We start from the raw sequence: 57,671 nt of genomic DNA, 5'->3' as shown, positions 1-57,671 counted from the left end.
AGCGACATCGGAAAGGTCCTCAAGCGCCAGCTGCGCGAGGCATATCCGATGCGGACACTGGGCAACGCGCTTCAGAAAGGGCCCGTCTAGGCGGAACTGTTTAACAACATCATGAATGAAATAGTCAACTATCAATTACGCGGCCAGGTGGCGATGATCACCATGGAATGTCCGCCTGTGAACAGCCTCGGTTATCCGCTGCGCGTGGCCATCCTGCGTGCAATCGAACGCGCGAACAAAGATGAAGCAGCGCGAGCGATCGTCCTTACGGGGACGCCGGGTGCCTTTTCGGCGGGTGCGGACATCAACGAGTTCAATACCGCCGAGTACACGTGCGAGCCTCGGGTCGCGAACCTCGTACGCATCATCGAAGACAATGCCAAGCCTGTCGTGGCCGCGATTGCCGGCATCTGTTTCGGCGGCGGATTCGAGCTCGCGCTCGCTGCACACTTCCGCGTGGCTCACGAGGATGCGAAGCTGGCGCTACCCGAAGTCAAGCTGGGACTGCTACCCGGCGCGGGCGGCACACAGCGATTGCCTCGCCTCGTTGGACTTGACCGGGCGCTCAACATCATCCTCAGTGGCGACCCGGTGCGCGCGAGGCAGATGACAGAAACCCGTCTACTGGACCTTGTTACGGACGGAGACGTTGTGGCAGCGGCCGAGAAGTTCGCTACCTCCATGCTCGCGGACCGTCGCCCCTTCTTGCGCACGCGAGACCTCGATGTTGCCGATGAGGAAGGCGACGCGTTGATCGAAACCGCCCACAACACCGTCGCCGGCGGCAAGGACCTTGCGCTCCTGCCCGCACGGCGTAAATGCGTGGAAGCGCTCGCCGCCAGCTATTCCAAAAGCTTTGACGAAGGCAGTCAACTAGAACGCGAAGGGTTTCTGAGCCTAGTCCAAAGTGTCGAGGCAAAGGCACTGAGGCATATTTTCGAGGCGCAACGCACTGCGGCGAAGCTGGACGCCCTGCCTAAGGACGCCAATCGCAGGACAATCGCCAAGGTCGGCGTGATCGGCGCGGGCACCATGGGTGGCGGCATAACGATGAATTTCCTGAACGCCGGCCTGCCTGTCGTCCTCGTGGAATCAAGCCAGCAGGCACTCGACCGGGGGCTGGCGACGATTCGGAGGAACTACGAAACCTCGATGAAGAAAGGCAAGGTCACTGCGGCCGACGTGGAGCGGCGCATGGCGCTAATCATGCCTACACTCGACTATGCCCCTCTGCGCGATGCGAACTTGGTGATCGAGGCCGTATTCGAAGAGATGGGTGTGAAAGAACAGGTATTCCGCAGGCTCGACAAAGTCTGTATGCCGGGCGCCATCTTGGCCTCGAACACGTCGTATCTGGACATTGATGGGATCGCGGGGTTCACGAACCGCCCAGGCGACGTGCTCGGCCTGCACTTCTTCAGCCCGGCCAACGTGATGCGCCTGCTCGAGATCGTGCGCGGTGCGAAGACCGCGCCTGACGTGCTTGCAACTTGCCTGGGTCTCGCGAAGAAGATCGACAAGATCGCGGTGATATCCGGCGTATGCGATGGATTCATCGGCAACCGGATGGTCGCGCGCTACCAGGCGGCGGCCCACGGCGCAGTCATAGCCGGTGCCTTGCCGCAGCAGGTTGACCGCGCGCTGCAGGAATTCGGTCTGGCGATGGGACCGCTGCGTATGGGCGACTTGGCCGGGCTAGATATTGGACATGCGACGCGCAAGCGCCGTGCCGCCGAGGCGGGTGTGCCTATGATCCCGTGGATCCATGACAAGCTGGTCGAAGCTGGCCGGCTCGGCCAAAAGACAGGTGCCGGCTGGTATCGCTATGAGCCAGGTACGCGCGACCCGATCCCGGACATCGCGACGGAAAAGATCATTGCGGACTATCAGGCTTCTCATGACGTCCAGCCGCGCAAGGTCGGCGATGAGGAGATCGTGCAGCGCTGCATGTTTGCCTTGGTCAATGAAGGTGCCCGCATCCTCGAGGAGGGCATTGCGGCGCGCGCGAGCGACATCGACCTCGTGTACCTTAACGGCTACGGGTATCCCCCGCAGCGAGGCGGCCCGATGTTCTACGCCGACACCGTCGGTCTGAGCACGATCGTCAGGGAACTGCGCCGGTTTGCTGCCGAGCCGGGCGCTGACGCCTGGTGGCAACCTGCCTCGCTCCTTGTGTCCCTCGCGGAGCAGGGCAAGACCTTCAACGGAAAGTAGCGTTCAATGGTGGTTTCCGTCAATCGCCGAATTTTTGACAAGTATAGATCGCCGCGCGGGCTCAAGGAGAGGTCGAGAGATCCAATGAAAGCATCGGGGTCGCGTCTATTTGCCTCGCGCGAATGCGGTCAATGGACACCGCGGCGGGCAACCTCCGTGACGCCTGTCGCGTAGTAAACAAGATTGGCGCGGCGGGACACACGGAGGCAGAAGAGGCGCGCCACTGAATGCTCGGGAAGAGCCGTCCGGAAGCGCGAGTAATTTGCAAGCAGCCACGGCTTTCGCCTCTCTTGCACGGCAGCGAACTAGTTCGGAAGAGTGATCGTGCGTGTCGATTCCGCATCTGACGTCTAGGACTACGTGTTGGCGGGCAACGGAGGAATGGATCTGGCTGATGGGCCCAAGTCCGAAGGGTTTGCCTGCGATGGGATGGTCCGCTGCGCAGCGCGACGTTCCGCCGCATCTGGTTCGCCGGCCTTGTCTCCTCGGCACATTAATCCAGGGCGTGAGAGTGGCGTGGGCGATGACGCGGATGACTCCCGCGGCAATCGCAGTGCTGGCCGGTGCGGTCGCCAATGTGCATGATCGGCGCGTGGTGGCATTGGTGTCGCTGGGCATCACTCTCGCTGGCGCCACCTTGCTCACAGTGCTTGCCGGATTTGGCCTGCTTACGCCGAATCTCCTGCTGTGCCCTGTGCTTTGCAGTCGGCTGCGGCACGGGATTGATCGAGTCTGCCTGCGGATCCGCGGTGAGCGAACAGGTTCCCGCGCTCGAGTTGCCGGCAGCCGTCGCGCTAAACAGGCGATCGCAGCATTTCTGCAGTTTCTGGCGCGTTTATGCCGAGTTCATGCACTGACTTTTCGGTACCTTCGCAGCATGGGAAATGCAGTTCTTATCTCATCGATGCGACCCGCGCGCGTTTGGAACGCGTAGGCGGCGAGGTTGTTGCCGTGCGTCAGCCGCAGTCTTTCGCGAGGATGACGCCTAGATCTAGGAAACCAACAAAACCATGACTACCAAGACCGGATCCATCCCTTTCACCGGCATCCCTTTCCCGAATGACGAATACCACCGGCGCTGCGAAAAGGTGTTCAAGGCCATGGAGCGTGACGGACTCGACGCGTTGCTGGTTACCTCCCACAACCACTTGCGCTACCTGACAGGCTACAGCGGCTACGGCGGGTACTTCATGCCGTTCCCGCTGGTGATGGTTACCGGGCACGCCCCCACGTATGTGGTTCGCGAATACGAGGAAACGGGAGTGCGAGCCGACAGCTGCATCGAAGAGATCGTAACTTACACGCATCAGCCCGACTGGGCGCGCGCCACCGCCGATGTCCTTCGCCGCTATGGCGTTGCGAACAAGCGAGTTGGATTGCAGTTGGACTTGTGGAACCTCGCACCCAAGGACGTGGCTGACCTGCAGGCGCAGCTTCCGCTCATGAAGATCGTCGATGCCAGCCGGCTCGTTCCGAAGATCGCGGCCGTGAAAAGCGATCTCGAACTCAAGGCGATCCGCGAAGCGATGGGCTATACCGATATCGCGATTCGGACCTTCCAAAGCTCGATCCACTCCGGCGTCACCGAACAAGAGGTTGGTAACGCGATCGCACATGAGGTGGCCAAGTCTGGCGGAGCACTGTGGACGCCGTCCACAAACATTATGTTTGGCGAGCGCACGAAGGTACCGCATGGCGTGCCGATGCCGCACCCGATCAACAAAAATGAGCCCGCGATGATCGAGGTAGGCGGCACGAAGAGCGGGTATGCGGTGGGGATCGTGCGCTCCGCGGTGCTGGGCCGTCATCATGAGGCCGAAGCTGTGCACGCCTTGGCGGTGGAGGCCCTCGAAGCAGCTTGCGCAGTGATAAAGGCCGGTGCGACCGCTTCCTCGATTGATGCCGCTGCACGCAAAGTGGTCGCGCGCTCCCAACTCCCGCGCGGCATGCGCCACCGCGCCGGCTATCACACTGGACCCAACTGGGGCGGCCGCGGCAATCTAAGCCTTGAGCCTGAATCCCCGGACGTTCTTGAAACCAACATGACCTTCCATCTGCCGATCATCCTGTTCGGCGACAGCGACATCATGATCGGCTGCAGCGAGCACGTCCTCGTCACCGACACTGGCTGCGAAATCCTCGCCAAGACACCGCATACGCTGCATTTCGCGTGAGGCGAACGTGGACGAACCGATTCTCGCGATCAATCATCGATCCCCAACACCACAGTGGGGCTCGCCGTGTCCCGGCCATCGCGGCGACGATGGACTCCTGTTTGACGCGGGGCATGCCGGCAAACACATGACTCCTGGTTGGCGCTTCGCCGATCACGAAGTCTTCCGCCGCCGCGAAGTCGCACGCTTCGGCGTTGCGGACCCGGTCTTCGAAAAGCGGTGCACGCATCCAAGGTGCGCCGACAACGAAGGCTTTCAGTTATCTCGGAAATACAAGTCGTTCTTAAGGAGGACAAGGAAGAGTGTTGTTCTGTCGCTCGCGGGCAGGACAGACACTTGCGTTCGATCATCGCATATTTGCCAAGGCTCTTCCGGATTACTTCTTGTCAGGGAGGAGTTCCTCAAACCCACCTTTTTGGAGACTTATTCAATGCAAAAGAAACTGCTTGCGCTTGCAGCCATGAGTGCGTGTGGCATCGCCTCTGCGCAGTCATCCGTCACTTTGTACGGCGTTATTGACACCTCTTACGAATCCGTGAAAACGAACGCCGGCCGAATTTCTGGCTTCGGGGGATCTGGATACCGCGGAAGCAGAATTGGCTTTCGCGGCGTTGAGGACTTAGGAGGTGGACTGAAGGCAGGCTTCGTGATGGAGGGGGGGTTCAACGCGGACAACGGAAGCGGTGCGGGGAGCACCACCGCCAACAATCAAAACGGGGGTCTCGGCGCCGGTGCTCTGATATTCGGTCGTCGTTCCACCGTTAGCTTGTCCGGCAGCTTCGGAGAACTACGCTTCGGGCGCGACTACAACCCCAATCAATACAACTGGGGGTACTTCGATCCGATTGCATATGGGAACACCGTCGGTACAGCCGCGGCGGACTGGGCGAGTTCAGCCATGACCCAGCCATGGACTCGAGTATCCAACTCGATCGGATATTTCCTACCGGGCAACCTCGGGGGCATCAACGGCCAAGTGATGTACGCGTTCGGCGAACGCGCGAGCAACGAAACTTTCGCTGGCACGACCCCAGCTTACGCAGTCGGTCGGAGCACGAAGAAAAATGGAACGTTCATCGGGGGACGCATTGGCTACACTGAGGGGCCGATCGATACGCAGGTAACATACGACCGCACAACGTATGCTGCCGGCACGTTCAACGTTTCTCCACTCGGCATTGCTGCCATTCCGACGGGCAGCAGCACCGAGCTGACGTGGGGAGCGTCGTACAAGTTCGGTTCGATCAAGCCCATGGTACTAATCGCTCGCCGACAGAATGACGATGCGGGTGGGCTTGGGAACACACTGACCATGAATGGATGGAATATTGGTGCGATCTGGACCGTGGGGGGAGGCGAAGTGCAGATGAGCTACGGTCGAGCCAAGTTGAGCTCGGCCCTTCTCGCCACTGAGCCCGAGGCCCACAAGTGGTCCATCGGGTACCTCCACAACCTGTCAAAGCGAACGGCCGTGTACGGGTATTTGGCGCGTGTGGGCAATTCGGGCGGTGCGGCCTTGACCGCCGCATCAGCCAGCCCCGGTGCTCTCGGTGCTGTCGGTGGAGCGGCGAATATTAATGGAACATCCACCGGGTTCCAGATCGGTGTGAGCCACACGTTCTGATCTGGTCAGCTATCGGTGAGGCTCAACCGCTTCGCCTGCATGGGGGACTGCCTCAACGGCCGTCCCCCGGTCACTTACGGTCGCCAACGAGCTCCAGAAGCGCATACCAGGGGATCAACTCCTGCTTGGAACTGATCGACCCCGTGTTACGCGATCGCTTGAGATACGCCCGGATCCTCAATTTGCAAACATCTATCCGGCCGCGATTTCAGCCGACGGCAATCGGACTCTTCGCGATGAGGCGACATGGAACTTCGGATTCACATGCACCTCTTCAGGGAAAGATTTCGCTGATTTGTGCGCGCATCATGCGCCACTTCGTGAGTAAGGTGGCGAACGCTTGCAGACCCAGGAAGTCGCGCAAGACAAACCTCTGCGGCGCATCTTTGGAAGCGCACTGCCGATCGCTTAGCGAGTTTGCTTGTCGAGTCCGGCTGAGAGCCCGGAGATGCAGCCGCATCCGCTTTAAGTATCGGGAAGCCGCGCAACAGCAACGCTACTTATAGTGTTCGCCCACACAAAGCCTAGATGCAGCTCAAGTGTTTCCCCACTCGCTGCGTCGAGTTCCACGTCCGCAAGTACCAGGTGATCAACTCCCGTTCGCAGCCAATCGACAAGCGCTGGTACGCACGCTTGCGGTAGGTCTTCACCGTCGTCTCACAAAGGTCCAGGTCGATCGCAATTCCGGCCGAAGACATTCCGTACAGGATGCGTGAGCAAACCTCGAGCTCTCGGCGGGGCAGACAAGTGCGCTCGGCGAGACACCGTTCGATCGTGGCCAAGCACGAAAGCGGTTCGGCCTTTTGCTGGTCGCGGCCCCCGTCGAGTGTTTCCATATGTTTGTGCACGATCGCAGTTAGGGCGCCGGCTGTGCCGGCCAGGCGCTGACTGAGCTCCAGCGGCGCCGTCCAACTCAGGCCGCTCAAGGTCGGTGCGCATGGTGGCGCACTTGTATCGAGCCCGATGAGAGTCGACAGAAACTGGTGTAGGACGTCGTCGAATTGGGGCGTGCCCATCGCATCGAGAAGCGAGAACCAGTCCACTCCGACTCGATTGCCCGGTGCGAATAAGAGCGCATGTATGGCGTACTGCATATTGGGGCTTCCGCGGCTATGACTTACTTCAATCGTTGCAGATTCCGGGTACGTCACTAGGCTTAAAGGGTCGGTTCTGCGCCGAAATTCCGCGTCGAATGCCGCGCCGGCGTGCGTTTCGTGCGCAAGCGAATACCGGGTCGAACCCCGGCAGGAGGGTGATCTCCGACTGCCAGGTCATTGACTTGCTCGAACTGGGAGAGGCGCTTGTGTGGCGATCCGTCAAATGGCGGGAGGACACCCTTTCGTCGTCCACTTGCAATAGACTGCATTCCTCGCCGGAAATTGCATGCTGCGGCAAACGTGTCGTCGACATGCCTAGATGAAAGGTGGCTGGACGGATGTCTTCGAAGTGGTCGCACTACTCTCCTTTATGCGACCTCGAAAATTTTCCTGGGTACACAAGTGAGGACTTCTACTCCTGATTCTGTGACGCGGAAAGTCTCGCTAATCACGTACCCAAAGTCCTCCTCGATCCAGTTACCTAGCATCAGATGGAACGTCATGTTTGGCTTCAGTACGGTCATGTCGCCCTCTTTAATACTCGCCGTCGACTCGTTCCAATCGATCCCCATGGCGTAGCCACAGCGCGACTCCTTCTTGAATCCGTGCCTGTTTAGCGTGCGGTTGAACGCAATGGCTACATCGCTGCAGGTCGCCCCGGGACGAACGGCGTCGAGCGCGGCTTCCATGCCAGAAAGCTCTGCCTCGTGCAGGCGCCGCAAGCGATTCGAGGGAGCACCAACGGTGAAGGTGCGCATTACTGCGGCGACGTAGCCATGGCGGACACCGCCGAGTTCGAGATTCACTTGCGACCCTTCGCGGATGACGTCTTCGCTCCAGCGAATATGGCAAGTCCCCGTCCGGGGCGACGAGCAGAAATACATGGACGCAAAGTCCGTCCCTGCTTTGCCGTTCGCACCGCGCGCTAAAGTTGCGGCGACCTCTGCCATCACGTCAGCTTCTCGCACTCCAGGTCGAATCACCTCCGCTGCGCGCAAGATGCCAGCATCCGCTATGGCGGCAGCTTCCCGCATGACCACGATCTCCAGATCAGATTTGACTGATCGAATCCAGGAAACCATTTTCGAGCAGTCCGCGAACTTGGCTTTCGGCATCCGAACGTTCAGCTTTTCAGTCGTTCTAGCCGGAAGGTCGCCCAACTCGAGTCCCAAGCTGCGGTTCGCGAGACCTGCATCAATGAGATAGTCGATTACCGCGTCATAACCATCCTTTTCAGGATTGCCGATCAGATCTTCCGAATAGCCAATAACATTGCCGCGCTCTAGAAATGTCTGGTGAATCGCTGCGGGAGCGTCCATCCGGCGGAGGATAAACGTTGGTTCTTCCAGCTCACTCGTAACCACAACCGCTTGTGGGACATAGGCAGAACGGGCCGTGTAGCCCGTTAGGTATGTGATGTCTCGTGAGCTAATAACGACGAGCGCATCAATTTCACGCCGCGTCATCTCTAATTTCACTGCGCCGAGCCTTCGGAGATACTCTGCCCTTGGGAAGGCTTGCGGTCCTTTGCTTATTGACATTTACGGCTCCTGTTCTTCCTGGTGTGAGTTGAACGTCTCGATCGCAAGACTGAATTTGAACCACCCTCGCGTGTGAGCAGTCATAAGCCTGCCCCAGTAAAATCGTACTGCGTGAGGACTGGCCATTTGTGCTGATGTGCCCCCGTCTGGGGTCCAAATGCTGCGCATGAGAGCGATCCGGCGCTGATTTACAGCGCCCCTGCAGCCGCGAGGCGAAGTGCAGCCTTGGGTGCAGCTATCTGAATACCTGGGCAGACAGATCCATGTTTCCATTGCACTGATGAGCGCACGTTCGAGCAATGCCTCGCACCAAATCTTCAAAGGCGGTGGCGAAGTCGCTGCCTTCCGAGAAAGAGACGCGAGATTCTTCTCGTGACACGTTAAGCCAATCTCAAAAGGCCAGCCGCTCTCTTTGTCCCAGCAGGACAGGCGAGCATGCGAGCACCATCCGCTCCAGTATCAGCTGCCGTATCTCAGATATCAGACCCACCAGAATCCTCAGCGGGATAGCTCCTCGGCTGCATCGAGCACGCGGAGCACTTCGGACGACGTTCGGGCAACGAGCTGGTCTTCTGGTATGGCGAGTGCAGGCCTTGTGGGTAGCATAGGGACCTGCCAAATCGCACCGCGCTCTCGTCGCGCCTGCGCATCTGTCTTCCGAGGAGCGCGTCGAAGCCGTGCAGCCTGTCGCAAGCGCTCGCGCGGCCGCGAGAGTGCGAGAGTGCGAGAGTGCGAGAGTGCGAGAGTGCGAGAGTGCGAGAGTGCGAGAGTGCGAAGCCAGCGGACGTCGAACACGAGACGCCTTGACCCGGCGCCAACACTTCCCAACAGCACGCCGGCCGTGCATGCCCCGCACACGGTTACCTGCTGCTGCCGCCCCTCGCGATCGCTGCCAAAGGTCCATGTCTGCTGCGCCCGATTCCACTGAAACGCAGAAGCCTCGAACTTGTTGCCGATTAGGACGCCAAGCTGCATGAGCGGCGCATCGGAGCATCAATGGGGCGGCCTCAGCCACCAGCGAGGCGAGATCGCGAGGCTCGGAGGCGTTGAAATTCACCGAAAGTAGCGCTCGAACGCCGAATTGCGCGTCAGCGCCAGGCCTCAATGCAGCAATCAAGTTTTAAATATGACCTAAATTAAGCGCCGAGTCGAACCCAACCCTGAATCAAGCAGACACCTACGCCAATTCACACGGCCAGCGCCTTCATGCAGTGCAGCTAGGTTCGCCTGTCCTCTGGCCGGCTCTCCACTAGCGATGAGCATGGCGCTCTACGGGAGAGCCGATGCCTGCAAAGCAGGAAAGACAGAAGCTGCAGTGCGTTAATTCGGCCGCCAGAGCCGGCTGTAAGGGTGCAGGAGCGGCGTCGACCGGTAGTGTACGAGGCGTACCACCACCTCTTGAATGGTGCTGCCAATCGCGCGTTCGTTAAGGAGAACCTCGTTCATGTTCCGAGCCTTGCTGAAGTCCAAGATCCATCGCGTCACCGTGACGCAGTGCGAGCTGCACCAAGTGTGCGCGATCGACGATAACTTGCTCGAAGCCACCAGCATTGTCGAAGCAGGTTCACATCTGGAACATCGCCAACGGCGAGCGCTTAGTCATCCACGCGAGGGAGCGCGGGATCGGGATGATCTCAATGAATGGCTCGGCCGCGCGCCGAGCCGCCGGCGATGACCTCACATCATCGTCGCCGATGCGCAAGTGCCCGAATACGAAACTACGGACTCAAGCCCAAGCGCAACTCCGTTCACGAAGCCAGACGGCAGGCCCCGTCGCGCAGTTTCCTGCCCGTGCAACGGGCCTGAGCCTTCACTGATGATTGCCGCACTCGCCGAGCGCAGCCTGCGTGCCGTGTGGCATCCCTGCACGCAGATGAAGCTGCATGAAAACCAGCTGCCGACCGCGATCGCGCGTGCGCAAGACCCCTGGCTGTATGGCGCGGATGGCACCCGCTATCTCCACGGCATTAGCTCCTGGTGGGCGAACCTGTTTGGCCATTCACATCTGCACACCAAGGCGGCACTCGCGCAGCAGCTCGAGCACCTCGACCATGTGATGCTCACCGGCGTCACGCATGAGCCAGTCGTGGATCTCTCCGAAAAGCTGGCGCATCTCACATGACCCCGCCCCGCAAACCGATCACGCTGCATCGCCTGCGCGCGATGCACGCCGAAGGCGAGAAGATCACGATGCTGACGTGCTACGACGCCACTTTCGCGCGCGTGTTGGATGAGGCGGGTGTTGACTGCCTGCTGGTGGGCGATTCGCTCGGCATGGTGCTGCAGCCAGGCGCCACCCCAGTCTCGCTCGAACAGTTTGTCCACCACGTGCGCAGCGTCGCGCGCGGCAACCGCACGGCCTGGCTGATCGGTGAGATGCCGTTCGAGAGCTACCGGGAGTCTAAGGAGCAGGCGCTGCGCAGTGCTTCCGCGCTCATGCAGGCGGGCGCCCACATGGTCAAGCTCGAATGCGGCGGCTGGACGACGGACACCGTACGCTTTCTCACCGAGCGCGGCATTCCCGTGTGCGGGCACGCGCTCGGCGGTTGGCGCGTGCAGGGACGCGACGAGAGATCTGCGGCGCTGCTGAAAAGTGATGCTCGCGCATTGGCCGAAGCCGGCGCGGCGATGCTTTTGCTCGATCTGGTGCCGTCCATGCTCGCCTCCTCGATCACGAAGGAGCTGCCGATACCCATTATTGGCATCGGTGCAGGTCCCGATTGCAGCGGGCAGGTACTGGTCCTGCACGACGTACTCGGCCTCGTCCAACAGCCTTCGCGTTTTGTACGCTATTTCATGCAGGGCAGCGAGGACGTTGCACACGCCGTCCGGCGCTTTGGCGAAGCCGTCAAGAACGGCCGATTCCCAGACCCCGAACTTCACACGTACTGATCCCATGCGCATCGTCCACACGGATACCGAACAGCGCGACGCGCTCGCACCGCACCGCGCGCCCACCTTGGCGCCCATGCCCACGATGGGCAACCTACACCAAGAGCACACCTCGCTCGTGAAGAAGGCGAAGCCGCTGGACGATGTCGCGGTCGCCAGCGTCTTCGTTGATCGCCCTTCACTTCCTGCCGTACGAAGGCTTCGGCCAGTACTCGCGCACGCTGCAGGCGGACGCGGAGAAGCCAGAAGGCGCAGGCTACGACGTGCACTTCGCGCCATCCGAAACGGATCTTTACCCCGATGTGCAGACGTTCAAGGTGCGGCCCGATCCGCTGCTGGCCGATATCCTCGAGGGCCAGTTCAGGCCGGGTTTTTTCACGGGCGTCTGCACGGTCGTGATGAAACTCTTCATGTGCGTGCAGCCGCGGGTCACCGTGTTCGGCAAGAAGGACTATCAGCAACTGATGGTCATACGCCGGATGGTGCGGCAGTTCTCGATGCCGATCGAGAGCGGCGCAGGGGAGACGGGCCGACGATGGCCTGGCGCTGTCGACCCGCAACAGTGATCTCTCCCCGGCGAACCGCTTGGAAGCCGTGCAGCTGTCACAAGCACTCGCGCGCATGGCCGCACGAGTGCGAACGGGCGTGAGAATTGCGGATGCTGAGGAGGAAGCGATGCGCGTACTGCGTGAGCGGGGCTGGGAGTCGGACTATATGACGGCGCGCTCGCGCGCGAACCTGCAGGCACCCGCGGCCGGTGATGCGTTGGTCGTTTCTGGCGCGGCGAGGCTGGGCCCAACGCGCCTGATCGACAACCTTGAAATCTAGTCGGGGCGTCCCTGGCCAGTCCGAGGGTTCGCCATGGATTCACATTCATATCAACAGGATTGCCGCGGGTCGACGCAGCACGTATGAGGTACCGCCGCGATCAAGTAAGAAAAAAGGAACTTTGATGCCATTCAGAGCCATCTTCCTGGCCACCCTCTCGCTGCATTGTTTAGCTGTCCGAGGCGAAGAAGCCAAATCCCAAACAGTCGCGTCTGCACGCTGCGAAAAGGAAGTGCGTGAGTACCTTGACGTCTTGCAGTTCATTCGCAGTACGGCGGGTTCGGACATCGGCAACCGAGTAGCTGCGGGCTATGTCGACGAAAAGTCCGTGCGCGAGGTCCAAGACAGGGAAGGCAAATGCGCAGCTGCTCAGCTGGTCCGAGCAAGAACCACCAGCCGCCGAAACTAGCCGCATGTTCGATTCCACAATCGACATTCTGGCCCTCAGCATTTGCGCCCTGGGGCTGATCGCCTTGCCTTTGATTAAGTTCATCAAGCGCCGCAAAGCGGAGCTCGAAGCAGAGCTCTTGCGCCAGTGTCCCGAACTCGTAGAAATCGTTGCGAGCAAGACCGGTAGCGAAAGCAGTTGCCGATAGGATCGCATGTGTTATTCAATTACCGACTAAAGTGAAGTCAGATGCGCCACTTGGCGCGACCCAGTGATCGCGAGATCGAGAAGGTGGCCGATCTCGTGGCGACCTTGAAGTCATCCTGCTTCGATACCTGCGCGACGCTCGGCATGGCCGCGACGTCGACTCAGCGTGAACCTTAAAATGCCCGGGCTCAGTGCACTCATCGATTTTGCCGTTCCCTATGCCGGTGTGAGGCCCCTGAGGTTCGCATTCGCCGCCCCGGAACAGGAACTCGTTGCCCAAAGGCCCTGCGAGGTGCTGCGCGTGCTCGATACTGTCGAGGATCTCGCCCGCCGAGGGTTCTGGTGTGTCGGCTATCTCAGATACGAAGCAGCTGCGGCGTTCGATCGAAACGTCGCGGTGCATGCGCCCGACGGGCCGCTGGCGTACTTCTCGGTCCATCGAAGCCCGGCACCATTCCCGGATATGGCTCGCGATATCGATCGTGTCGTGCACTGGAAACGCACCATCGACCGCCAGGATTTCGACAGATCCATTGCGCGTATTCACGCCGCGATCGAAGCGGGTGAAGTGTACCAAGTCAATTACACAGGCGCGCTTGCGGCCGACTATCTCGGCGACCCCTTCGATCTGTTCTGCGCGCTGAGGCGATCCCAGCCACGTTCGAACGCAGCGTTCATCGCCACCGCCGAGGAGAATGTTCTCAGCCTGTCTCCTGAGCTGTTTTTTGACTGGGATGGCGCCACGCTCACGTGTGCCCCCATGAAGGGGACCGCACCTCGCGGCCTGACGCCTGAAATTGACTTGCGGAACGCACGCGAACTGCGCGTCAGCGCGAAGGAGCGCGCCGAAAACGTGATGATTGTCGACCTGGTCCGCAATGATGTGTCGCGCATCGCGGAATTAGGCTCAGTGCAGGTGACCCGGCTCTTCGAGTGCCAGGCGTGGCCGACTGTTTGGCAGATGGTGTCTCAAGTCGAAGCAAGGACCCAACAAGGGACGACATTGGCACAGGTGTTCCGTTCACTTTTCCCGTGCGGCTCGATCACCGGAGCGCCGAAGCTTCGCGCCATGCACTGGATCCGGAACCTGGAACACGGCCGCCGAGGCGTTTATTGCGGGGCCGTCGGAGTCATCCAACCGGGCGGATCGGCGCGGTTCAATGTACCGATCCGAACGGTCACGATTCGCGATGGGCATGCTAGCTGCGGCATCGGAAGCGGAATCACATGGGGCTCCGCCACGCAATCCGAATGGTCCGAATGGGGGCACAAATCAAGTTTCCTGGATCAGGCGAGCCAGCCTTTTCAATTGCTCCAGACGCTTCGGCTCGATATTGGGAAGTTTCGCAGTCTCGAAATGCACTTGGACCGGCTGGCATGGGCCAGCGCGAACTTCGGATTTCGGTTTGACCGCGATTCCGTCCGACAAAAGGTTGTTGAAACGGCCGGCGATGCATCGGTGACAGACGCGCGCGTTCGAATCTGCCTCGATTGTCGCGGCATCGCAAAAGTGGAAATATTTCCCTTGCCGCCTGTTCCTGAGAAGACGCCGACAGTCAGGCTGGCAACGCACTCCATTTGCGCACCTTCAGCCTTCCTGCGGCACAAGACCACGCGGCGCGAACACTATGAGCAATTTGAATCCGATGCGGCTGGTGCGTTTGATTGCCTACTTTGGAATCCGCAGGGCGAAGTGACCGAATTCACGCGCGGAAGTGTCGTTATCGAGCGCTCCAACGGGGAAAGGGTCACTCCACCTTTGAGCAGTTGCCTGTTGGACGGTGTCGGAAGAGCGCTCGCAATCGCGGCGGGTCAGGTCAACGAGGATATCGTTAAAGTCGCCGAACTGGCCGATGCTCGGCGTCTGTGGTTCGTGAATTCATTGCGCGGGTGGGTCGAGGTGCGGCTCGAAGAGGCGCTCCCCCAACTTCGTTAGCGCGCCGGGGGGAACCGCGCGCTTGGCCACTTGCATTGAGCACATTCGGCGTAGGTCGTTTGGCGATTTATCGCGTAGTCCCAACCGTATTGGCGCTGATTACCTACCTTGAAGTTCTCGATTAGGACGTCTGCTCTCGCCGCAAGCCCAGCCCACGGACCCGCCAGTACTCGCGAGAGTTCGAGAACGCGGGCTCCTCCATCGCTGCACGATCTGCCTCAGAACGCGGCGATACCGGTTTGAGCGCGGCCCAGGATTAGCGCGTGCACGTCATGCGTGCCCTCGTAGGTGTTCACCACCTCCAGGTTCACCAGGTGCCGGGCCACGCCGAACTCGTCGCTGATGCCGTTGCCGCCCAGCATGTCGCGCGCCATGCGGGCGATGTCCAGCGCCTTGCCGCAGGAATTGCGCTTCATGATGGAGGTGATCTCCACCGAGGCCGTGCCTTCGTCCTTCATGCGGCCCAGGCGCAGACACCCTTGCAGGCCCATCGTGATCTCGGTCTGCATGTCGGCCAGCTTTTTCTGGATCAGCTGGTTGGCCGCCAAGGGCTTGCCGAACTGCTTGCGATCGAGCACGTACTGTCTTGCGCGGAACCAGCAGTCTTCGGCTGCGCCCAGCGCGCCCCAGGCGATGCCGTAGCGCGCCGAGTTCAGGCAGGTGAAGGGGCCTTTCAGGCCGCGCACCTCGGGGAAGGCGTTTTCTTCGGGGCAGAACACCTCGTCCATCACGATCTCGCCGGTGATGGAGGCGCGCAGGCCCACCTTGCCGTGGATGGCCGGAGCCGAGAGGCCCTTCCAGCCCTCCTCCAGCACGAAGCCACGGATGGCGCCGCTGTCGTCCTTGGCCCAGACCACGAACACGTCGGCGATCGGGCTGTTGGTGATCCACATCTTGCTGCCGGAGAGCTTGTAGCCGCCGTCGACCTTCTTGGCCCGCGTCACCATGCTGCCGGGATCCGACCCATGGTTGGGCTCGGTCAGGCCAAAGCAGCCAATCCATTCGCCGGTGGCGAGCTTGGGCAAGTACTTCTGCTTCGTTGCTTCGTTGCCGAACTCGTTGATCGGCACCATGACCAGTGATGACTGCACGCTCATCATCGAGCGGTAGCCCGAGTCCACGCGTTCGACTTCGCGCGCCACCAGGCCGTAGCAGACATAGTTCAGGCCGGCACCGCCGTAGGCCTCGGGGATCGTGGGACCCAGCAGGCCCATCTCGCCCATCTCGCGGAAGATCGCCACGTCGGTCTTCTCGTTGCGGAAGGCCTCCAGCACGCGCGGGGCCAAGCGCTCCTGGGAGTAAGTGGCTGCGGCGTCTCGCACGCTGCGTTCGTCGCCCGTGATCTGCTGGTCCAGCAGCAGCGGGTCGGCCCAGGAGAAGCTCGTCTTCATGTGCGTTCCTTACCTTGCAGCGCATTACTGTGAAGCGCGCCCCCCTCTTCTGCAAATGATTCTTTTTCGTTAGGCTGTGCTAAAAACGCACGTCGTATGAGACGCAAAATCCCCTCCACGGCCGCCCTGGCGGCCTTCGAAGCGGCCGCCCGGCATGAAAGCTTCACCCTTGCTGGGAGCGAACTCGCCTTGACGCAAAGCGCCGTCGGCCGCCAAGTTGCGAACTTGGAGGAATTTATTGGGGTAAAGCTATTCCGACGCACGCGACGGGGGATGACCCTTAGTCCTGCGGGCCTACAGTACAGCCGCATGGTCCGAAAGCGCTTGGAGGAGGTGGAGCGCGACGCGCTGGAAGTGGCGTCGCGCAGCGCCGGCGGAGGCTCCATCGAGCTCGGTGTGGTGCCGACGTTTGCCACGCATTGGCTGGTGCCGCGATTGCCACGCTTTCATGAGATCCACCCGGGCATACACGTAAACCTGCATGTACGCACCCGTCCTTTCCTGTTCGAAGAGGCCGGGTTGGACGCGGCCATTCACGCTGGCGAAGGAGGTTGGCCAGGAACACATGCCGATCTGCTCATGCCAGAGCCGATGTCGCTTATCTGCGCCCCGGCGCTACTGGGCCGGAGGAAGCGCCTATCCCCGTCGGAGGTCGCAGCACTGCCGCTCATTCAGATGACGACGCGCCCATACGCCTGGCGTCAGTGGTTCGCGCGGCACGAAATCAGCTTCGAGGGGGACATGAATGGCCCGCGCGTCGAACTCTTTTCCATGGCTGTGCATGCGGCCGCCCATGGCCTCGGGGTAGCGCTCGCCCCCGAGTACCTGGTTCAGGACGAGCTCGCTCGAGAACTTCTGGTTAGTCCGATGCAGGAGGCCTTCGGAAGCGGGATGAGCTACTACTTCATCTACCCAGAGAATTCACCCAGCCCGGGCCTGCTTGCAGGGTTCCGTGACTGGGTCATCCAGGAAGCGCGACAAGCGCGCAGCCCCAACGTGCGCTTACGGCGCGGAAGGTAGCACCCCATCGCTCGACGGCCGATCACTCCAGCCCCGAGAACGGCGACTTGCACGCTTACCCTTTCCACGGGACTGAGAGATGAACGTCAATCGTCCGAACAGCCGCGCAAAAGCCGCTACCCGTCACTTCGAGGCGCGGCGGGAGCGTCCGAATGACCGATGCCATCGAATCAAACCATAGCCAAGTTTCTAGGAGTCGAACCAAGGGCAATTCGCAGGACGTCGGCGCTGAGGCACTTCGTCCGAATACCCTGGACTGCGCCCGCGTTGGTTTTTCTCATCGCCGGCTCGGGTCAACATGCGTTCGCAATGGCTGCTCGTGCTGAAACCCTTCCATAGGACGCAGAGGTGATCTCTCCTCGCCTCATTCGTTACCGCGACGCACCAGGATACCTGGGCATGGACCGCAATCGATTCGACTCCGAGGTGCGCCCAACCTTGACCGAGATTCCGATCGGTCAACGCGGCATCGCGTTCGACCGGCACGAACTTGACGTCTGGGCAGACGGGTATATTGCTGCCTGTGGACGCCCGAGTCGCGAACCGAAAGGAGCGCAACTATGCGAACTCGGACGAGAGGTATCCAGCTGGCCGATAGCGGCAGTCGGATCGTCAACAAGGAATACAAGGGACAGCGGATCTTCCAACGGCTCGGCAACGTCAGCCAGAACGATGCCGAGGCCTGGCTCAATGCCAGGCAAGCGGAGATCGACGCGGAACGGGCAAACAGCCTTCGACGCGGTGGTCAACGCCTGTGGGCAGATGCTGCACGGAAATACCTGATCGAGTGCAAGAGCCGAAAGGTCCGAACACTCAACCTGATCAGTTACCACGTGTCGCTGGTGCTGCCGTACATCGGCGGACAACCGTTGTTCTACGTGTGCAACGACAGTCTTGAGGACTTCAAGGCCAATCGTCAGGATGATGGCGTGAAAAACAGCACCATCAACCGTTCGATGGAGGTCGTTCGCACCACGCTAATTCGCGCGGCCCGCGTGTGGCGCGAAGAGGGTGTGCCCTGGTTGTCGGCGCCGCCGTTGATCGAAATGCTGGACGAAAAGGCGCAAAAGCGCGAGCCCTACCCTATCTCGTGGGCAGAGCAAGCTAGGCTGCTACCGCGCCTGGCGGCTCACCACCAGGGCATGGTGGAGTTCGCGGTGAATACCGGCGCCCGCGATGAAAACGTGTGTGGCCTGAAGTGGGAGTGGGAAGTGCGCGTGCCCGAGCTGGGTCGCAGTGTGTTCGTGATACCGCCAGAGTTCTTCAAGACCAACCGCAAGCATGTGCTGGTCCTCAACGACAGGGCCTGGGCCATCGTGGAGAGCAAGCGCGGGGAACACAAGAAGTACGTGTTCACATGGGAAGGCCCGAACCATGAACGCGACCGCGTCGGCACGATCAATACTGCGGCGTACCAGAAGGCGCGGGCGGACGTGGGCTTAACCCAGGTGCGGGTGCACGACTTGCGCCACACGTTTGGCCAGCGGCTACGTGACGCCGGCGTAAGGGAGGAGGACCGAGCGCTGTTGCTAGGCCATGCCATCGAAGGCATGCCCCAGCACTACGCCACGGCTACCGTCGCCCGCCTGGTGGACGCTGCGAATAGCGTGGCAACAACGCGCGACCGCACGACGCTATTGCGGGTGGCGAATGGCTGAGAAAGGAAGGGCGCGATGAAAAGTCGCGCAAAAGTCGCGCAAAAGAAAAAGGACTCAGGTCATTTCTGACCTAAGTCCTTGATTTTATTGGTGCGGCTGGCAGGATTCGAACCCACGACCCCTTGGTTCGTAGCCAAGTACTCTATCCAACTGAGCTACAGCCGCTGAGCCGTCGATTATAGCAGGGTGAAAACCAATCCCCTGGCCCGTCGATAAGAACGACGTCTTACGTGTCCGGCTGGGTGCTCGCAGCCAGCGTGAAATGAAAGCTGGCGCCCATGCCGGGTGCCGCTTCAGCCCACACGCGCCCCCCATGTAGCTCGACAATGCGCCGCACGGTAGCCAAGCCGACGCCGGTTCCAGGAAATTCACTGGCCGGATGCAGCCGTTGAAAAGGACTGAACAACTTGTCCGCGTGAGCCATGTCGAATCCCACGCCGTTGTCACGCACGGAAAAAATGGTGGCGTCCTCCTTTTCCATGCTGTGCCCAACAAACTCGATGCACGGCTGCGCTTCGCGCGAAGCGAATTTCCAGGCATTTCCGATCAGATTGGCAAGTACCTGCTTCAGCAACCGGGGGTCGCCTTCGGCCCACAATCCAGCCTGTACCTTAACCTTCACGCCGGCAGCCGGATCGCGTTCGCGACATTCGGCGATGACATGTGTAGCCAACTCACTTAAGTCCACAGGCGTGCGAAGGGCCTGCGTCCGGGCGATTTGACCAAGCGACAGCAACCCTTCGATCAAAGCATTCATCTGCTGCGCGTTGTCCCGAATCCGCTGGAGGTAGTGCAGCCCCTTGGGGTCGAGACGCTGGGCATGCCGTTCGACAAGCGCCAGGCTGAATCCGTCAATTACCTGAAGCGGCGCACGCAGGTCGTGAGAAACGGAATAGGAGAACGCCTCAAGCTCGCGATTGGCCGCGTGCAGTTGCCCGGCACCGCGCTCCAGCGCCGCATTGAGGGCGAGCACCTCTTCCTGCCGGCGCTGCAGTTCCGCGTTCAGGCGCAGTGCTTCCTCATAGGCCGAAACCAACAGGTCCAGGATCTGGCGCCGGCTGGAGTTGATCGTGTATTGGCTATCGCCGATGGCCAGTGGAAGCCGGGGGTCGTCGGCCGCGCCCCGCGCCTTGGCGTTGGCGTTGGCGAGCAACTGGCTCACTCGCGACAGCAGCGCCTTCTGGTCGTAGGGCTTGCGGACGAAGTTATCGGCTCCGCATTCCAGCGCCAGCGCGATATCCTCTACGCCCGCAAGCGATGTCACCAGCATCACCGGCAGGTCGTGCAGCGCCTCGTCGCCTCGGATGGCGCGACACAGGGCATAGCCATCCATCTCCAGCATGCGCACGTCGCTGATGACCATGGCGGGTCGCCGTCGGCGTACGGCTTCCAGCGCAACACGGCCGTTGGCCGCCAGCCGGACCGTGTAGCCACTGCCTTCGAGAAGGCGCTTGAGGAGGTCCGCCTGCAGGGGATGGTCTTCAGCCACCACGATTTCCGTGGCCCCGGGCGATTCAGGCAGTGGCGCGTGCACCTTCTACTCCTAGGGAATCGATGTATGCGGTCAGGCGCCGCCATTCATGCTCGAACGCTTCCAAGCCCGCCTGGGCCCGAGTCCGGTCATTGGAGCGGCTGGCATGGTCGATCCGTTCGCATGCCACTGCAAACCCCAGCGCACCGAGCATTCTGCTCGCGCCCAGCATCCGGTGGGCAAAGTGTGTAACCTGCGCCATGTCGCCGGACGAGACGGCATGCCTGAGATGGGCGGCATCTTCAAGGGTCGCACGGCGAAAAATGGCGAGCACGTCCCTGAGGGTTGCCTCCCCGCCGCCCCAACTTGCCTCGATCAGCGCCTTGTCCACCGGAACGTCTGCGGAGTCCACGCGAGCCGCGCCGGATCGCCCGGCGGCCTCCGGAATCGGACGCCATTTCTGGAGTTTTTTCAGCATCTGCGAAAGCTCGACCGGCTTGACCAGGTAATCGTCCATGCCGGCGTCGAAGCACTTGGCGGCTTCTCCGCTCAGGACATTGGCGGTACACGCGATGATCGGCACCCTGCTGCGCCCTTCGGCCAGCTCGATGCGCCGGACCTCACGCGCGAAGTCGTAACCGTCCATCACTGGCATGTGGCAATCGGTGATGACCAGCCCGAATTGCCCTGACCTCCACTTCTCCAGCGCCTGCCGGCCGTCCTCGGCGCTTTCCGAGGCATAGCCCAGCGCCTGCACTTGCCGCACCAGGAGCGCGCGATTGATAGGATGGTCGTCCACCAGCAGTATCAGCGTACCCTCGGTTTGGGCCTCCGACACGCTGGGCGCCATGCGGCGCCTGCCCGATAGGGTGGGCATCGTGGGCGCGCCGGCCCGCTCGTTCTCCAGCGTCTCGCGTGACTCGCCTATCGGCAGCGACAAGGCAAGGGTCATGGTGGTGCCCTCCCCGGGCGCGCTCACCATCTCCACCGAGCCTCCCATCATTTCGGCCAATCGCCGGCAGATGGTGAGGCCCAGGCCGGTGCCGCCGGCCAGCGCCCCGTCTCCTACCTGGCTGAAGGGCTGAAACAGCCGCTTCTGGTCCTGGCGCGATATGCCGATGCCGGTATCCTTCACCGAAAGGCGAATGTGCTCATGTCCATCAGACCTGGAAAGCAGCTCCGCCTTGATCTCGATCGAGCCTTTCGATGTGAACTTGATCGAGTTGCTGATGAAATTGTTGAGTATCTGGTACACACGCCCCGGGTCCACCAGCAGCGCCGGGCTGATCCGGGAATCGACGCTGTGCTGGATCAGCAGGCCTTTGGCGCTCGCAGTGCCGCTGTAGATATTGCGCACCCCCTCGATCACCTGCCTGATCGAGGTGCTTTCCGGCCGGACTTTCAGCTTCCCGGCCTCCATCATCGAAAAGTCGAGAATGTCATCGATGATGCGCAGCAAGGACTTGCTGGACTCCCGCACCGTATTGAGGATGGTGTGTTGCTCACTGCTGAGTTCGCTCAGCCCCAGCAGCTCCAGCATGCCGAGCATGCCGTTCATCGGGGTCCTGATCTCATGGCTCATGGTGGCCAGGAAGGTGCTCTTGGCGCGATTTGCGGCATCCGCCGCCTCGCGGGCAGCAACGATCTCGGTGGTCCGCTGCTCCACGCGCTGCTCCAGCTCCTTGTTCAGGTTAATGGTGCGCTCCTCGACCTGCTTGCGTTCCGTGATGTCTCGCAGGAAAGCGCTGAAGCTCCACTCCCCCTTGATCTTGATGGGGGTGATCGCCAGCTCGATGGGGAATTCCCGGCCTTCCCGGTTCACCGCTGTGATCTCTATGCGCCGGTTGAGCACAACGCCTTCACCGGTGGCGAGAAAACGCTTGAACCCGGCAGTATGGGCTTCGCGATGTTGCGGCGGAATGCACAGCTCCGTCATCGGCCTGCCAACGGCGTCCTCGCGCTTCCAGCCGTAGGTCGCTTCGGCCTGCGCGTTCCAGTCGGTCACGATGCCCTTGGCATCCATGGTCAAGACGGCATCCAGCGCCGTGTCGATGGTGAGGCGCGTGCGTTCCTCGCTTTCACGCAGCGCCTCGACCACCTCGCTCAGCTGCCGCGTTCTGTCGGCGACGCGCTGTTCCAGCTGGAGAGTCAGCTCGCTCAGCTGGGCGTTGCGTTTCTGCAGTTCGTCCTGCAGGTGGCGCGTTTCCGTCACGTCCCGGGCGATCCCGAGCAGATAGCGCGGCTGACCCCCTTCGTCGAAGATCGCCAGCTTCTTGGTCTGCAAAATGCAGATGCCCCGATGGCGGGTGTGGATCGGCTCCTCGAAAAAACCGACGAGGCCCCCCGCGAGTACCTCACGATCCTTGGAGGTGAAGTGGTCCGCCTCCTCCTTCGGAAAGAAGTCGTAGTCGCTCTTGCCATGCAATTCGTCGCGCGAGTAGCCCAGCAGTTCCTCGCCCGCGCGGTTGACGCGGACGAAGCGCAGGTCCGTGGCGTCCTTGACGAAGATCATGTCCGGGATGTTCTCGACCACCGAATCCAGGAAGCCATTCGCCATCCCGATTTCGATCGAGTGCTTCTCCAGCGATTCCCGTATCTGGGCCAACTCCCGGTTGCGCTGGATGGCGGCATCGTAGGTGGAAAGCAGCAGGTTCAGGATCTGAAGGCGATCGGCGGTGATGAAATGCCTGCGGTCGTTGAAGTAGATCTCCACCCCCATGCCCACATCCTGCGGCCGGCGCATTTCGCGGTTCACGAGCACATAGCGAATGCGGCTGAGCAGATAGCGCTCGTCGTAAGGCTTCAGGACGAAATTGTCGGCCCCGCATTCAAGCCCGCGAATCACGTCCTGCGGGTCGGACATCGTCGTGACCAGGATCACCGGGATGTCCGAGAAATCGGCCCGCGCCTTGACGCAGGTAGCCAGTTCGTACCCGTCCATTTCTGGCATGTTGACGTCGCTGATGATCAGGTCGGGACGGAACCGGGGCAGCATTTCCAGGGCGAGCCGGCCGTTGCCCGCGATGCCCACTTCATAACCTTGCTGCTCAAGACTATGGCGCAGCCGCTGGGCCTGCGTGGCGCTATCTTCGACGACAAGGATCTTTGCGGGTGCGGTGGCCTGCTGCCCTGTTGGTTTCATGGGTAGTTCTCCGTATGCATTCAGCGTTTGGTGAGGGCGATCAACGCGGGGCCGATGGCGTCCGCCGCCAGCACATGCGAAGCGCCGCCCAGGGCGATCGCGACGCCCGGCATGCCGTGCACCGCCGAGCTTTCCCGATCCTGCGCTATCGTGACCGCGCCCTTGTCCCGCAGCAGCTTCAACTCGGCCGCGCCGTCCTTGCCCATTCCGGTCAGCAACACGCCCAGGGCGTTGGGGCCGTGGACTTCGGCGAGTGACCGGAACAGAGCGGATACGGCCGGCCGCAGATGGCTCAGCGCAGCCTCCCGCGTCAAGACAATCGCGCCGCCGGGGCCAATGCCCATATGGAAATCGTCGGGCGCCAGGTAGACATGCCCGGGGAGGGGCTGGGTTCCGTAGGAGGCGATGTGGATCTGCAATGCCGTGGTCTGATTCAACCAGTCGGCCATCCCCGGCAGGAAGCCGTCCGCAATGTGCTGCACGATCAGGATCGGCACGGGGTAGTCCTTCGGGAGCGCGGCCAGGATGGTTTGCAGCACCGGCGGGCCGCCGGTCGAGGCGCCAATTCCAACCACCTTGACGTTCGCTGCGGCACGCTGCGTTTGCGCGGCCCCCGCCGAACCTGATACCACCGCTGCCGCGGAGGCTGGGCGGCCGGTTCGAGCCGTGCGGCGCACGACCTTGACTTCGGACATCAGCCGCACCGTTTCCAGAAGATGCGCGGCCGTCGCTTCGAAATGCTCGTGTCCCCGGCGCAAGGGCTTTTCGATGCAGGCAATGGCACCGGCTTCCATGGCCCGGAACACGATGGCCGTGTCCTTGACGTCCATATTGGCGCTGCAGATGACAATGGGCACCGGCTGCGTCTCCATGATGCGGCGCGTCGCCTCGAAGCCGTCCAGGCGCGGCATGTGGATGTCCATCAGCACCACGTCGGGTCTGCTGTTTTTCAAGAAATCGAGCGCGGCTTCCCCATCGCCAACGGAGCCTATGACACAGATTCGCGGATCCGACTCGAGTAGATGCACAAGCAGAAGGCATGCGACCTTCGAGTCCTCGACCACCAACACCTTGATCTTGCGGTTCAAATCAGCCGCCCGACTGCTTCGAGCAGATTGCTCTGGTCAAAACTGCTCTTGACCAGGTAGGCATTGGCGCCCACGTCGATGCCGCGCTCCCGGTCCTGGCGGGCTTCCAGCGCGGTCACCAGCACCACCGGCAGTTCCGCCATTTTCCTGTCGGCGCGTATTCTGGCGGTGAGGTCGAAACCGTTCAGCCGCGGCATCTCCACATCGGAAACCACCAGGTCGAACTGCTCGCTGCGCAAGAGCGCGAACGCATCCAGTCCGTCCACCGCTGTCCTGACGCGGTAACCCGCCGACTCCAGGATGCCCTTGATCAGCATGCGCGACGTGATGGAGTCTTCCGCCACCAGGACGGCCTTGGCCTGCGCCAGCTTCGGCTGTTCGATCACGCGAACCGCCGAGCCCGCCAGCTTGCGGGCCGACTTGAGCAGATCCGCCACGTTCAGTATGAGGGCAACCTGGCCTGAACCCAGTACCGTTGCGCCCGCGATATTTCGCACTCGCGACAGGGGCTTCACCAAGGGCTTTACCAGCACTTCCTGTTCGTCTAGCACGGCATCCACGGCGAACGCCACGCGCTGATCGCCGCTGCCCAAAATGATGACCGGGAAGGTGTCCGATGGGGCCTCACCTTTTCCCGTTCTCGGCACCTGCAGCACGTCCGCCAGCCTCGTCAGGGCGAGCGCACGCCCCTCGAACGACACCGTTTCCCGGCCTTCCACGGTCCTGATGTCGTCGATCCTGGCACGCGTGACCCGCTCTGCTTGCGTCGTCGGGACGATCAACAACTGTCCGGCGGCCTGTAGCAGGACACCGCGAAAGGTAGCCCGCGTCGCCGGCAGGACCATGCGAAATGCAGCCCCCTGGCCCGCGCGGCTCTCGACGGTGACCTCTCCGCCGAGTCTTTCCGCCTTCTCGCGAACGATGGCCAGCCCCAGCCCCCGGCCGGACAATTGCGTGATGATGGGGCTGGTCGAGACGTCGGACTGGAAAATGAGCGCCTGCGTTTCGCTCTCGCTGAGCCGGCCCGCCTCATCGGCTGCGATGAGGCCAAGCGCGACCGCCGAGGCCCGCACTTTGCCCGCGTCGATACCCGCGCCATCGTCGGACAACAGCACCTGCACTTTCCCCGCGCTCAACTGGGTCACGGTGAGCGCGATCGTGGCACGGGGCGGTTTGCCGCGCAGGCTGCGTTCAGCCGGCGACTCGATGCCGTGGTCGATGCTGTTGCGCAACAAATGGATCAGCGGATCCTTTATCTCCTCCAGAATACGCTTGTCGAGCTCGACCTCCTCGCCGCGCACCACCAGCTCCGCCTCCTTCCCCTCATCGCGGCTTAGATCGCGCACCAGCTTCGGCAAGGGTGCCGAAATCGTCGCGAAAGGGAGCAGCAGCAACTTCTTGGTGTCTTCCAGTGAATCGTCGATCAGCTTGGTGACCGAGTACCGATCCTGGTCCGCGATTTGACCCAATGCCGTGGTTCTGCTTTCCATTGACTTCAGGTTTTCACCGCTCCAGTCAAAGAAGTCCAGCAGCCGCTCGAGCCCCGGCTGCCGCAGCCGACGCGCCTCCGGCTCGACGGCCGCCCAGGCTTTTCGCCACGCGCCGAGGCGATCGGTCACCTCGAGGAAATCGGCAACTCGCTGGCTGGCGGCGAGTTTGACGCTGAGCATCTCCTCGGCTTGGAGTAGCCGCGCCTCCAGCTTCGCCACCGCAACGCGCACCGTTTCTTCTCCAGCCGCGGGTTTTTCGGCGGCGACTGGCATAGCTGAAGCGGCCACGATCATGGGTGCGGGCGCTGGGACGGACGGCGGCGGCGGCGCCGGAGTTGCGGTTGAAGCCATGGCCTTGGTGACCGCGTCGAGCAAGCGGTGCAGGTGATCGAGGGCGCCAGGTGAAAAGACGGTATCCCCCCGCTTCCAGGAGGCCAGTACCTCCTCCAGCGACTGGCACCGCGATTCCACGCTCGGCAACTCAACCGCACGGGCGGCACCTTTCAAGCTGTGCGCGGCGCGGAACACCGTCTCCACGATCCGTCGCTGCGATTCGGGCACCCGCGTTTTTTCGAGCTCCATCAAGCCGGTCGAGATGGCCTGCAGGTGTTCCTGGGCCTCCACCGTGAAGGTGGCCCGGAGTTGCCGCAGGAAGTCCTGCTCCTTGGCGTTCATTTGCGCCCGGCCCGCTAGACCTGGTACCGGACGACCATCTGCTTGAGCCGCTGACCCAGTTCATTCAGGTTGCGGGCGGCGCCTTCCAGCTGTTTTGCGCTCGCCACGTTCTGGATGCTCGCTTGCCTGATGCTGTCCATCGCACCGCCGACCTGGTCGACCCCCACCAGTTGCTGCTGGCTCGAAACCGCGATCTGGGTGGCTGCCTGCGCCGCCTCATGGACGTTGTTGGCCAGTGTCTGGATCGAGGCGCCGGCCAATTCGCTCTGGCGAGTCCCCGCTTCGACCACTTTGCCGCCCTCGTCGGTGGCCATCACGGCCGCGCCGGTGGCCTTCTGGATATCGCCCAGGATGGCTCTCACCTGGTTTGTCGCCTGGCGCGATTGCGCGGCAAGGCTCTTGACTTCCTGCGCCACCACGCCGAAGCCCTTGCCGTGGTCGCCCGCCTTGGCGGCCTCGATGGCCGCGTTGACCGCTAGCAGGTTCGATTGGACCGCCAGGTCTTCCACCGTCGCGATGATCTGGCCGATCGCCTGGCTCTGCTCGGACAACCGGACCATGGTGGCCGCAATGGCGTCCATCTGCTGCCGGATACGGTTCATGCCCGCCACGACGCCCTCGGCGGACTTGCGCCCGCCCTGGGAGACTTGCGCTGCCTTCTGCGCCGCCTCGGAGACCAGCTTGGCCTTCTCGCTGGCCACCTGCGCGGTCTGCCGGACTTCTTCCACTGTGGTCGTCGTCTCGCTCACGGCGGCAGCCGACTGGCTGGCGCTGGCGGCAAGCTGGCTGGTGGAAGCCACGATTTCGCTGGCGGATGCGCCGAGCACCATCGCGCCATCGACCAGCTCCTGGATTTGTGCGCGCAGGTCCTCGGTCATCCGGGCGAACGCGTTGCCCAGAACGTCTTCGGCGGACTGGGGCGTGACGGACGTCCGCAAGTCGCCGCTGGCGATTTGTTCGGCGGCGGCTGCCATGGCTTGGAGCGACCGGGTCATCTGCCCGAACGCCCGCGCCAAAGCCCCCACTTCATCGCTGCGGCCGTCGTCCGGCAACTTGACCGCGAGGTCCCCGACCGTGATGCGTTCGGCCACCGCGGTCAGGCGCTGTAGCGGCCGCGCAATGTCGCGGGTGATCAGGAAGCCGACCAGCAATGCGATGGCCAGGGCGCTCAGCGTGCCGGCGACGATGACGGTCTTGGCGTTTTCCGCTTCGGCCTGCGCCGCCTGGGCACGAAGCTTGAGCAGGTCCTCCTCGTCCTGCCGTATCTGGTCGATGTGCTTTCGGATCTCGTCCATCAGCGCCCTTCCCTTGCCGGTCCTGATGAATGGAATCGCATCCGCGCCTTTGGCCCGGCGAAGCTCGACCACTTCCCGGGCGAACTCGATCCGGGTGCGCACCAGCGGCTCCAGCGCATCAAGACGCTGCTGGTGACGCGGGTTGTCCTGTGTGAGCTTGCGGACCTGCTTCATGCCAGGCTCTACCTTGCCGATCGCGGCCAGATAGGGTTCGAGGTAACTTTCTTCCCCGATCAGGCCATAGCTGCGACTGCCGATTTCGACATCCTTCAGCAGGGAGAACAGATTCTCGACTTCGCCTAACACCTCGTAAGTCTCCTGCCGTGCATCCGATGTCTCGACCAGCCGGTCCGTGCTGCGGTATGAAACCGTGCCGACGATCGTGAAAATGACCAGCGCGATGCCGAATCCGGTCGCGATCTTGGTTCCAACTGTCCATCTCATGCTGCGGCCCTTCCAGGGTTATTCATGTTTGTTTTCCACTTCTTCGTGCACGATGATCTTTGGGTCCGCCAGGATGCGATCGAGGTCCAGCACCACCACGCGGTCCGCGGTGACGCCCTTCAGATAATCAACGCGTATGCCGGTGAGCGTCGGCAGCGAGGCCTGCAGGCTGTCAAGGGCAAGCGGCCGCACGCCCGAGATCGCGTCGGCGAGCAGGCCGAATTCGAGATCGTCGTTCCGAACGAGAATGACACGGTGCATGTCGCTCAAACCCTGCTCGGGCAGATCGAAGAACTTCTTGAGGTCGATCACCGGCGTGATGCGGCCGCGCACGTTGACGACTCCGAGGATGAACGGCGGCGTGCAGGGAACGGGGGTCAGGTCCTTCAGGGGAACCACCTCGCTCACGTGGCGAGTCTCCAGCGCATAGGATTCCTGGGCGAGTCGAAATTCGAGAAGCTCCAATGACTCGGTGGCCACCGCGCCGTCGTGCCGTGGACGCGCCAAGGCCCGGGCCCGGGCACGAAGGATCGCCTTGGCAGCAGACGCGCCGTCGTTGGGATTACTCATGGGTGTGTGCAGGTCCGGTGATGGCACTGAGGGTGAGCGCCAGAGTTCCGGCCGTCAGGCCTCCCGATTCGGCCAGCAGGTCGCCCGCCTGGTAACGACTCAGCAGATCGCTGGTGTTGGCGAAATGCTTGCTGGCTTCACTTGGGCGGTTGCGCACGCGCGCCAGATTGCCGAGCGCAAAGTGGGCCAGCACGAAATCGGGCTGCAGATAGATCGCTCGCTGCAGGGAAGAGCGTGCCTGCTCCGGCTCGTCCTGTTCCAGCAGCACGGTCGCGCGAAGGTAGTGGGCGCCGGCGTTCAATTTGTCGGCGGCGATCCAGCGGTCGCACCAGGCCAGCGCGTCGCCAAGTTTTCCTTGGTTCGCCAGGGCACGCGCCAGCGCGGCAGGCGCCGGGGAATCGGGCGCGGCCTTGGCGGGTGCGGCCGGCGGGGTATCGACCCCCGGCGTGTAGCAGGCCAAGGAAGGCTTTGCGAGCCATCCGGCTTCCAGCGCAGCAGGGCGAGGTGCCGACCTTTTCTGGTAGAACACCGCGCCGGGAAAATTCACCGGGACGAACTGCCGGAACAGCGCCTGGGATGCTTCGCTGGGGCTGACCACCAGCCAGCCGCCTTCCGCGACGGTTTGATGAAACTTGCCGATCACCTTTTGGATCTGCGCCGGCGTGAAATACATCAACACGTTGCGGCAGAGAACGATATCCATCGGGCCGTTATCCGTCGCGGACGGCGGATAGGCGTCGTGCGCAAGATTGAGCGGCGAGAACTTGACCATTTCCCTGATTTGCGGATGGATGGCGAAGCGCCCGTCGGCTGTGCGCTTGAAATAGCGCTCCCGCAGTTCCACGGGTGCATTGCGGAACGACCACTCGCTATAGACGCCGGCCGCGGCCTTTTGCAGAAAGCGCGGGTTGATATCGGTCGCAGTGATGGACACCTGCCAGTCTCGCAAATCAGGCAATGCCTGATGCAAAAGAATCGCCATCGAATACGGCTCTTCGCCGCTGCAACAGCCCGCGCTCCATATCCGCAGTTGCTGCGCGCGACCCCGCCGGCTGCGGATCAACTCAGGCAGGATGGTCTGGCTGAGCGCCTGCATCGCCTGCCAGTCGCGGAAAAAATAGGTCTCGCCAATCGTCAGATGGCTGGCAAGCACCTCCAGTTGGGCTTTGGTCGGCGCGCGTGACAGCAGCCAGCCGGGATCTTGAAAACCCAGTTCCTGTGCTGCCGCGCTCAGGCCGCGCTGGAGGTCGTCCCAACGCTCGCGCGGGAAATGCAGCCCTATCCGGTCTGCGACGAACTCGCTCAGGTGGGCCCACGGGGGTTGCCTGACCGGGTCGTGGATCACGCGCTGCGCTCCAGCGCGGCGTCGAGGGAGACGGATTCTTCGTGGGAGAGAAATTTCTCCAGATCGTGAATTAATACCAGGCCATCGTCGTCCCTTGTCATTCCCAGGAACTGTTCCAAGCCGGGGACGGCTTCATCGAGAGCAATGACGTCGGACAGGTCGGCCTCGACCACACCCTGCGCCTGATCGATCACCAATACGACGGAGCGCGACACAGTGCGGGCGATCAGGAACTGGTCGCCCGGGTCGACATCGCGTTGCGGCAATCCAAAGCGCTGGCGCAGACACAGTACCGGCAGAACGCGGCCCCCCACGTCGATGGCACCCAGTACGGAGATCGGAGCCCCAGGCAGCGGCGCCACCTCGACAGCATTTACGATGCGATCGACGGATTCGAGCGGCAGTGCAAAACGTTGCCCGTGAAGATGAAACACAACGAATTGCATGAGTTCAGTGAGGCCCCCTCTCCGCAGCAGCTGGAACCGTGCTGCGGGCGTGGTGCAATTCGATGAGCGGCGCCAAATTTTCCCGTGTTAGTGGCTTGTTGATCGCACCGAGCAGGTTAAGCCGATAGTGTTCCGTAATCCTCACTATCGCCGCCAAGGGACCGGGGGCGAGTGAAGTGCAAATAATCAATGAGGGCTGGGGTTGCACGCCGCTGAGGTGACGTGCGAATCCGACGCCATCCATGCCGGGCATCGACAGGTCGGTGATGACGATATCCACCGGCCTTTCCGGATCGCGCACAACAGCCAGCGCGGACTCGCCATCCGCGGCACAGTGAACTACTTTCGCGCCGAGCTCAGTCAATAGCCGGGCCATCAGCTTGCGCTGAATAGCATGGTCTTCCACGATCAAGAGCTTAAGGTTTGCTAGTAGTGTCACGGGACGGCAGCATCCAAGGCATCGGGTGCTCGGGGGCGAGAGCCCCACATTGTTGAGATGGATTGCACCTTGGAAGGCCCCATCTGTCAATGAGGCATTAAGCAAACTCCTCCGCTCAGGCGATTCCCGCGGTCGTCCCGAGGTAGCGCTCCAACACCAACAATTCCGCCACCGTCGGCGCCCCCTTGCCGGTGACAACGGCGTACACATTGCCGCCAAAGCCAGGGCGCGGGAAGTAGTCCTGAAAGCCCCCGCCGATCAGCAACTGGTCCAGCGGGCTGGCGGCGAAGGTTCCGCTGCCGCTGCCGACCAGGACCGAATTGACACGCAGCCGCTGCGCCCCGGGCGCCGAGGTGAAGGTCACGATGGCCGGCGAATTGGCCGAGAGCGCGGTGGGGCTGGTCAGGTCCACTGTGTTGCCTGCGTGGTCCATGCACTTTGCTCGCGGCCGCGAATTGCTGAAAAGAAGCTCCGACGCATACATCGCGCCCGCGTTGGAAGCCTGGAACACCACGCCGCTGTTGCCGGCGCCCGGCACGCTCACGACGGCGATGCTGAAGTGCGGATCCTGGATGTCGTAGGGCACGCGGTTCCTGGGATTGGGCTGCAACTCGGCCACTGGAACGCTCTTCCTGCACCAGAGCGCGGTGGCATTCGCACCGGAGTGGTCCGAGCTCTTCCGGCCGTTGGTCACGCGCATCACCGGCACCGTCATGCTGCCCATGCTGCTGCTGTCGTTGATCCAGTTGACCATCTCCATCGCATTGCCCACGCTGGAGCCGTAGCCCGAGTCGGAAATGGCCCGCACCGGCTGCCCTGCCGCAGCGGGGGTGCCCTGCATGTAGTCGGTATAGCCATCGGCCAGTTCCCATTTGCAGGCGCTGTACTTGGCGATGATGGCCATGGCCGCGTCTTGCAAGCTGGTCGCGGCATAGGCGGCCGGATCGGCGAGTGAATAGATCTTTCGCGGCGGCGGCGGCGCCAACCCGCCTGAGGCGGTATAGGTGAGCGTTGCCACGCTATTGGCCGGGGGCGTGAAGGTGAAGGTGTCCTGCCCATTGGCGCCGGCCGGGATGGTCAGCTGCGTCTTGCTCAACGTGCCGCCGTTGCTGGAGCTGACCGTCATCGTCACGGCGCTGGCCAGATTGCCCCGCGCATAGACCGCGATGGTCGTCGGTGCGGAGCCGGCCCAGCCCGGGCCGTCGTCGAACAGCGCCGCCTGCGCAATGCTCGCCGAAGCCTTCATGATGCCCGACATGGTCGGCTCCAGCGTCTTGTTCTGGTGCCAACCCGGTACATGGTTGATAGCGTTGTTGTGCAACGTCCAGTGGGCGCCGCCGTTCCAGCTGTAGAACTCCAAGCCGTTCTGGCGCGCGTAGTTGACCAGCCGCCTGAACATTTCCTCCCAACGCGGGTCGTCCAGGGGCATGCCGGTTTCGGTCAGCGCCAGCTTGATGCCGCGCGGCTGGGCCCAGTCCACCGCCAGCTTCAGGCGATCGACACCGGTGTGCAGGCTGATGGAACCGGAACCGAAGCCCGCGTTGTAACCGCGAGCCACTTCGGTGTCGAAGTCGAAGCGCTGGCCGGTGCTGCCCGCGTCCAGGTACATGTGCACCTCATAGATCAGGTTGGTGCCCGTCAACGGCCAGTCGGGATTCTTGGTGGCCAGCGACATCGCCGCGCTCCACTCGTTGCCGCCCAGGTAGATCGGGTTGGCCGCATCCACCACCCGGATCGCATTGATCGCCGCCTGCGCATAGGCCGCCCAGATGTGCAGGTCCTCGCTGCCGCCGAATGAGCGCTCGATCTGGCCGGGCGCGGGCAGGTCGAAGGGCTCGTTCATCAGGCCGTAGCCGCCGAAGCCGGGATGGTCCTTCCACTTGATGGCGGCGCGGGTCCAGAAATCGTTCAGGTGCGACTGCCTCAGTGTGACGCCCGGTGCCAGGGCGACGATGCGTTCGAGGATCTGGGTGTTGTCGCTGGTGTAGGCGTGAACCAGCGGATTGACCGGATCCACCAAGCCGATGACCGACCCGTTCGACTGGAACTTGAAGTCGCGATAGCGGCCGTAGTTGTGCAAATCGATGATGCACTTGATGCCGGCTGACGCGTGGGCATCGAGCACTCCGGTGATGTACGACTCGTAGCCCGCATGGAAAGCGCCCGGCTCGCCGATGGCCGTCCTGGCGGCCGCGTTGGCCACGGTGTCGTGCAGCATCGGCTGCAACAGCTCCCACTGGATCGGCAGCCGGTTCTTGGTGAAGCCGTTGGCGGCAGTCCAGCCGACGTCGGCCTGGCGCGGTACCGTGAAGTGGATATTGGGAACGGTTCCCGAGCCAAAACGCAAGCCGACCTCGGCTGTTTGCATGCCCACCAGATTGACGCCGATGGCCAACGCAGTCGCAGGCACCGCCGGTGCGGGCGCAGGCGCCGGCGCCTCGGGCGGCGTCGGGTCCCGGCCCGGCGCATCCGGGAACCGGTCCAGCTCCGGCTCCGGTGTGGTGGGCGGACGGGCCGGCGCCGCATCATCCAGGCCCGGCGTCGGCGCCGCCGCGACGGTTTCACCGCCGCCACCACCACCGCCGCAACCACTCACCACCACCGCTGCGGCGGTCGCTACTTTGTTGAAATCACGTCTTTTCATTACCAGTGTTCCTGTTTCGATGCCAGGAAGTATCCCGGTCGAAGTGGCGCAAAACAGCGGTTGCCACGAGGAGAACAAGAGAAATGGATGGAGGCCTACTCCGCAGTCGGTGTGGTCCGACGCGCATGCAATCGCGACGCGTGCGGAATTACACGATCTCGAAATTGCTCAGTTGTTTTTCAACCCTCAAGCAATTCCGGCGGTCGTTCCCAAATAGCGTTCGAGAACACCAAGTTCAGCCGATGTCGGCGCGCCGCGGCCCGTAACGACCGCATACACGTTGCCGCCGAAGCCCTGTCGCGGGTAGTACTCCTGGTAGCCCCAGCCGATCATCAACTGGTCCAAGGGGCCGGAGGCAAAGGTGGTGCTGGCGCTGCCCACCAGGTTCGAGTTCACGCGGAACCTCTGTGCGCCCGGCGCGCAAGTGAACGTCAAGACCGCCGGCGTATTCGCCACCAGGCGGGTCGGGCTGGTCAACACCACCAACGCGCCCGTGCGGTCCACGCACCTGGCTTGCGGCTGGGAGTTGCTGAACGTGAGCTCCGACGCATACAGCACGCCCGAGTTCGACGCCTGGAACAGCACGCCGCTGTTGTTCAGCCCGGGCACGCTCACGACCGCCATGCTGAAGTGCGGGTCCTGCAGGTCATACGGCACAAGATTCCTGGGATTGGCCTGAATTTCCGCCAGCGGCGTCGTCTTCTTGCACCAGAACCCCGTGGTGTCGTAGACCGAATGGTCCGTGCTCTTGAGGCCATTGGTGACGCGCATCACCGGCACCCTCATGGTGCCCATGGATGGGCTGTCGTTGATCCAGTTGACCATCTCCATGGCATTGCCCACGCTGGAGCCGTAGCCCGAATCGGAAATGGCGCGCACCTGCTGGCCTTCATCCGCAAGAGCGCCCAGCATGTAGTCGGTATAGCCGTGCGCCATCTCCCATTTGCAAGCGTTGTACTTGGCGAGGATGGCCATGGCTGCGTCCGGCAAGCTGGTTGCTGCGTACGCCACCGGATCAGACAGCGAATAGACCTTGCGGGGCGCGGGCGGCGCGATGGACCCCGACGTCACCGTGTACGTGAGCGTGGTCACGCGGTTGGCCCCCGCTGTGAAGGTGAACGTGTCTTGCCCGTTGGCGCCGGCCGGGATGGTCAGCTGCGTCTTGCTCAGGGTGCCGCCGTTGCTGGAGCTCACCGTGAGCGTCACGGCACTGGCCAGGTTGCCGCGGGCATAGACCGTGATGGCCACGGGTCCAGAAGCGCCCCAGCCCGGGCCGTCGTCGAACAACGAGGCACTGTTGATGCCGGCGGACGCCTTCATGATGCCCGACATGGTCGGCTCCAGCGTCTTGTGCTGATGCCAGCCGGGTACATGGTTGATGGCGTTGTTGTGCGACGTCCAGTGGTTGCCGCCGTTCCAGCTGTAGAACTCCACGTTGTTCTGGCGCGCGTAGTTGGCCAGGCGCCTGAACATCTCCTCCCAGCGCGGGTCGTCGATGGGCATGCCGGTTTCGGTCAGCGCCAGCTTGATGCCGCGCGGCCGCGCCCACTCCACGGCGAGCTTGAGGCGCTCCACCCCCGTATTCAGGTCGATCTGCCCCGGGCCGAATCCCGCGTTGTAGTTGAGCGCCACTTCCGAGTCGAAGTCGAAGCGCTGGCCGCTGCTGCCCGCGTCCAGGTACATGTGCACCTCATAGATGAGGTTGGTGCCCGTCAACGGCCAGTCGGGGTTCTTGGTGCCCAGCGACATCGCCGCGCCCCACTCGTTGCCGCCCAGGTAGATCGGGTTGGTGGCATCGATGGCACGAATGGTGTTGATCGCGGCTTGCGCATAGACGGGCCAGATGTGCAGGTCTTCGGTTCCTGCGAACGAACGCACGGTTCCACCCGGCTCGGGCAGGTCGTAGGGCTCGTTCATCAGGCCGTAGCCGCCAAAGCCGGGATGGTCCTTCCACTTGTTGGCCGCGCGCGTCCAGAAATCGTTCAGGTGTGACTGCCTCAGTGTGACGCCGGGTGCCAGGGCGACGATGCGCTCGAGGATCTGCGTGTTGTCGGTGGTGTACGCATGGATGAGCGGATTGACGGGATCGACCAGGCCGATGACCGAGCCGTTGGACTGGAACCTGAAGTCGCGGTAGCGAGCGTAGTTGTGCAGATCGATGATGCACTTGGCGCCGACCGCCGCGTGGGCATCGAGCACACCGGTGATGTACGACTCGTAGCCCGCATGGAAAGCGCCCGGCTCGCCAATGGCAGCGCGCGCTGCGGCGTTGGCCACGGTGTCGTGCAGCATCGGCTGCAACAGCTCCCACTGGATCGGCAGCCGGTTCTTGGTGAAGCCATTGGCTGCGAGCCAGGCCACGTCGGAGCGGCGGGCCACCGTGAAGTTGACGTTGGGCAGCGTGCCCGTGCCGAAACGCATGCCAATCTCAGCCGTTTGCATGCCCACCAGGTTGGTGCCGATGGCCAGCGGTCCGCCGGGGGGAGCTGGCGCAGGTGTTGGGGCCGGCGCGGGGGCAGGTGTCGGAGCGGGCCCTGGCGGCGGGGGCGAAGGCGGTTCTATGGGTGAAGGTGATGGCGCAGGAGCGGGCGCGACAGGTGCAGGGGTCGGCTCTCCAGATGCGGGAGGCGGTGCAGCGCTGACGGGGCTTCCAGCCCCACCGCCACCGCCACCACCGCAAGCCGTCACGGCAACCGCAGCCGCGGCGGTTGCAACCTTGTTGAAGTCACGCCGTTTCATTGCGTGCCGCCCAAACGAGATGAAACCCTACTGCTGTTCATATGCACGCCTCTTACTTCGATGCACAGAAGTATCTGACGCTGGGCTTGAGGTTTGGGCCGCTTATGGCGAGGCTCAGCAAAAATGGATGCGCGCCTACTCGGCAATCGGCGCTGTCCGACATGGGGCTCTAGCGCGCCGTGAGGAATTGCACGAACGGCGGTTGCTGGGCTGGTAATGAGGCTCAGCGCCGACGTGCTGGTGCCTCGAACTCATCAGTATGGATCGCGAGTCAAAACAGCGCACCCGACGTGCGACAACTGCACATCCTGACCTCGATACTCTACCGTGGGTAGAAATCCTCAAGTGGATCACTAAAGAACGCTGGATAGCTCGAACGTATATCCCCTGCAAGTAGGCTTCGAGATCTGCCAAACCATCGTATGGCACAGGCTCAGATCAGCAAGCCAGCAGCACTCGGCCTACAACTTCACCAAGTATTGACCAGCGAAGCGCCTTTAGCTGTTTTCCTGAGGCGCAGCAACGACTTGCGGCCCAATCAACAGGGCCACCCGACGGCGATGAAAGGAATTTTTCCTAAAGGAGGCACTTTTTGCGCGTTCTCCCTGCTCGCCATTGGAAGAGGCTGCGGCAAGCAAGGCAAGCGGCCGCCTAGTCGCTGACCTTTCCCGAGCGCAGCGAAGCCGCACTCAGGGGCAAATGCAATGGGGCGGGCCCAACGCGGTGCCGAGGACGGCGAGCCGCCACGCGAGAGCGCGGCCCGGGGCGAGTGGGCACAGTGTTCGTGGCTCTCGCGCCGCAGGCGCGCACTGGCTATGGCTTTAGCACCTGTGCGAGGCGCAGACATAACGTGCGTCCCCTAAATTATTCAGTGACCAACGCTATACCTCACCAGAGGGAGTTGCCTGAGTCCGCGTAAATTCAAGGTACTCGAGAAGATAGGGCATGACGTCACTGGCCAATCGCTTGAACAAGTCATCCACGACCGGCCGAACCAGCTTTTCGGCGTCTTCCTCCGTCAAAGCGGCCTGCAGATTCACTCGGCGCGCAAACTCCCTCCCCCCGGCCTCTGGATCATGGCTGTACTCAAGCGGGTTGAATGCCTCAACAGGATCGGGAATGTTCCAGGCACCGACGCCGTTGTCACCCCATAGGCGTTGAATGCCGGCAATCATTTCCGCTTCGCCAAAGGCGCTTTTTGAATTCAGGTGCGGGAATCTGAAGTCGAACCAATCCTTCTGCGGATAGTCCGCGATTCTGGACCAACCAAGATCGCAAAAAAATCGCTCCCTTCCCTTTAGATCAAGGCGAAGAAACAGGAAGACGTTCGCGACACCCTGAAACGTCCACACATATCCTCGACCAAGGTCCGGCTTCCGTTTGGTTCTCTTGAAGTGAGGCCAGTGCACCTTGAGTTCTTGTTCGAACAGCTGGTACAGCGTCTTGGAATACTTCTTGTTCACTTAATACACTCCTCGATGATCATTTCGCCAAGAAACGCGCCTAAGCCGAGAAATCCTTCCACGACCTGAACAGTACCAGCATTGCCCGAAACCGAATCGAGAAGCTTTTTCGCTCTGGCGTCCGTCTTGAGTTCCTTGAAAGCAATCAGCAGACCCTCCTCGCCTTTGTCGATCATCGCCTGAAGTTGCTTGGCCGCTCGCGTAAACCCCCCGCTGGATGAACCTGTGGGCAGTTGATACTTAACTTCAATGTTCTTCACTTTGCCGCCCATCTCGACAAAGAAATCGATGACCGCGTTTGCACCATCCCTTTTTGTAGTCATTTTCTTGCCGGCGTTGAGTGTGGCCCCGCTCCCGGGCTTCAAGCAGTTTCGGATCAGCTTTTCCACGCCCTCTTCGACGAGCTTGCCCAGTCGCTGAAGCGCGCGCCCGCCGGCTTGCTTTCCACCTGTCAAAAAGGATTGACGAACAACGGTCAGTTGTATATTGATGGAGCTGTTGAGCTCCCCAAGAGAGAATCGCCCCGTCGGATCTGTGTTGTGCACCGGATCGCTATGCGCATAGGCATACCGGTTCAGCGAACGCGAATCGCCCTGCTTACCCTCGAACGGATCAGCCGAGATGAACCGCCCGATCTTCGGGTCGTACCACCGCGCCCGCAGGTATAGCAGCCGCGCATCCTGGTCCCAATATTCGCCCGTGTACAAGTGCTCCTGCTTCAGGCCGATCACCTGATCCAGATTGCCGAAGACATCAACATCGATCTGTTCGGTCGCATCACCATCGGCGTCCACTGCGCCCAGGCTCGTGCCCATATGGCCGTGCAGCGGAAACAGATCCTCCGCGGTCGTGCCATTCACGCGGGTCTGCCTAATCAACTGCAGGCCTCGCACATAGGCCGTGCGGCCGCCGTCCTTGGTCTCCAGCGCCACTTGCGCGGGGCTATAGCTAGCGTCGATGACGTAGCTGCTGGCTTGGGTGCCGCCTTTCTTGACCCGATTGCCGCTGGCGTCGTAAGAATAGCTGACGATCGAGGTCGCAGCCTGCGCCTCCGCTTGCGTCGCACCAACGCGAATGTCGATCAGCCTGCTCTGCGGATCGAAGCGATGGAGGCTGACCTTTCCTGGCTCGGTCTTGGTGGCAAGATTCCCGTTGACGTCCCAGGTGTACGTCGTAACTCTACTGCCGCCGGGCACCAGGCTGACGCTTTCCTGCGTGAGCCGGTCGGCCTGGTCGTACGTGTAGGTGGTGATCTCGAAACCGGCCGCCGTTGTCACCGTTTTCTTGGTGCGGTTACCCCCGGCGTTGTACTCGTAGACCGCATCCGTGATCGCACCGTCCCTCGCCATCGTCTCACGCGTCAGGCGCGCATTGTTGTCGTACTCGAACGCCTGCGTCTTCGTTGGCGTGCCAGCGAACTTGCCGGCCGCGCTGTCATAACTGCTCGCGCGGTACGTTTCGATCTTAGTGATCGTGCCGCCGTGTCCGCGAGTAAACGCTTGGCCGACAAGCAGCGTTTCGACCGCGCCAGCCTGCTTGACCTCGGCGACCGAAACGATCCGGTCGGCGCTGTCATAGCGGTTGTAGGTGACCAGCGTCTGCGCCTGGCCGGCCTTTGCGTTAAGGTCACGCTCGACCATGCTGACGCGCCCGGCCTGGTCATACGTGTAGCGCGCTTGCTTGCCGTCCGGTGCGGTGACCTTGACCAGGCGACCCGCGCCATCGTATTCGCTCTTCGTCGTGCCGGCGCTACCGATGGTGCGTTCAACAACGTTCCCCTGCGCGTCCAGCGAGTAGTTGATCTGTCCCAAGGGACTGGTCACCTGGATCAATCTGTCGTTGGCATCGTATGTCGACGTGGGCCTCAAGCTTGACGTGGAGCCGACCATCTACCTCGACGGCGAAGTTGCAATCAAAGTCGCGCTCGAGGTCAGCAACATCATCAGCCAGCTGCAAACCAAGTCGGGTACCGTCGCCTATCAGATCGGGACTCGCACGGCGCAAACCGTGCTGCGGCTGAAGGACGGCGAGAACCAGGTGCTTGCCGGCTTGATCAACGACGAGGACCGGCGTACAGCGAACAAGGTGCCGGTGCTGGGCGAAGTGCCCATCGTGGGTCGGCTGTTCGGCAATCAGGCGGACGATAGAAGCAAGACGGAAATCGTACTTTCCATCACACCCCGTATCCTGCGCAACGTGCGGCGGCCGGATGCTTCCGTGATCGAATTCGAATCCGGCACTGAGAACAGTCTCGCCTCCCGGCCGTCGGCCGGACCCGCCCTGCCCGTGGCCGGCGCTGCCGCGCCGGCCACGGCGCCAGCGGCAGTTCCAGCTTCCAGCAGCGCGCAGCAGAGCAGTATCGGGAGTAACGTGCCCTCAGCTGCCGCGCCGGCGCCCGCATCGTCGATCACCACGGCCAACCAGGTGCTCTCCGGTAGCGCGACCGTCCTTCGGTGGCAGGGCCCGGCACAGCTGAAGGTGGGCGACACGTTTGCCTTGCAGCTGCTGATGCAATCCGACCAGCCGGTAGTAAGTGTGCCGATGGCGTTGGCATTCGACCCGCGGGTGCTGCAGCTCACCTCAGTCGTGGAAGGCGACTTTCTGCGCCAGGGCGGCGCACAGACGAACTTCACCAGCCGGATCGATCCCAGTGGGCAGATCCTCATGACCGGCACTCGAGCCGGCGACACCGGCGCCTCGGCGGTGGGCGCCCTTGCGACCCTCAACTTCCGGGTCGCGGCTGCGGCCAGCCCCGAGACGCAAGTACAGTTGCTAACGGTCGCGCCGATTGGCCCGGGAGGGCGCGGCATCGTCGCTCCGCTGCCTCCGCCGCACACCTTGCGCCTCGGCCCCAACTGATGAAGCTGCGCGGGTTCACGCTGATCGAGTTGCTGGTCACGCTAGCGATCCTGGCTGTGCTCGCTACGCTGGTCATACCCCTGGCCCAAGTTCAGACGCAGCGCGGCAAAGAACAGGAACTGCGTGCCGCGCTGCGGGAGATCAGGGCGGCCATCGACGCCTACAAGAAAGCCTCGGACGAGGGCCGCATCCGAAAAGAGATTGGATCGACCGGTTATCCCAAGACGCTGGAGGTGCTGGTGGAAGGCGCGGACGATCAGCGCGACGCCAAGCGTCGCAAGATGTTTTTTCTGCGCAAGGTTCCCCGCGATCCGTTTGACAGCGATCCGGCCTCCGCTGACGCCGATACATGGGCCAAGCGCTCCTATTCGAGCGAAGCGGACGACCCGCATGAGGGAGACGATGTGTACGACGTTCGCAGCCGCTCGCCACTGATCGGCCTGAACGGTACGCCGCTCAAGAAATGGTGACGCCATGAAGCATCGCGTTTCCCACATGTCGGCGATCGGCTTCACGCTGATCGAGCTACTGGTGGTATTGGCCATCGTATCGACGTTGCTACTGCTGGTGGCGCCCCGCTATTTCAGCAAGGTCGACGAGGCAAGAGAAGCCGTGCTCCGCGACAACCTGCGCATCACCCGGGACGTGTTAGACAAGTTCTATGGGGACAATGGCCGCTACCCCGAAACACTTGAAGAACTGGTCGAAAAAAGATACCTCCGCGCGCTGCCGGTAGACCCCGTAACTGACTCGGCCACGACCTGGCAGCTCGTCCCCGTGCCCGAGGGCTACAAGGGAGCGGTGTATGACATCCGCAGCGGCGCCGCCGGAACAGCGCGGGATGGAAGGAACTATGGCGACTGGTAGGTGCCGCCGCGAGCACGGCTTTGCCTATGTGCTACTTCTCATTGCGATAGCCCTGCTCGGCCTCGTGGCGAGCGTTTCGCTGAGCCTGGGTGCGGCGATGGCGAGGCGTGATGCCGAACGGCAACTGCTGGCCATCGGGCTGGAACTCCAACAGGCATTGCGCAGCTACGCGGGCATTCCCGCGGGTGCAATCTTGCCGGCCCCTGGCCGAGGGCCGCGCACCCTTGAGGACCTACTGAGAGACCCGAGGGCCCCCGGTATCCAGCGGCACCTGAGGCAGCTCTACACCGACCCATTGACGGGTCGCGCCGACTGGGGCCTGGTGCGGGACGGCCAAGGCTACATCCTCGGCATTCATAGCATGGCAGAGGGACAGCCCATCCAAAGAACTGCCTTCGCGCCGACCCTGGCAGGCTTCGAAGAGGCCGGCAGCTACCGCAACTGGGTATTCGGCTTACCCCTGCCGCCAGAGACACTTCGCCACCCGACAAATGCAATCATGCAATGATTAGGCCTTGTGCAAGGAGACTGCAATGGAAACCCCAGAACATGAAGCGGCACCAGCAACGGCTGAGCCACGCAACTCATTCCTCGAAGAGAAGGCTTTCAAATCGCGCACGGTCCTCGTGTTCGGCGCCATCTCCGACTCGTCTGCCAGCGAGGTGGCGCGGCGCCTGATCGCCTTGGATGCGGATTCGTCCGCACCCATCGACATGCTGGTGAGTTCGCCCGGCGGACACCTGGAGTCGGGTGACGCCATCCACGACATCCTGCGCTTCATCAGCGCCCCGGTGAACATGATCGGGACCGGCTGGGTCGGCAGCGCCGCCACGCACATGTATCTGGCCGTGCCGCGCGACCGGCGCTATTGCACGCCCAACACCCGCTTCCTCATTCACCAACCCAGCGGCGGCGCCGGCGGCCAGGCGAGCGACATCGCGATCCATGCGAAGGAAATACTCAAGGCGCGCGAACGCATCGCCAAGACGATTGCCCGCGAAACCGGCAAGCCGTTGGACACGGTGCTGCTCGATATCGAGCGCGATCGCTGGCTCTCCGCCGAGGAGGCGGTGGAATACGGATTGGTAGGCCGCGTCATCGAGAGCAAGAAAGATTTGAAGCGCTGACTTCGCCCCGGCGGCTACCTTAGGCGCTCGTCACGATGGCCAGCGATTCGCCCATCACGGCGGGGTGGAAGGCCAGGTCCACGTGTGCAACGCCGCGCACCAGCCGGTTGTCGGCGCCCGCCAAGGTGGCGGTCGAGGCGGGAAACACGATGTTGTCGCAGTTGGAGTACCAGCAGGTGAACCGGATGTCGCGGCATTGCTCGCTATGCACAGCCAGCTCCTGCAGCCATGGGTTGCGCAATCGCATCTGGCGTCCGTTCTCCAGATGGCTGAAGTGACCGAGCCAGGTGCCGTGGTGCGGCGAGCCGATGGTGATGACGTGGTGCACACAGGCGTCGGGCGACTTGGCGCGAAGCCAGGCTCGCGCCGCGACCCCGCCCATGCTGTGGCAGATCAGCACCGGCGGCAGGCCTGTTGCCTGCGTCATTCGCAGGACGGCGTCTTCGATGGTGGCGGCGTAGTCCTCGATGGAGCCGAACACCGGCTCGAGGTTGACGGCGATGAACGGGTTGCCGGACGCGCGCAGCCGCTCGAGCCACGGATTCCAGAAGCCACGGTTGCAGACGAAGCCGTGGATGAAGACTGCGCCGCGCCGGCCCCGCTGCGCATGCCCGATTTCAAGCGCGTCCGGTACGACGCGCCAGCGAAAAGGTTGGCGCCAGCAAAACACACGTGGCGCCATGACGGTTTCCCCCAGCCAGGCGCGCCCGAGTTCCGCCCAAGTGGGCTGGGGCACGGAGTCGCCGCGGCCAACGAAGCGCAGCGCCACGAACTCGACCGCCAGGAACAGCGAGTAGCCCAGGACGATGGTGAGAAAACCCGCCAGTGCCAACAGCGGTGAATCTCGCCAATGCCAGACCAGCCAGGCCAAGGCACCGCACAACAACGACACGGTAATGACTTGCTGCAGCCGGGCCAGAGCCGAATGCGGTGGGGAGGACATCAGCCGAGTATCACGTCCTGCCCGCTCAGCCGTTTGGCAAGGGACTGCGCCAGCCGATTGGTGACGCCGTAGATCGACAGCTGCGGGTTCGCGCCGATGCTGGTGGGAAAGATGGATCCGTCGTGGATGGAAAGGTTTTCGAGCTGCCAGTGCACGCCGTCGGGCCTCGTCACGCCAAGGCTCTCGCTGCCCGCGGCTCCGCATCCACCCATGACGTGGGCGCTGACAACTTTGGTGAGCAGCGGTTTCATGGGCAAGCTGCCGATCGCCTGCTTGGCCTCGGACCAGGACGTGTAGGGCCGGGCCATTTCGTGCACCGGCAGGACTTGGCGGGCGCCGGCCGCAAACTGGATCTCGGCCATCGCCAGCAGTGCACGCCTGGCGCCGTCCATCACGAAGTCGGTCAATGGATACTCCAGTACGGGCGAGCCGTCGCCGCGCAGCTTGACCTTGCCGCCCGGCGAATCGCGATGGAAGCCGTCGCGCAGCAGCGCCAGCAACACGTGCGTATTCGGGAATTTCTTGAGCAGCTCTGCCTGCTCCCGCCCGAACCCGGTGACGCTCGACGCAAAGATCACCGGGTGCAGCGGAGGCGCCTCCAGCTTGAAGCCGATGGGGCCGTCGATGGCGTCGGTCTCCAGGAAGTGATCGGTATAGATCGTCTGGGGCGCACCCTGCCAGCCCTCGACCCTTTGCTCCATCACGCCGGCGGACATCACGACAGGGTGCAGGAACGTGCGCACGCCCAGGCGGCCGTGCGGGTCCGGCGCCTCGGACCGCAACAGCACCGCAGGCGAATTGATCGCGCCGGCGGCAAGCACATAGTGCCGCGCGACGATGGTGCAGCCCCCCGTATCGGACGCGGTCACAGCGCCGTTGGACTTGACCGGCCCGCACAGGAGCGACCTGACTTTCCCGTTGGCGATGTCGAACCGCTCCGCCCGCGTTTCCACCAGCAAGGCGGCGCCCAGGTCGAGCGCCGCGGGAATCGTGGTGACCAGCATCGATTGCTTGGCGTTGGTCGGGCAGCCCATGCCGCACGACCCCAGGTTCCAGCAACCCTTGACGTTGCGGGCGATCGCCGCAGCGCTGATCCCCAGCTTGGCGGCGCCGCGGCGCAGCAGGTCGTTGTTCTCGTTGGGCGGCGTCAGCCAAGGTCCGATGTTGAGGCGGCGTTCCGCTTGCGTGAAGTAAGGGGCAAGCGCATCGTTTTCGAAACCGGCCAAGCCGAAATGCGCGCGCCAGTAGTCGAGCGTGGGCGCGGGCGTGCGAAAGGAACTGGTCCAGTTGACGGTGGTGGAACCGCCGACGCACCTGCCCTGCAGGATGTTGATGGCCTTGTCCTCGGTCTTGCGCGCCGCGCTTTCCTGGTACAAGGACGGATAGGCCGTGGCCTCCTGCTGGTTGAAATCGGAACTGCTCTTGAGCGGGCCCTCTTCGACGATGACGACTTTCAGGCCGGCCTTCGTCAACAGCTCCGCGGTGATTCCCGCGCCGGCGCCCGAGCCGATGATGGCCACGTCGCACGTGATCCGCGGCGGCACTTCTCCATGCGGTCCGCCCATGACTTTCCAGCCACGCCTCAAGCCATCCCGGATGGGATCTTGCACACTGCTCATCAGGCTGCCTTCAAATTTTGAGCGGGCCGGGGTAGCCCAGCACGCTCCATGTTTGCGCGTCGGAAAAATAGGCGCCGCCCACGATGTCGTGCAGCGCCTGATAGGCCTGCTGGCGAAGGCTGATGCTGGAAACGCGCATGCCCTGCAGGGCTCGTTCGATGTCCGGGACGGAGGCGACCTGCCAGGGCTCGCTGAGGCCCGCCACTGCGCGGCGCCCGCCGCCGCTGGCCAGCAAAGCCAGCAGCTGGGAAAGCTCCGACTGCGCGTGCGGCGCCAGCGCGGCGACTACCGCGTCGATACGCCCGAGCAGCGCATCCAGTGCGCTGCCCAACTCCTGCGCCCCAGTGGGCAAGCTGCCGTCCAGGAGCGCACGGCTCACGCCCGCAAAAACTTCACGCCCGGCATTCGACAGCCTGGCCTCGTGCAGGCCGGGTTTGAGCAACGCCAGGGCGCCGCCCCCCATCGCGAGGGCGGCGGCGGAAACCGCGCCCAGTGTCAGCAAGCTCCTTCTTCGCATGACCTGACTATCGCACGCCCCGGCGAGGCCTCTGTAGAGCGCCCCGCCTAGATAGACTCGGGGTTTGCATGGAAGCCGCACAAAAAATCCGCGCCGCAGTCACCACCGTATCGCTGCTGAGAAGCACGGTGGAGGCAGACCCATCGCTCCTGGCCGCGCTGGCACGCGTCAAACACGTGCAGTCACGGCGGTTCGCGGCCAGCTACGCCGACCTGCTGGCTGCCGGACCCTATGCGGCGGCAGCACGCTTTTTCCTCGATGAGCTCTACAGCGACAAGGACTACGCCGAGCGCGACGCCCAGTTTGCACGCATCGCGGGCGCCATCGAACGCCTGTTTCCCGCGCAAGTCGCGGACACCGCCGTCGCCCTCGCGGAACTGCACGCGCTCACCGAGGAGCTGGATCAGGCGATGGCGGTAGCCTGGCTGGCGCAGGGCGACGACCTCACCGAGGCCCAGCGCTATGTTCGCGCCTGGCGCAAGGTCGGACGGCGAGCGGATCGCGAAAACCAGCTCACGGTGGTTATGGGCATTGGCCGGAAGATGGCGCGGTTTACCCGCACACCCGGCCTGCGCATGATGCTCAAGATGATGCGGCCCGCGGCAGTTGCGGCCGGACTGGGCTCTCTTCAACACTTTCTCGAAAACGGTTTCGACACCTTCGCGGCCATGGCTCGCGATAATGGAGCCGACGGTTTCCTGGGCACCATCGAGGAGCGCGAATCGCGGCTGATCGCCGTGCTGTTCGACGCCGACCTTGTCGCATGCGAGACGGAACTGGCCCGCGCCCTAGGACAAGCCCCCTAACCCTGGCCGTTGACTCCTTTGACAATCGCTGCCGAAGGAGTTCTGAATGGAAAAGCATTGGCTCAAGAATTACCCGGATGGCGTCCCGCATGAGGTCCAGCCGGAACAGTACCGTTCGCTGACGCAGCTGCTGGAGGAATCGTTCAAGAGGAACGCCTCGCGTCCGTTCTCGGTTTGCATGGAGCGCTGGATGACCTACGGGCAGCTCGACGAGCTGTCCGAGGCGCTCGGGGCCTGGCTGCAAGCCCAGGGCCTGGAGCCGGGCGCGCGCGTGGCCATCATGCTGCCCAACATTCCGCAATTCGCCGTGACCATGGCCGCCGTGCTGCGCGCGGGCTACACCTGCGTCAATGTGAACCCGCTGTACACGGCCCGCGAACTCGAACACCAGCTCAAGGACTCGGGCGCCACCACGATCGTCATCCTGGAGAACTTCGCGAATACGCTCGAGGAAGTCATCGACAGAACGCCGATCAAGCATGTCGTCATGGCTTCGATGGGCGACCTTCTCGGTTTCCTGTTCGGCACGTGGATCACGTTCGCGGTGCGCCACCTGGCCAAGATGGTCCCGGCCTACAAACTGCCGCTGACGGGCGGGCGCAAGGTCACGCCTTTCAATCGCGCGATTGCCGAGGGCACCTCGATGCCTCTCCAGCCGAGCCCCCAGACCCTGGATTCGATTGCCTTCCTGCAGTACACCGGTGGAACCACGGGCCTGTCCAAGGGCGCGGTGCTGACTCACCGCAATATCGTGTCGGCGATTCTGCAAGCGGAGGCGTGGTTCAGTCCCGCGCTCAAACGAATTGGCAACGTCAGCAAGACCAACAGCATCGCCGCGCTGCCGCTGTACCACATCTTTGCGCTGACGCTCTGCCTGCTGGCAATCCGCTGGGGCTCGCACCTGACGTTGGTCCCCAATCCCAGGGACTTCGGCAAGTTCGTCGACGTGCTGAAGAAGCGGCCCTTCCATCTTTTCCCGGCGGTGAACACCTTGTTCAATGCGCTGCTGCAACATCCGCAATTCAAGTCCATCGATTTTTCGCAGCTGTGCCTTTCGCAGGCCGGCGGCATGGCTGCTTCGGAGGGGACCGCCAAGCAATGGCATCAAGCCACCGGCTGCCCGATGATCGAAGGCTGGGGCATGAGCGAGACCTGCGCGATCGGCACCAACAACATCGTGACCAGCACCCAGTTCACGGGGACGATCGGCCTGCCGCTGCCGGGGATCGAGATTGCCATCAAGGACGACGACGGGCACTCCTTGCCGCTGGGCCAGCCCGGCGAGATCTGCATCAAGGGTCCCAACGTGATGCGCGGCTATTACAACCAGCCGGCCGAGAACGAGAAGGCGTTCACCTCCGACGGCTTCATGCGGACCGGCGACATCGGCGTGATGGATGAGCGCGGCTACACCAAGATCGTCGACCGCAAGAAGGACATGATCCTGGTGAGCGGGTTCAACGTCTTCCCGAACGAGTTGGAGAACGTGATTTCGCTGTGCCCGGGCGTCGTTGAATGCGCGGCCATCGGCATCCCCGATGAAAAGCAGGGCGAAGCGATCAAGGTCTTCGTGGTCAAGAACGACCCGACCCTGAGCGAGGAAGATGTGGGCCAGTACTGCCGGCAGAACCTCACGGGCTACAAGGTGCCCAAGTACATCGAGTTCAGGGACGATCTGCCCAAGACCAACGTCGGCAAGATCCTGCGGCGAGAGCTGCGTTCCGCGCAATAAGCGGGGGCGATCGGCTTCGGGTAGTCTTTGGGTATGGTCGAAATACCGGGGCTTCCTTCGGGCATCGTGGTCTTCGAGCGGGGCTGGCTGTCCGCCAACAACATCCTTTTTCAGGGAAGTGGTGGCGCCGCCCTGGTCGACAGCGGGTATTGCACACACGCGGAGCAGACACTGGCGTTGGTTCAGCGCGCGCTCGGCGAGCGCCCGCTCGATTTGCTGTTGAATACGCATCTTCACAGCGACCACTGTGGCGGCAACGCCGCACTGCAGATGCGCTACCCGGCTGTCCAGACCCGAATTCCGCCGGGCCAGGCTGAATTCGTCCGCAACTGGGATCCAGTCGCCCTGACTTATGTTCCAACCGGCCAGCAATGCCCGCCGTTCAAGATAGAAGGACTGCTCCAACCGGGAAAAACGGTGCTCTTGGGCGACCGCAGCTGGCAGATTCACGGCTCTCCGGGGCACGATCCGCATTCGGTGATCCTGTTCGAAGCCGAATCGCGCACCCTTATCTCCGCCGACTCGCTATGGGAAAACGGCTTTGGCGTTGTTTTTCAGGAGTTGGAGGGGGAGCGGGCGTTCGACGAAGTGGCGGAAACGCTCGACCTGATCGAAACCCTGGACCCGCTTGTCGTGATTCCAGGGCACGGGAAAGTCTTTACGCATGTAGCGCAGTCCCTGGCCGCGGCGCGCCGGCGGCTCGATGGCTTCGTGCGCGACCCGATGAAGCATGCCACGCATGCCGCCAAAGTGCTGCTCAAGTTCAAGTTGCTTGAATTTCAGCGTTTGAGCATGGCGGAATTTACGCGATGGGCAAGCGCGACGGCCTATTTCGGCCTGGTGCACCAACGCTGGTTTTCGGAGATCGAACAATCGGCATGGATAGCGCAGCTGGCCGACGACCTGGTGCGGGCCGGGGCTGCCCGACGCGAAGGCGAATACTTGTTGAACGCCTGAAAAGGAAAAGCGTTTCGGAAAAAACAAAAGGCCCAGCATTTCTGCTGGGCCTTTCGGGCTGTAAGAGCCTGACGATGTCCTACTTTCACACGGGAACCCGCACTATCATCGGCGCTGAGTCGTTTCACTGTCCTGTTCGGGATGGGAAGGAGTGGTACCAACTCGCTATGGTCATCAGGCATAACTTTTTGTCGCGTTGACCACAGGTCAACACAACGAATTCATAGAGTTTGGAATCAGCTTGTATTTCTTGAATGCGTCACTTGGCATAACACCCTTGATCTGACGATCAAAGTTATAGGGTCAAGCCGCACGAGCAATTAGTATCAGTTAGCTTAACGCATTACTGCGCTTCCACACCTGACCTATCAACGTCCTGGTCTTGAACGACTCTTTAGGGGGCTCAAGGCCCCGGCAGATCTCATCTTAGAACGAGTTTCCCGCTTAGATGCTTTCAGCGGTTATCTCTTCCGCACTTAGCTACTCGGCAATGCCATTGGCATGACAACCGATACACCAGCGGTGCGTCCACTCCGGTCCTCTCGTACTAGGAGCAGGCTTCTTCAAATCTGCAGCGCCCACGGAAGATAGGGACCAAACTGTCTCACGACGTTTTAAACCCAGCTCACGTACCTCTTTAAATGGCGAACAGCCATACCCTTGGGACCGGCTACAGCCCCAGGATGAGATGAGCCGACATCGAGGTGCCAAACACCGCCGTCGATATGAACTCTTGGGCGGTATCAGCCTGTTATCCCCAGAGTACCTTTTATCCGTTGAGCGATGGCCCTTCCATACAGAACCACCGGATCACTATGTCCTGCTTTCGCATCTGCTCGACTTGTCAGTCTCGCAGTTAAGCACGCTTATGCCATTGCACTATTAGCACGATGTCCGACCGTACCTAGCGTACCTTCGAACTCCTCCGTTACGCTTTGGGAGGAGACCGCCCCAGTCAAACTGCCTACCATGCACTGTCCCCGACCCGGATAACGGGCCTAGGTTAGAACCTCAAACGCACCAGGGTGGTATTTCAACGTTGGCTCCACGATACCTAGCGGCACCGCTTCAAAGCCTCCCACCTATCCTACACAGATCCGTTCAAAGTCCAATACAAAGCTACAGTAAAGGTTCATGGGGTCTTTCCGTCTTTCCGCGGGGAGATTGCATCATCACAAACATTTCAACTTCGCTGAGTCTCAGGAGGAGACAGTGTGGCCATCGTTACGCCATTCGTGCAGGTCGGAACTTACCCGACAAGGAATTTCGCTACCTTAGGACCGTTATAGTTACGGCCGCCGTTTACTGGGACTTCAATCAAGAGCTTGCACCCCATCATTTAATCTTCCAGCACCGGGCAGGCGTCACACCCTATACGTCCACTTTCGTGTTTGCAGAGTGCTGTGTTTTTATTAAACAGTCGCAGCCACCGATTTTTTGCAACCTCATTGGGCTCCATCCGCGAGGGACTTCACCTACTAAAGGCACACCTTCTTCCGAAGTTACGGTGTCAATTTGCCGAGTTCCTTCTCCTGAGTTCTCTCAAGCGCCTTAGAATACTCATCTCGCGCACCAGTGTCGGTTTGCGGTACGGTCGTGTGTAGCTGAAGCTTAGTGGCTTTTCCTGGAAGCAGGGTATCACTCACTTCGGCTGCAAGCAGCCTCGTTATCACCCCTCATCTAAGCCCGGCGGATTTACCTACCAGGCACGACTACAGGCTTGAACCAACATATCCAACAGTTGGCTGAGTTAACCTTCTCCGTCCCCACATCGCACTACACATCGGTACAGGAATATTGACCTGTTTCCCATCAGCTACGCATCTCTGCCTCGCCTTAGGGGCCGACTCACTCTACGCCGATGAACGTTGCGTAGAAAACCTTGCGCTTACGGCGAGCGGGCTTTTCACCCGCTTTAACGCTACTCATGTCAGCATTCGCACTTCTGATACCTCCAGCGCGCTTTACAACGCACCTTCACAGGCTTACAGAACGCTCTCCTACCACTTGCACTTGCGTGCAAATCCGCAGCTTCGGTAACTGGCTTAGCCCCGTTACATCTTCCGCGCAGGACGACTCGATCAGTGAGCTATTACGCTTTCTTTAAATGATGGCTGCTTCTAAGCCAACATCCTGACTGTTTTAGCCTTCCCACTTCGTTTCCCACTTAGCCAATTTTAGGGACCTTAGCTGGCGGTCTGGGTTGTTTCCCTCTTGAGTCCGGACGTTAGCACCCGGTGCTCTGTCTCCCAAGCTGTACTCATCGGTATTCGGAGTTTGCATAGGTTTGGTAAGTCGCCATGACCCCCTAGCCTAAACAGTGCTCTACCCCCGATGGTAATACTTGAGGCACTACCTAAATAGTTTTCGGAGAGAACCAGCTATTTCCAAGTTTGTTTAGCCTTTCACCCCTATCCACAGCTCATCCGCTAGTTTTGCAACACTAGTCGGTTCGGACCTCCAGTACCTGTTACGGCACCTTCATCCTGGCCATGGATAGATCACTTGGTTTCGGGTCTACACCCAGCGACTGGACGCCCTATTCGGACTCGGTTTCCCTGCGGCTACCCTATTCGGTTAACCTTGCCACTGAATGTAAGTCGCTGACCCATTATACAAAAGGTACGCAGTCACCCCTTACGAGGCTCCTACTTTTTGTAAGCATACGGTTTCAGGATCTATTTCACTCCCCTCCCGGGGTTCTTTTCGCCTTTCCCTCACGGTACTAGTTCACTATCGGTCGATTACGAGTATTTAGCCTTGGAGGATGGTCCCCCCATATTCAGACAGGATTACACGTGTCCCGCCCTACTTGTCGTTAGCTCAGTACCACACAGGTCTTTTCACGTACGGGGCTATCACCCGCTATGGCCAGCTTTTCCAAGCTGTTCCGTTAAGTCTTGTGCTATCACTAACAGGCTGTTCCGATTTCGCTCGCCACTACTTTCGGAATCTCGGTTGATGTCTATTCCTCGAGCTACTGAGATGTTTCAGTTCACCCGGTTCGCCTCGCATGACTATGTATTCATCATGCGATACCCCTAAGGGTGGGTTTCCCCATTCGGAAATCTCCGGATCAAAGCTTATTTGCCAGCTCCCCGAAGCTTATCGCAGGCTATCACGTCCTTCGTCGCCTGTAATCGCCAAGGCATCCACCATATGCTCTTATTCACTTGACCCTATAACTTTGACGCCTCTCACGAGAAGCAAAGTCAATCAAGGAATTGCCAGGTCTTTCACCTGACGCGTTATGCCGTACTTCAAAAAATCGATTTGACTCGAAATTGAAGTTTCTTTTGACGCAATCAAAAAATTTACATGTCGCTAGCGGCACGGTCTGCACTAAACCTTTACGAATGTGCAGTTTCCGCTAGCGACGCTGATTCGACTCTATGAATTGTTAAAGAACAGCCGATTGATCGATAGATATCGATCAACAACAAAGAAGCCTCAAGATCTTTCGATGCTTAAAGCCGCTTTGGTGTTGAACCAAGTGACAAGATTGTTTGGTGGAGGATGACGGGATCGAACCGACGACCCCCTGCTTGCAAAGCAGGTGCTCTCCCAGCTGAGCTAATCCCCCAGAGATTGAAACGGAGGAATGGTGGGTCTGGGTGGTCTCGAACCACCGACCCCCGCCTTATCAAGACGGTGCTCTAACCAACTGAGCTACAGACCCGAGCCGGTCGCTAAGTGACCAGGCGCGAACCTGAGTCGTTGGCGACATCCTTCCAACAACCGATAAGTGTGGGCGTTTAAATTAGATTGCAGTTTCCAGAAAGGAGGTGATCCAGCCGCACCTTCCGATACGGCTACCTTGTTACGACTTCACCCCAGTCACGAACCCTGCCGTGGTAATCGCCCTCCTTGCGGTTAGGCTAACTACTTCTGGCAGAACCCGCTCCCATGGTGTGACGGGCGGTGTGTACAAGACCCGGGAACGTATTCACCGTGACATTCTGATCCACGATTACTAGCGATTCCGACTTCACGCAGTCGAGTTGCAGACTGCGATCCGGACTACGACCGGTTTTATGGGATTAGCTCCCCCTCGCGGGTTGGCAGCCCTTTGTACCGGCCATTGTATGACGTGTGTAGCCCCACCTATAAGGGCCATGAGGACTTGACGTCATCCCCACCTTCCTCCGGTTTGTCACCGGCAGTCTCATTAGAGTGCCCAACTAAATGTAGCAACTAATGACAAGGGTTGCGCTCGTTGCGGGACTTAACCCAACATCTCACGACACGAGCTGACGACAGCCATGCAGCACCTGTGTTACGGTTCTCTTTCGAGCACTAAGCCATCTCTGGCAAATTCCGTACATGTCAAAGGTGGGTAAGGTTTTTCGCGTTGCATCGAATTAAACCACATCATCCACCGCTTGTGCGGGTCCCCGTCAATTCCTTTGAGTTTCAACCTTGCGGCCGTACTCCCCAGGCGGTCAACTTCACGCGTTAGCTTCGTTACTGAGTCAGTGAAGACCCAACAACCAGTTGACATCGTTTAGGGCGTGGACTACCAGGGTATCTAATCCTGTTTGCTCCCCACGCTTTCGTGCATGAGCGTCAGTGCAGGCCCAGGGGATTGCCTTCGCCATCGGTGTTCCTCCGCATATCTACGCATTTCACTGCTACACGCGGAATTCCATCCCCCTCTGCCGCACTCCAGCGATGCAGTCACAAATGCAGTTCCCAGGTTGAGCCCGGGGATTTCACATCTGTCTTACATCACCGCCTGCGCACGCTTTACGCCCAGTAATTCCGATTAACGCTTGCACCCTACGTATTACCGCGGCTGCTGGCACGTAGTTAGCCGGTGCTTATTCTTACGGTACCGTCATGACCCTCCTGTATTAGAAGAAGGCTTTTCGTTCCGTACAAAAGCAGTTTACAACCCGAGGGCCTTCATCCTGCACGCGGAATGGCTGGATCAGGCTTTCGCCCATTGTCCAAAATTCCCCACTGCTGCCTCCCGTAGGAGTCTGGGCCGTGTCTCAGTCCCAGTGTGGCTGGTCGTCCTCTCAGACCAGCTACAGATCGTAGGCTTGGTGAGCCTTTACCCCACCAACTACCTAATCTGCCATCGGCCGCTCCAATCGCGCGAGGTCTTGCGATCCCCCGCTTTCATCCGTAGATCGTATGCGGTATTAGCTACGCTTTCGCGTAGTTATCCCCCACGACTGGGCACGTTCCGATGTATTACTCACCCGTTCGCCACTCGCCACCAGGGTTGCCCCCGTGCTGCCGTTCGACTTGCATGTGTAAAGCATTCCGCCAGCGTTCAATCTGAGCCAGGATCAAACTCTACAGTTCGATCTTGATTTCATTCGCTCTTTCGAGCAACTCATAAACTGGAATTGACATGAACTTCATTGCTGAATTTCATATCTATCTTTCATTCATGAGCGTTTAAAGTCTTGCGACTTAGTTCCGAAGAACTTGGCAATCGCCTTCAAACGCCCACGCTTATCGGCTGTATATTTTTAACGAACCTTCGTTGGCATCCACTCGACTTTGCGTCTCGTTTTGCCTGCTTGCTGTGATCAGCAGAGCCTCGAATTCTAGCAGGTTTTTTTAATCCCTGTCAACCTAGAAGGTTTCTTGCTTTCTTCGTTTTCGCTGCCGTTTCACTGGGAAACTTCAGCTGAGTCGTTTTCAGCAGAGCCTCGAATTCTATACCAGTTTTTGATCACCGGTCAAACTTTCGAGTCCTTCTTTTCTACCTCTTTCTGCCTTCGCGTTGCTCTCGCTTCGTTTCCAGCAGAGCCTCGAATTCTATACCGAAATTTTCGCTTCAGTCAAAACATTCGAGATTTTCTTTCTCCGCCGCTTCAGCACTTTTGCGCCCCGCGCTTTTGAAGTGCTGCACTCAGCAGAGCCCACGATTATGGCACGACTTTTTGCCGCACCCAACCGCGACTCAACTTTTTTGCAATCCGCCTGTACCGACCAGCGGCAACGTCCGTTGCCGCTGCCCAGTCAACGCAAACAGAGCGTTCGCAACTGCGGGCGCCAGCGGCGGTACGCCGGGTTCTCCCACTCCGCCCGGGGGGCGCTGGCTCGCGATGAGCCAAGTTTCCACTTGCGGAGCAAGGGCCATTCCGACCATCGGGTAGCTGGGAAAGTTCCCCTGCTGCACCACGCCCTCATGTATGTCGATGTTTCCATGGAGGGCCGCGGTCAGCCCGAAGATCACGGAGCTCTCCATCTGCTGTGCCACGATGTTCGGATTGACCACCGTGCCGCAATCAATGGCGCACACGACACGGTGGACCCGCGGCTTGCCACCTTCCAGCGAGACTTCCGCCACCTGAGCGACGATCGAGCCGAACGATTCATGCAGAGCCACACCCCGCGCGCGTCCAGCAGCCACTGGGCCGCCCCAGCCGGCCTTCTCGGCCGCCAGGTTCAACACCGCCAGATAACGGGGGACTCGCTTGAGGAGGCGGCGGCGAAACTCGACAGGGTCCGTCTTGGTTTCTGCGGCAAGCTCATCCATAAAGCTCTCGGAGAAGAACGCATTGTGGGAATGGCCGACGGAGCGCCAGAAACCCACCGGCACCCCCATGCGGGTCGCCACATGCTCCATATGCTGATTGGCAAACCCGTAGGGCAGGTCGAACAGGCCTTCGGCCGTGGTCTTGTCCGGCGTATCGACTGGCCCGGCAAGCGCCGGCAGCCCCCGCTCCATCCATCGCGGTGTGATGGCGTCGCCCGCCGACTTGATTCTCAGGCTGGTCACATTGCCTTGGCCGTCCACCGCGCCGCGCAGCATCGCCACATGCATGGGCCTATAGAAATCATGGCCCGTATCTTCTTCCCGCGACCAGATCAGTTGCACGGGGGCGCCCGCGCAGTCCATGGCCACGCGCACAGCCTGGGCGACATAGTCCACCTCGAGCCGGCGGCCGAAGCCGCCGCCCAACAAGGTCACATGCAGGGTGACGGCGTCCGGCGATACGCCGGCGACGCGGGCGGCGATGGCCCGTGCCATTTCGGGCACCTGCGTTGGCACCCAGACCTCGACCTTGCCGTCCCGGACCTGAGCAGTGCAATTCATGGGCTCCATCGTGGCGTGGGCCAGGTAAGGCGCCCGATACCAGGCCTCTATGCTGCGGGCCGCCTGCTTCTCCGCAGCCTGAGCATCGCCCTGCTCGTGAAAGACGTGGCCTTCCTGAGCCTTCACTGCGGCTTCGAGATCGGCGGCGATGCGGCGCGAATCCAGGGCGCCCCGGGGGCGCTGCTGCCATTCGACATCCACCGCCTGAATGGCCTGCCGGGCGTGCCAGTAGCTCTTGCCAACGACTGCGAATCCCGCGGTTGAGCCTGCGTAAGCCGGCAACAGCACCAGTCGCTCGACCCCAGCCATGGCCAGCGCCTTGTCCGATCGGACGCTGCCGGGTGCGCCCCCCAGCATGGGGCAAAGCCGGATCGCCGCGTACTTCAGGCCCGGCGGACGCACATCCAGCCCGAAGCGGGCGCTTCCGTCGACCTTGCCGGCCAGATCGAGCCGCGGCGCGGAGCGGCCGATGATCTTCCAGTCCTTGCGATCTTTCAATCGAACCGGTCCGGGCGGAGTCGCTGCGGCGAATTTCGCCATTTGCCCGTAGCTGGCCGATTTGCCGGAGGGATGGGTGATGACGCCGTCCTTGACGGAAAGCTCTTCAACCGGAAGCCGCCATTGCAAGGAGGTGGCCCCGAGCAGGGACGCCCGCGCCGTGGCCGCAGCCATGCGGATCACGTCCCACGCATCGACCACGCTGGAGGATCCCCCGGTTGCGTTGATCCCCAACTCGCGCGCGACCTTCCCTACCACCCATCGGCCCGCCTTGACCCGCCCGAAGCCGTCCTCGGCCTCATCCTCCAGCGGATGGAACGGCAGGCTGGCCACCAGCATGGAAACATTGCCGTAGATGGTGTCCGCACCCGCCTGCTCGATGCGTACGGCCGACAGCGGCACGTCGAGTTCTTCGGCCGCCAGCATGGGAAGCGCCGTATGCACGCCCTGCCCCATCTCGCTGCG

37 protein-coding genes, 3 tRNA genes, 3 rRNA genes and 3 pseudogenes (2 of these 46 only partly in view) are annotated in these 57,671 nt (G+C 61.5%); 20 read left to right on the top strand and 26 right to left on the bottom strand.

Annotated features, from left to right (window positions below):
• The 4 genes from HNE04_RS21370 to HNE04_RS21350 all read left to right on the top strand — a co-directional run.
• Nucleotides 1–90, top strand: the final stretch of a protein-coding gene (locus tag HNE04_RS21370) for a class I adenylate-forming enzyme family protein (RefSeq protein WP_172223775.1). 1,482 nt of this gene lie to the left of the window's left edge; 90 of the gene's 1,572 nt are visible here — the last part of the coding sequence; the start codon falls outside the window, past its left edge; it ends in the stop codon at nt 88–90.
• A 21-nt stretch (nt 91–111) separates the two neighbouring features.
• Nucleotides 112–2,214 (top strand): 3-hydroxyacyl-CoA dehydrogenase NAD-binding domain-containing protein, encoded by a 2,103-nt coding sequence (locus tag HNE04_RS21365; protein ID WP_172223773.1) that lies wholly within the window; start codon nt 112–114, stop codon nt 2,212–2,214.
• 1,010 nt (nt 2,215–3,224) lie between these two features.
• Nucleotides 3,225–4,388 (top strand): M24 family metallopeptidase, encoded by a 1,164-nt coding sequence (locus HNE04_RS21355; protein ID WP_172223770.1) that lies wholly within the window; start codon nt 3,225–3,227, stop codon nt 4,386–4,388.
• Nucleotides 4,389–4,395: 7 nt separating this feature from the next.
• Complete coding sequence (locus HNE04_RS21350) at nt 4,396–6,012, top strand: porin (RefSeq protein ID WP_328700379.1); 1,617 nt, start codon at nt 4,396–4,398, stop codon at nt 6,010–6,012.
• A 524-nt stretch (nt 6,013–6,536) separates the two neighbouring features.
• Here HNE04_RS21350 and HNE04_RS21345 read toward each other — a convergent pair.
• Nucleotides 6,537–7,106: a LuxR family transcriptional regulator gene (locus HNE04_RS21345; RefSeq protein WP_172223768.1), complete on the bottom strand. Its 570-nt coding sequence runs from the start codon at nt 7,104–7,106 to the stop codon at nt 6,537–6,539.
• Nucleotides 7,107–7,477: 371 nt separating this feature from the next.
• Nucleotides 7,478–8,650, bottom strand: a complete 1,173-nt coding sequence (locus tag HNE04_RS21340; protein WP_172223766.1) for a M24 family metallopeptidase — start codon at nt 8,648–8,650, stop codon at nt 7,478–7,480.
• Nucleotides 8,651–10,052: 1,402 nt separating this feature from the next.
• On the opposite strand from HNE04_RS21340, the pseudogene HNE04_RS28580 reads away from it, so the two are divergent.
• From HNE04_RS28580 to pabB, 6 genes and pseudogenes are all read left to right on the top strand, one after another.
• A pseudogene (locus tag HNE04_RS28580) lies at nt 10,053–10,467 on the top strand (aspartate 1-decarboxylase).
• Nucleotides 10,467–10,769: pseudogene (locus HNE04_RS21330) on the top strand (aminotransferase class III-fold pyridoxal phosphate-dependent enzyme); the annotation flags it as partial. The pseudogenes HNE04_RS28580 and HNE04_RS21330, both read left to right, overlap by 1 nt.
• Entirely contained in the window at nt 10,769–11,542 is a 774-nt protein-coding gene (gene panB / locus HNE04_RS21325; protein ID WP_172223764.1) for a 3-methyl-2-oxobutanoate hydroxymethyltransferase, read from the top strand. The pseudogene HNE04_RS21330 and the gene panB, both read left to right, overlap by 1 nt.
• A 4-nt stretch (nt 11,543–11,546) precedes the next feature.
• A pseudogene (locus tag HNE04_RS21320) lies at nt 11,547–12,370 on the top strand (4-phosphopantoate--beta-alanine ligase).
• 413 nt (nt 12,371–12,783) lie between these two features.
• Nucleotides 12,784–12,966 (top strand): hypothetical protein, encoded by a 183-nt coding sequence (locus HNE04_RS21315; RefSeq protein WP_172223761.1) that lies wholly within the window; start codon nt 12,784–12,786, stop codon nt 12,964–12,966.
• Between the two features lie 165 nt (nt 12,967–13,131).
• The gene (pabB, locus tag HNE04_RS21310) at nt 13,132–14,901 is read left to right on the top strand and encodes an aminodeoxychorismate synthase component I (protein WP_328700378.1); all 1,770 of its coding nucleotides are present in this window, start codon (nt 13,132–13,134) and stop codon (nt 14,899–14,901) included.
• A gap of 218 nt (nt 14,902–15,119) precedes the next feature.
• Here pabB and HNE04_RS21305 read toward each other — a convergent pair whose 3' ends face one another.
• Nucleotides 15,120–16,292, bottom strand: coding sequence for an acyl-CoA dehydrogenase (locus tag HNE04_RS21305; RefSeq protein WP_172223758.1), 1,173 nt, complete (start codon nt 16,290–16,292; stop codon nt 15,120–15,122).
• 96 nt (nt 16,293–16,388) lie between these two features.
• Here HNE04_RS21305 and HNE04_RS21300 point away from each other — a divergent pair, with 96 nt between their 5' ends.
• On the top strand, nt 16,389–17,312 hold the full coding sequence (locus HNE04_RS21300) for a LysR family transcriptional regulator (protein WP_172223756.1): 924 nt from the start codon (nt 16,389–16,391) through the stop codon (nt 17,310–17,312).
• Between the two features lie 560 nt (nt 17,313–17,872).
• Complete coding sequence (locus tag HNE04_RS21295) at nt 17,873–18,970, top strand: tyrosine-type recombinase/integrase (protein WP_172223753.1); 1,098 nt, start codon at nt 17,873–17,875, stop codon at nt 18,968–18,970.
• An 88-nt stretch (nt 18,971–19,058) separates the two neighbouring features.
• Here HNE04_RS21295 and HNE04_RS21290 read toward each other — a convergent pair.
• The 14 genes from HNE04_RS21290 to HNE04_RS21225 form a co-directional block, all read right to left on the bottom strand.
• Nucleotides 19,059–19,135, bottom strand: a tRNA-Arg gene (locus HNE04_RS21290).
• A gap of 61 nt (nt 19,136–19,196) precedes the next feature.
• Nucleotides 19,197–20,504, bottom strand: coding sequence for a sensor histidine kinase (locus HNE04_RS21285; protein WP_172223750.1), 1,308 nt, complete (start codon nt 20,502–20,504; stop codon nt 19,197–19,199).
• Complete coding sequence (locus HNE04_RS21280; RefSeq protein ID WP_172223748.1) at nt 20,485–23,583, bottom strand: response regulator; 3,099 nt, start codon at nt 23,581–23,583, stop codon at nt 20,485–20,487. Before HNE04_RS21280 ends, HNE04_RS21285 begins: the two co-directional genes overlap by 20 nt.
• 20 nt (nt 23,584–23,603) lie before the next feature.
• Nucleotides 23,604–24,653 (bottom strand): chemotaxis-specific protein-glutamate methyltransferase CheB, encoded by a 1,050-nt coding sequence (gene cheB / locus HNE04_RS21275; protein ID WP_328700384.1) that lies wholly within the window; start codon nt 24,651–24,653, stop codon nt 23,604–23,606.
• A gap of 14 nt (nt 24,654–24,667) precedes the next feature.
• Nucleotides 24,668–26,836: a hybrid sensor histidine kinase/response regulator gene (locus HNE04_RS21270; RefSeq protein ID WP_172223745.1), complete on the bottom strand. Its 2,169-nt coding sequence runs from the start codon at nt 26,834–26,836 to the stop codon at nt 24,668–24,670.
• Between the two features lie 14 nt (nt 26,837–26,850).
• Entirely contained in the window at nt 26,851–28,575 is a 1,725-nt protein-coding gene (locus HNE04_RS21265; RefSeq protein ID WP_172223743.1) for a methyl-accepting chemotaxis protein, read from the bottom strand.
• Between the two features lie 18 nt (nt 28,576–28,593).
• Nucleotides 28,594–29,145 carry a chemotaxis protein CheW gene (locus HNE04_RS21260; RefSeq protein WP_172223741.1) on the bottom strand — a complete coding sequence of 184 codons (552 nt, stop codon included), beginning with the start codon at nt 29,143–29,145 and terminating at the stop codon, nt 28,594–28,596.
• Nucleotides 29,138–30,490, bottom strand: a complete 1,353-nt coding sequence (locus HNE04_RS21255) for a CheR family methyltransferase (protein WP_328700377.1) — start codon at nt 30,488–30,490, stop codon at nt 29,138–29,140. Before HNE04_RS21255 ends, HNE04_RS21260 begins: the two co-directional genes overlap by 8 nt.
• Nucleotides 30,487–30,936, bottom strand: a complete 450-nt coding sequence (locus HNE04_RS21250; protein ID WP_172223739.1) for a chemotaxis protein CheW — start codon at nt 30,934–30,936, stop codon at nt 30,487–30,489. The genes HNE04_RS21255 and HNE04_RS21250 overlap by 4 nt, the downstream gene beginning before the upstream one ends.
• A gap of 4 nt (nt 30,937–30,940) precedes the next feature.
• Nucleotides 30,941–31,342 carry a response regulator gene (locus HNE04_RS21245; protein WP_328700383.1) on the bottom strand — a complete coding sequence of 134 codons (402 nt, stop codon included), beginning with the start codon at nt 31,340–31,342 and terminating at the stop codon, nt 30,941–30,943.
• 148 nt (nt 31,343–31,490) lie between these two features.
• Nucleotides 31,491–34,019, bottom strand: coding sequence for a cellulase family glycosylhydrolase (locus HNE04_RS21240; RefSeq protein WP_172223733.1), 2,529 nt, complete (start codon nt 34,017–34,019; stop codon nt 31,491–31,493).
• Nucleotides 34,020–34,205: 186 nt separating this feature from the next.
• Nucleotides 34,206–36,461, bottom strand: coding sequence for a glycoside hydrolase family 5 protein (locus HNE04_RS21235; RefSeq protein WP_235965250.1), 2,256 nt, complete (start codon nt 36,459–36,461; stop codon nt 34,206–34,208).
• Between the two features lie 1,178 nt (nt 36,462–37,639).
• Entirely contained in the window at nt 37,640–38,221 is a 582-nt protein-coding gene (locus tag HNE04_RS21230) for a hypothetical protein (protein WP_172223728.1), read from the bottom strand.
• Complete coding sequence (locus tag HNE04_RS21225) at nt 38,218–40,032, bottom strand: RHS repeat domain-containing protein (RefSeq protein ID WP_172223727.1); 1,815 nt, start codon at nt 40,030–40,032, stop codon at nt 38,218–38,220. Before HNE04_RS21225 ends, HNE04_RS21230 begins: the two co-directional genes overlap by 4 nt.
• Nucleotides 40,033–40,060: 28 nt before the next feature.
• Here HNE04_RS21225 and HNE04_RS21220 point away from each other — a divergent pair, with 28 nt between their 5' ends.
• The 5 genes from HNE04_RS21220 to HNE04_RS21200 are packed head-to-tail and all read left to right on the top strand — an operon-like array spanning nt 40,061 to nt 43,074.
• On the top strand, nt 40,061–41,080 hold the full coding sequence (locus HNE04_RS21220; protein WP_235965248.1) for a cohesin domain-containing protein: 1,020 nt from the start codon (nt 40,061–40,063) through the stop codon (nt 41,078–41,080).
• On the top strand, nt 41,080–41,550 hold the full coding sequence (locus tag HNE04_RS21215; protein ID WP_172223722.1) for a type II secretion system protein: 471 nt from the start codon (nt 41,080–41,082) through the stop codon (nt 41,548–41,550). Before HNE04_RS21220 ends, HNE04_RS21215 begins: the two co-directional genes overlap by 1 nt.
• A 4-nt stretch (nt 41,551–41,554) precedes the next feature.
• Nucleotides 41,555–41,947 (top strand): type II secretion system protein, encoded by a 393-nt coding sequence (locus HNE04_RS21210; protein ID WP_172223719.1) that lies wholly within the window; start codon nt 41,555–41,557, stop codon nt 41,945–41,947.
• On the top strand, nt 41,934–42,455 hold the full coding sequence (locus HNE04_RS21205) for a type II secretion system protein (protein ID WP_172223716.1): 522 nt from the start codon (nt 41,934–41,936) through the stop codon (nt 42,453–42,455). Before HNE04_RS21210 ends, HNE04_RS21205 begins: the two co-directional genes overlap by 14 nt.
• Before the next feature lie 25 nt (nt 42,456–42,480).
• On the top strand, nt 42,481–43,074 hold the full coding sequence (locus tag HNE04_RS21200) for an ATP-dependent Clp protease proteolytic subunit (protein WP_172223714.1): 594 nt from the start codon (nt 42,481–42,483) through the stop codon (nt 43,072–43,074).
• 19 nt (nt 43,075–43,093) lie between these two features.
• Here HNE04_RS21200 and HNE04_RS21195 read toward each other — a convergent pair whose 3' ends face one another.
• From HNE04_RS21195 to HNE04_RS21185, 3 genes are read right to left on the bottom strand one after another with little or no spacing between them, the layout of a single operon-like run.
• A complete protein-coding gene (locus HNE04_RS21195; protein ID WP_172223712.1) occupies nt 43,094–44,017 on the bottom strand; it encodes an esterase/lipase family protein in 924 nt (307 codons plus the stop codon).
• Nucleotides 44,017–45,636, bottom strand: a complete 1,620-nt coding sequence (locus HNE04_RS21190; RefSeq protein WP_172223710.1) for a GMC family oxidoreductase — start codon at nt 45,634–45,636, stop codon at nt 44,017–44,019. Before HNE04_RS21190 ends, HNE04_RS21195 begins: the two co-directional genes overlap by 1 nt.
• Nucleotides 45,637–45,646: 10 nt before the next feature.
• A complete protein-coding gene (locus tag HNE04_RS21185; RefSeq protein ID WP_172223708.1) occupies nt 45,647–46,153 on the bottom strand; it encodes a hypothetical protein in 507 nt (168 codons plus the stop codon).
• A 68-nt stretch (nt 46,154–46,221) separates the two neighbouring features.
• Between HNE04_RS21185 and HNE04_RS21180 the strand changes: the two genes are divergently transcribed.
• From HNE04_RS21180 to HNE04_RS21170, 3 genes are read left to right on the top strand one after another with little or no spacing between them, the layout of a single operon-like run.
• Nucleotides 46,222–46,959: an FFLEELY motif protein gene (locus HNE04_RS21180; RefSeq protein ID WP_172223706.1), complete on the top strand. Its 738-nt coding sequence runs from the start codon at nt 46,222–46,224 to the stop codon at nt 46,957–46,959.
• Between the two features lie 46 nt (nt 46,960–47,005).
• Nucleotides 47,006–48,691 (top strand): AMP-binding protein, encoded by a 1,686-nt coding sequence (locus HNE04_RS21175; protein WP_172223705.1) that lies wholly within the window; start codon nt 47,006–47,008, stop codon nt 48,689–48,691.
• A gap of 33 nt (nt 48,692–48,724) precedes the next feature.
• Nucleotides 48,725–49,648, top strand: a complete 924-nt coding sequence (locus tag HNE04_RS21170) for an MBL fold metallo-hydrolase (RefSeq protein WP_172223703.1) — start codon at nt 48,725–48,727, stop codon at nt 49,646–49,648.
• Nucleotides 49,649–49,714: 66 nt separating this feature from the next.
• On the opposite strand, the gene rrf is transcribed toward HNE04_RS21170, so the two are convergent.
• The 6 genes from rrf to HNE04_RS21140 all read right to left on the bottom strand — a co-directional run.
• Nucleotides 49,715–49,827, bottom strand: a 5S ribosomal RNA gene (gene rrf, locus HNE04_RS21165).
• A 120-nt stretch (nt 49,828–49,947) separates the two neighbouring features.
• Nucleotides 49,948–52,827, bottom strand: a 23S ribosomal RNA gene (locus tag HNE04_RS21160).
• A 328-nt stretch (nt 52,828–53,155) separates the two neighbouring features.
• Nucleotides 53,156–53,231 (bottom strand) — tRNA-Ala (locus HNE04_RS21155).
• Between the two features lie 19 nt (nt 53,232–53,250).
• Nucleotides 53,251–53,327: transfer RNA gene (locus tag HNE04_RS21150), tRNA-Ile, on the bottom strand.
• 99 nt (nt 53,328–53,426) lie between these two features.
• Nucleotides 53,427–54,961 (bottom strand): 16S ribosomal RNA (locus HNE04_RS21145).
• Together the 16S, 23S and 5S rRNA genes with 2 tRNA genes alongside form the textbook arrangement of a ribosomal RNA operon.
• Before the next feature lie 607 nt (nt 54,962–55,568).
• Nucleotides 55,569–57,671, bottom strand: the 3' portion of a protein-coding gene (locus HNE04_RS21140; RefSeq protein ID WP_172223701.1) for a xanthine dehydrogenase family protein molybdopterin-binding subunit. 183 nt of this gene lie beyond the right edge of the window; only the last 2,103 of its 2,286 coding nucleotides appear in the window; its start codon lies beyond the right edge, outside the window; the stop codon is at nt 55,569–55,571.

It is taken from the genome of Caenimonas soli, assembly GCF_013155545.1.
Taxonomy (GTDB): Bacteria; Pseudomonadota; Gammaproteobacteria; order Burkholderiales; family Burkholderiaceae_C; genus Ramlibacter; species Ramlibacter soli.
The sequence above is the reverse complement of the archived record's forward strand: the minus strand, read 5'-3'. Positions and strand labels throughout refer to the sequence as shown.

What these genes read in the sequence shown, in the direction of transcription:
- HNE04_RS21365 (WP_172223773.1), top strand. Translation starts at nt 112, where the DNA reads ATGAATGAAATAGTCAACTATCAATTACGCGGCCAGGTGGCGATGATC.
- HNE04_RS21355 (WP_172223770.1), top strand. Translation starts at nt 3,225, where the DNA reads ATGACTACCAAGACCGGATCCATCCCTTTCACCGGCATCCCTTTCCCG.
- HNE04_RS21345 (WP_172223768.1), bottom strand. Translation starts at nt 7,106, where the DNA reads ATGCAGTACGCCATACATGCGCTCTTATTCGCACCGGGCAATCGAGTC.
- HNE04_RS21340 (WP_172223766.1), bottom strand. Translation starts at nt 8,650, where the DNA reads ATGTCAATAAGCAAAGGACCGCAAGCCTTCCCAAGGGCAGAGTATCTC.
- panB (WP_172223764.1), top strand. Translation starts at nt 10,769, where the DNA reads ATGACCCCGCCCCGCAAACCGATCACGCTGCATCGCCTGCGCGCGATG.
- HNE04_RS21315 (WP_172223761.1), top strand. Translation starts at nt 12,784, where the DNA reads ATGTTCGATTCCACAATCGACATTCTGGCCCTCAGCATTTGCGCCCTG.
- HNE04_RS21305 (WP_172223758.1), bottom strand. Translation starts at nt 16,292, where the DNA reads ATGAAGACGAGCTTCTCCTGGGCCGACCCGCTGCTGCTGGACCAGCAG.
- HNE04_RS21300 (WP_172223756.1), top strand. Translation starts at nt 16,389, where the DNA reads ATGAGACGCAAAATCCCCTCCACGGCCGCCCTGGCGGCCTTCGAAGCG.
- HNE04_RS21295 (WP_172223753.1), top strand. Translation starts at nt 17,873, where the DNA reads ATGCGAACTCGGACGAGAGGTATCCAGCTGGCCGATAGCGGCAGTCGG.
- HNE04_RS21280 (WP_172223748.1), bottom strand. Translation starts at nt 23,583, where the DNA reads ATGAAACCAACAGGGCAGCAGGCCACCGCACCCGCAAAGATCCTTGTC.
- HNE04_RS21270 (WP_172223745.1), bottom strand. Translation starts at nt 26,836, where the DNA reads ATGAACGCCAAGGAGCAGGACTTCCTGCGGCAACTCCGGGCCACCTTC.
- HNE04_RS21265 (WP_172223743.1), bottom strand. Translation starts at nt 28,575, where the DNA reads ATGAGATGGACAGTTGGAACCAAGATCGCGACCGGATTCGGCATCGCG.
- HNE04_RS21260 (WP_172223741.1), bottom strand. Translation starts at nt 29,145, where the DNA reads ATGAGTAATCCCAACGACGGCGCGTCTGCTGCCAAGGCGATCCTTCGT.
- HNE04_RS21250 (WP_172223739.1), bottom strand. Translation starts at nt 30,936, where the DNA reads ATGCAATTCGTTGTGTTTCATCTTCACGGGCAACGTTTTGCACTGCCG.
- HNE04_RS21240 (WP_172223733.1), bottom strand. Translation starts at nt 34,019, where the DNA reads ATGAAAAGACGTGATTTCAACAAAGTAGCGACCGCCGCAGCGGTGGTG.
- HNE04_RS21235 (WP_235965250.1), bottom strand. Translation starts at nt 36,461, where the DNA reads ATGCAAACGGCTGAGATTGGCATGCGTTTCGGCACGGGCACGCTGCCC.
- HNE04_RS21215 (WP_172223722.1), top strand. Translation starts at nt 41,080, where the DNA reads ATGAAGCTGCGCGGGTTCACGCTGATCGAGTTGCTGGTCACGCTAGCG.
- HNE04_RS21210 (WP_172223719.1), top strand. Translation starts at nt 41,555, where the DNA reads ATGAAGCATCGCGTTTCCCACATGTCGGCGATCGGCTTCACGCTGATC.
- HNE04_RS21205 (WP_172223716.1), top strand. Translation starts at nt 41,934, where the DNA reads ATGGCGACTGGTAGGTGCCGCCGCGAGCACGGCTTTGCCTATGTGCTA.
- HNE04_RS21200 (WP_172223714.1), top strand. Translation starts at nt 42,481, where the DNA reads ATGGAAACCCCAGAACATGAAGCGGCACCAGCAACGGCTGAGCCACGC.
- HNE04_RS21195 (WP_172223712.1), bottom strand. Translation starts at nt 44,017, where the DNA reads ATGTCCTCCCCACCGCATTCGGCTCTGGCCCGGCTGCAGCAAGTCATT.
- HNE04_RS21190 (WP_172223710.1), bottom strand. Translation starts at nt 45,636, where the DNA reads ATGAGCAGTGTGCAAGATCCCATCCGGGATGGCTTGAGGCGTGGCTGG.
- HNE04_RS21185 (WP_172223708.1), bottom strand. Translation starts at nt 46,153, where the DNA reads ATGCGAAGAAGGAGCTTGCTGACACTGGGCGCGGTTTCCGCCGCCGCC.
- HNE04_RS21180 (WP_172223706.1), top strand. Translation starts at nt 46,222, where the DNA reads ATGGAAGCCGCACAAAAAATCCGCGCCGCAGTCACCACCGTATCGCTG.
- HNE04_RS21175 (WP_172223705.1), top strand. Translation starts at nt 47,006, where the DNA reads ATGGAAAAGCATTGGCTCAAGAATTACCCGGATGGCGTCCCGCATGAG.
- HNE04_RS21170 (WP_172223703.1), top strand. Translation starts at nt 48,725, where the DNA reads ATGGTCGAAATACCGGGGCTTCCTTCGGGCATCGTGGTCTTCGAGCGG.